The organism is uncultured Methanobrevibacter sp. (genome assembly GCF_905235195.1).
In the GTDB taxonomy this organism is placed as follows: domain Archaea; phylum Methanobacteriota; class Methanobacteria; order Methanobacteriales; family Methanobacteriaceae; genus Methanarmilla.
On the sequence record NZ_CAJOKH010000028.1, the window covers coordinates 1 to 47,637 of the forward strand.

Sequence of the window (47,637 nt, forward strand, 5' to 3'; positions counted from 1 at the left end):
ATATATTTTATGAAAATTTTTCGCAAAAAACAAAAAATCAAAAATTTTAACCTAAAAAATCACAAAAACAAAATTACCAACTAACAAATTGACAAATACTTCTATTAGAAAATTCATTTTTTTAAAATAAAATTTTTAATCAAATATTTTATTATTAACTTATTTCTTATAGACTCTAACTTATTTTATTATTACTTCTTTCTTATATATTATAAATTATAACTTATAATTTTAACTTATAAGTTATAACTTATTTTATTGAAAATAATAAAATTTTTAGGGATAATTGTTTTATTTACAGTTTACATTTTATTTTAATTAAATATTAAAAGTAGAATTATATTTATTTCATCTTGAAATCTATAAAATATTTTTTTTATCAATTTAAATTGTAATTATAATATTATAATTTATAATTTAATTTAGTCTTCATATACTTTATTTAGTTGTTTGAGATTAGTTTTTGCAAGTAGACTTTCAAGTTAGTATTATGTAGTTTATTAAGTTACCATAATAACTTAAATAAATTAAATTTATCATTAGATAATAATTATCAAATAGTTTTTATTCTCTTTTACATAGTTTTTATTATATTTTTGATTACAGTACTCCTAAACTTCTCTTTAAATCTATGATTTATATAATTTTTATCATTTTCACTTAATATTAATTTATAATTTCTTATTTTAATTTAAACTAAATTTATATTAATCAGTTTTTTATAAAATAAATTATGAATATAAAAAATATTTAATTTAATAATTATTATTTTTATAAGTGATTTTATGAATAGTGATAATATTAAAAAAGGCCCTCAAAGAGCACCTCATAGGTCTCTTTTAAGAGCTTGTGGACTTAATGATGAAGATTTTGATAAACCATTTATTGGTATAGCTAATAGTTATGTTGAAATAGTTCCAGGTCATATTCACCTTAGAGGATTAGTTGAATTTGTTAAAAAAGGTATCCGTGATGGTGGAGGTATTCCATTTGAATTTGATACTATGGCTGTTTGTGATGGTATTGCAATGAACCATGAAGGTATGAAATATTCTCTTCCTTCAAGGGAAATTGTTGTAAGTACTGTTGAAAGTATGTCTAAAGGTCATAGTTTTGATGGTTTAGTTTTAATGCCCTCTTGTGATAAAGTTGTTCCAGGAATGCTTATGGCTGCTGGAAGATTAGATATTCCATCAATTTTTGTCACTGGTGGACCAATGGAACCAGGTCATTTTAAAGGTAAAAATGCAGATTTAATCACAGTATATGAAGCATGTGGTCAATTGTCTGCAGGTAAAATTACAGAAGAAGATTTAGAAGAATTAGAACATTCTGCTTGTCCTGGTGCAGGAAGTTGTTCAGGATTATTTACAGCAAATACTATGGCATGTATTACAGAAACCTTAGGTATGTCACTTCCAATGTGTGCTACTGCACTTGCATTAAGTGAAGATAAGGAAAAATTAGCATATGAGTCTGGTAAACGTATAGTTGAAATGGTTAAGGAAAATATTAAACCATCTGATTTAATGACTCAGGATGCTTTTGAAAATGCAATTGCAATGGATATGGCTCTTGGTGGAAGTAGTAATACTGCACTTCATATTCCAGCTATTGCTGCAGAACTTGAAGATAAAGGTGTAAATGTTAGTATTGATTTATTTGATCAGATAAGTAATGATATTCCACATATTACTCTACTTTCTCCTGCAGGTGAAAGTACTATGAAAGATTTACATAATGCTGGAGGTATACCTGCTGTTTTAAAATCTTTGAAATCAAAAATAAATAAGAATTGTAAATCTTGTACTGGTAAAACTATTGGAGATATTATAGAAGAGGCTGTTATTGAAAACAGTGATTTGATCCGCCCATTAGATAATCCTATACATAAAGAAGGCGGGCTTTCAATATTAAAAGGTAATCTTGCTCCTAATGGCTCTATTGTTAAAAGAGGTGCTGTTCCAGATGATTTATTACATTTAAAAGGGCCTGCTAAGATTTATAATAGTGAAGAAGATGCTGTTGAAGCTATTTTCTCTCACGAGATTGAAGAAGGAGATATACTTGTAATAAGATGTGAAGGTCCTAAAGGTGGACCTGGTATGAGAGAAATGCTAAACCCAACTTCTGCTATTATGGGTATGGGAATTAAAAATGTAGGTCTTATAACTGATGGTAGATTCTCTGGTGGTACTAGAGGTCCATGTATTGGGCATGTTTCTCCAGAAGCTATGTCTGATGGTCCAATTGGACTTATAGAAAATGGAGATATAATTGAAATTGATATTTTAAATAAAAAATTAGATGTTCTATTATCTGATGATGAACTTGAATCTAGAAAAGGTAAAGTTAAACTTCCTGAGAAGGCAGTTTCAGGTTGGTTAAATGTTTATAGACGTTCAGTTTCATCAGCTGATAAAGGTGCTATCTGGAGATAGTATATACTATTTCTATTTATTTTAATATTTACTTTATTTTTTTATCTTTGACTATATTATTTTTTTATAGTTAATACTTATTTTTTCTTTTTTATTTTTTTTATTAATTTCTTATTTTATATTTTTAAACTAATTTTATAATCATTTTTTTTTAAAAAAGAAATTTAGATAAATTTTTTACAAAAAGATTTAAATCTTATATATTATAAAGGATATATTTTATTATAATTTAAAATAATATTATAATTTTTAAATTGTCATAATTTATTAAATTCAAGGGTGTTTTCTTGACTAATTATAAAGAAATTATTGGATATGCTGTATTAATTATTGTTCTCTTAATTGCTTCTCAACATTTAAATGTTGTTGTCTCTGGAAGTATGGAACCTGTTTTCTATAGAGGAGATATTGTAGTTGTAGAGAAGACTAATTTTTTAGGTATTCATGAATTTGATCCACATGATGTTAAGGTTGGAGATATTGTTGTCTATGATGCAGTATGGTATAATAGTCCTGTTGTTCATAGAATCATTAATATTACTGAAATTAATGGAACAACATATTATGAAATTAAAGGAGACAATAATCAAAAATCAGACCCTTATTATGTAAAGGCCGAACAAATTCAAGAAAGAGTATTAACTTTTAATGATCAGCCGTTAATTATTCCTAAAATAGGTTATATTACCATTATGTTAAGAGGTTTTTAATTAGTTAATTTATTTATATATTAACTAATTATTAAGTAATACTTTTATTTTTATCTATACTTAAATTTATTAGACCATCATTTTTTTACAGCTTAAATTTAATTTTTTAACTAATTTTAAAATTATTATTTTCAGGTGAAGTAATGTACGATGAAATAGAAAAACTAGCTATTAATGCATTATATGATGCAACTTGTAAAATTGGTGCGGAAGTATCTAAAGATAAAATTTTATTAGAATTTCCGCCAAATCATGATATGGGAGATTTGGCTTCAACTGTAACTTTTCAATTAGCACCAATATTAAAAAAATCTCCTGCAATGATTGCAGAAGATATTGTAGAAGTAATTGATACTCCAAATGTTTTCTTAAAAGTTGAATCTAAAGGTCCTTATGTAAACTTTTTTATAGATTACAATACCTTCTCAGAAGGTTTACTTAATTCTATTAATGAGGACTATGGTCAACTTTCAAAAATTGATGAAAAGATTGTTCTTGAACATACTTCAGCTAATCCTAATGGACCTTTACATATAGGTCATATTAGAAATTCTATTATTGGAGATTCTATTGGTAGACTTCTTCAATCATCAGGTCGTGAAGTTGAAACCCAATATTATGTTAATGATATGGGAAGACAACTAGCTATGGTAGTTTATGGTATAAAAGAATTAGGTTTAAAAATTGAAGATCAAGGGGAAGAAAAAATTGACCATAATATAGGTCGAATTTACCTTAAAGTTAATCAGGAATTAGAAAAAGACCCTTCAATTGATGATGGTGTAACTAATTTAATTAAAGAATATGAATTAGGTGGTAATGAAAAATTAAATCAACTATTCCATGATACTATTGATAAATGTCTTATTGGTTTTAAACAGACTCTTAAACGTATGAATGTATATCATGATAAGTTTGTTTGGGAAGGAGACTTTATACGTAACGGTGATGTTGATAGATATGTGGATGAAATGGTTGAAATAGGTTACGCTCGTATGGAAGATGTTTTAAGATTAAAACTAGGAGATTATCAAATTAAAAATGATTTAGTCTTAAGAAGAAAAGATGGCACTTCACTTTACTCTACAAGGGATATAGCATATCATATGTATAAATGTGACCAGGGAGATATTGTTCTTGATATTTTAGGTGCAGACCATAAATTGGCTTATAAACAGGTTAAAGCTGCTCTTACTATTTTAGAAAAAATTGAAGAAGACAGTGAAGATGTTAGTGTCTTGTTCTATGAGTTTATTACATTACCAGAAGGATCTATGTCTTCACGTACTGGTAATTTTATTTCTGTTGATGAACTTATTGATGAGGCAGTCACTAGAGCAACTGAAGAGATTAAATCCAGACGTAAAGATTTAACCGATGAGGAAGTTGCAGATATTGCTGAGGTCATTGGTGTTGGTGCTATTAGATTCTATATTTCTAGATTATCTCCAGAAAAACATATTAAATTCAAATGGGAAGAAGCATTAAACTTTGAAAGAGGTTGTGCATCTATTCAATATGCACATGCAAGAGCGTCTAAATTAATACAAAAAGCTGATGACCAAGGAATCAAATTAGAAGAATTATCCTTTGAAGATAATTGGGAGCCTAACGAATTGGAAAGAAATCTTGTAAGGACTCTTGCTAAATTTCCTAAACTTATTGGGGAATCTGCAGAAATCAGAAGAATTCATCCTATTGCTAATTATTGTCAGGAGTTGGCTAGTGATTTTAATAGATTCTATAAAGAAAATCAAGTGGTTGGTTCTGAATTTGAAAATGCTCGACTAATATTAGTAGAAAAAACTAAAATCACTTTAAAAAATTCACTTGACATTTTAGGTGTTACAGCACCTCAAAGAATGTAATTTAAATTATATTCTTTTATTATTTTTTTAATATTTTAATTATAAGTTATAACTTATAATATTTTTTTTAGCTAATTTTTATTATAACTTATAAGTTATAATAGTTTTTTTTAATAAATCCTATTATAATATAATTTTAACTTATAACTTATAATTACTAAATTAAAAGAAGATTTACTAATTCATTTTTTTTTATAAAAATAGATTAATCCTCACTATTTTAAATAGTGATACATTATAGCTTTTTGGGCATGAAGTCTATTTTCTGCTTGATCATATATTACAGATTGTTCACCATCAATTACATCACTTGTAACTTCCTGGCCTCTAATGGCTGGTAAACAATGCATAAATATTGCATCTTTTTTTGCAAGTTTCATAGACTCTTTATTTACTTGATATGGTTTAAAATCAGCATATCTTTTTTCTGATTCTTTTTCATCACCCATACTTACCCAAACATCAGTATACACAATATTTGCATCTTTAAGGGCAAGTTCTAAATCATCGCTAACAATAATTTCACTACCGGTTTTACTTGCAATTTCTTGCCCTTTTTTAAAAATGTCTTCATTTATTTCATATCCTTTAGGACAAGCTAATGCAAAATCCATACCTAAATATGCACTAATAAGTAAAAGTGAATTTGAAACATTATTTCCATCACCTATAAAGGCCAATTTTCCACTAAAATTACCTTTATGTTCTTTAATTGTTAACATATCTGCAAATGCTTGGCATGGATGTTCTAAATCCGTAAGTCCATTAATTACAGGAATATCAGATTGTTCTGCAAGCTCAACTACGTCTGAATGCTTTTTAGCCCTTATCATTATTCCATCAACATATCGGCTTAATACTTTAGCGGTATCTTTAATTGGTTCTCCTCTACCAATTTGTAAGTCGTTAGTTGATAAAAAGAGTGCACTTCCTCCTAATTCATACATTCCAACTTCAAAAGATACTCTTGTACGAGTTGATGATTTTTCAAATATCATAGCAAGTTTTTTATTTTTTAATGGTTTTTCTTTGATTTTACCAGATTTAAAATCACTTGCTAAATTAATTATGTTTTCAATATCATCTTTAACATCACATATTGATAAAAGACTATTCATTTCATTTCTCCAAAACAATCTATAAAAGTAAAGATATATATTTGTAGTTTTTCACATATAAATATTTTATAAACAAATGATATTTTATCATATTAAAAAGAATTAGTTATTTATTTATTTTAATAAAAGGATATTTTTCTAAAAATTTCTAGTAAAATTATATTTAATGAAACTATTAGTTTAAATGGTAATTTCTAAAATAAAAAAATTTAAATAATTAATTTCTAATTATTTAAGATTTCTTTCATATGTTCTACTCTTTTATCTACAAGTGCTTTTGTTCCAACATCTTTCCTATGGTAAACATTACCTTTAACATACATGCAAGCCTTTTCAGCTATTTTTTCAGCTTCAGATATGCTTTTTCCTTGAGCTACAATTCCCATTGCTCTTGATGATGATAGTTTGATATTACCATCTTCTTCAGATACAGATGCATAGAATAATTTAGCATTTAATCTTTCAATAGCCTCTTCATCAACTTCAATTACTTCTCCAGCAAACTTAGTTTCAGGATATCCTTCTGGAACAATATATTTACATACACTTGCAAGATTTTTAAATTCTACTTTAGGTAGTTTCCCATCAACTATTCCTTTACAGACTTCAATCATTGGAGTACTTATAAGTGGTAGTACATTCATTGCTTCAGGATCTCCAAATCTTGCATTAAATTCAATTAAACGTGGTCCATCTGCAGATAACATAAATTGCCCATATAAAATTCCTTTATATGGTTTTGCTTCTTTTCTAATTGCAGTAATAACGTCTTCCATAATTTTAACAGATTTATCATAGTTTTCTTGAGATAAAAATGGTAAAAGTCCTTCAACATCTGAATATGAACCCATTCCTCCGGTAATTGCTCCTTTGTCTCCTTCAAATGCATGAGGATGGTCTTGTGCAGCAGGCATTGGTGCTAAATGATTTCCATCAGAAAAAGCTTGAATTGTATATTCTTCTCCAATAACTCTCTCTTCAATAATTACTTGGGCAAATCCTCCCATTGCATTATCAATTACTTCAGATGCATATTCTTTAGCTTCTTGGTTATCTTTTAAATGGTCTCCTACAATTTTAACTCCTTTACCACCAGTTAAACCTACAGGTTTAACTACAACATCCTTATCATATGAATCTAAAAATTCATTTAAGTCTTTTGTATTATCAAATACTTTATAGGTTAAAGACCCATCAATTTCATATTTTTCAAAAAGGTTTCTCATAAATGATTTATCAGTTTCTATTCTAGCAGCACTTTGACATGGGCCAACACATTTAACACCTACATCTTCAAGTTTATCAACTATTCCTTTACCAAGGGGTGCTTCAGGACCAATAACAGCGATTTCAATATTATTTTCTTTTGCATACTCTGCTACTTTATTTACTTCACTTTCATCTGCAATATGATAAGTTGATATTTTACTAATCCCTGGATTTTTTTTACTTATATAGGTATATAAGTCAACATCATCTTTTAAAGCATCACAAATAGCATGTTCCCTTGCTCCTGCACCAACAACTAATACTTTCATAAATTTCACCTTATTTATAAATATAAAACATTTTTTATTAATTTTCAAATAAAAATTTTTTAATTATTAAAGTTTATATTAATCTTTTAATATATAATATTGTATTCCAGATTTTATTATTTTAAAATCTTTTATGTATCTATTAAATTTAATTGTTATATTTAAATTATTAATATAATCTACCATAATAATTAATTATAAGAGTGAAATGAAGATATTTAATAAATATGGTAGAATTCACTTAACATTAAGAAAAAGGTGATTAAATGAATGGTGGAGAAGCTATATTAAAGGCTCTAAAAGAGCAAGGTGTAGACACTATATTTGGATATCCTGGTGGGACAGTAATTCCATTATATGATTCATTATATGATGATGACTTAAGACACATTTTAGTTCGCCATGAACAATGTGCAGTTCATGCAGCAGAAGGTTATGCTAGAGCTTCTGGTAAGGTAGGAGTATGTTTAGCAACCTCAGGTCCAGGTGCTACTAATTTGATTACTGGTATTGCTGATGCAAATATGGATTCTACTCCAATTGTAGCTATTACAGGCCAAGTTAATTTAGATGCTATTGGAAATGATGCTTTTCAAGAAGCAGATATTATAGGAATTTCAATGCCAATTACTAAACATAGTTATCAAATCAATAGTCTAGATTCTATTCCTTCCATTGTTAAATCAAGTTTTGATATTGCAAAAACTGGTCGTCCAGGTCCAGTTGTTATAGATTTTCCTAAAGAGATGCAAGAAGGAGAATTAAGTAAATATGAAACTACCTTAATAGAAAACCCTGGATATAATCCTACATTAGGAGGAAATATTAAACAAGTTAAAAAAGCTTGCGAGTTAATTAAACAATCAAAAAATCCTATAATCTTAGCAGGTGGAGGAATAATCATATCTGGTGCTAACAAAGAATTAGAAAAATTTGCTAAAACTATTAAAGCTCCAGTTGTTACTACTTTAATGGGTAAAGGAGCTGTTCCTGAAGACGAGGAATATGCACTTGGAATGCTTGGTATGCATGGAAGAATCGTTGCAAATAAAAATATTAACAAATCAGATTTATTAATTGCAATAGGATGTAGATTTTCAGATAGAACCACAGGTAAAATTGAAGAATTTATACCTAATGGAAAAATTATCCACATTGATGTTGATCCTGCTGAAATTGGTAAAAATATTGATGTTGACATTCCTATTGTTGGAGATGCATTAAATGTGCTTAAAATGTTTAATAATCAGTTAACTAAATATCAACCAAATCCTAATGCTGTTAAATGGTATGATGGATTAAAGAATAAAAAACTTAAATTTAATCTTAAAACTGATTATGATACTAATCCTTTAATGCCACAAACTGTAATTAAGGAAATTTCAGATAGTTTAACTGATGATACAATTGTTGTAACTGATGTTGGTCTTCACCAAATGTTTGCAGCTCATTATTTAAATGTTAACAAACCACGTAAATTTATATCTTCTGGTGGACTTGGAACCATGGGTTATGGTTTCCCTGCAGCTATCGGTGCAAAAGTTGCATGTGAAGACGATCCAGTAATTGCCATTTGTGGGGATGGTGGATTTTTAATGGTTTCACAAGAACTTGCAACTGTTCAAACCTATGATTTACCTCTTATTATTACAATTCTTGATAATCGTAAATTAGGTATGGTTTATCAATGGCAAAATCTTTTATACAATAAACGTTTATCACAAACTGATTTAGGTACTGTTCCTGACTTTGTTAAATTAGCAGAAAGTTATGGAATTAATGGTGTAAACATTACTAAACCTGGCGAAACTAAAGAAGTAATTAAAAAAGCTATTAAAGATAATGAAGCTATCCTTTTAAACATTGACATTCAAAAAGATGAGTTCTTACCAATGGTTCCTCCTGGATCTGCAGTTGAAGAAGTTTTAGGAGACTATGATTTTGAAGATGAAAGTCTTACAAATGAGGATGCTGCTAAATAGTCGGAGGTGTAAAAAATGTTTAAAAATCATACAATTAGTATTTTAGTAGAAAATAAACCTGGTGTTTTACAAAAAGTAACTGGACTTTTTACAAGACGAGGATTTAATATTGAAAGTATCACAGTAGGTTCCTCCGAAGTTGAAAATTTAGCAAGAATGGTTATAGTTGTTTATGCTGATTTAAAAGGTTTAGAACAAGTTAAAAAACAATTAAATAAATTAGTGGATGTTATTAAAGTTATAGAATTAGATCCTAACTCTTCTGTTAAAAGGGAACTTTGTCTAATTAAAGTTAAAACTAATGATGCAAAAGCTAGAACTGAGGTCATGCAATATACTGAAGTATTTAGATGTAATATTGTTGATGTTTGTGATCATGCTATTACTCTTGAAGTTATAGGCCATCCAAATAAAATAAATGCTTTAATAAAATTACTTAAAAATTATGGAATTAAAAAGATTGCACGTACTGGACCAACTGCAGTTTCACGTGGTTTAGTACTTTAATTTTATAATTTTTACTTTTTTTATATTTTAAGATTATTTAATATTTTATTATTTATTATTTATTTTATCTAATATTTTTTTAATTTCCATATAAATTCGTGTTATATTAATATTTAACTAATTTTATCAATAATTTTAAGAAAATATTAGATTATTTTCATTTATTTTTATTATTAAATAAATATATAAATAATAAACTTTATATTATAAATTAATATTATTGTAATATGAGTATATTTACATAATATTTTTAAAGATAAAAAATTGTTTTTATTAATAAATTCAAAGGAGTGCTTTAAAATGAAAATGTATTATGATGATGATGTTAATACTGATGTCATTGCTGATAAAACTATTGCTGTAATGGGATATGGAAGCCAAGGACGTGCTCAATCTAGAAATATGGCTGACAGTGGTTTAAACGTTATTGTAGGTCTTAGAAAAGGTGGAAAATCTTTCCAACTTGCTAAAGATGATGGTATGGATGTAATGTCTATTGAAGAAGCTGCTAAACAAGCAGACATCATTCACATATTACTCCCTGATGAAATACAAGCTAATGTTTATGAAAAACAAATTAAACCTTATTTAGAAAGTGGAAACACTATTTCTTTCTCTCATGGTTATAATATTCACTTTGGTTTAATTGTACCTCCAGAAGATGTAAACATTGTTATGTTTGCACCTAAAGGACCAGGTTCCATGGTTAGAAGAACTTACTTAGATGGATTTGGAATTCCAGGTCTTGTTGCAGTTGAGCAAGATCCTTCTGGTGATGCTTTACAATTAGCTTTAGGTATGGCAAAAGCTGCTGGTTTTACTAAAGCTGGTGTTATTGAAACTACATTTAAAGAAGAAACTGAAACTGATTTATTCGGTGAACAAGCTGTTCTTTGTGGAGGACTAACAGAACTTATTAAATCTGGATTTGAAACTTTAGTAGAAGCTGGATACCAACCTGAAATTGCTTACTTTGAAACATGTCATGAAGTTAAACTTATTGTAGATTTAATTTATGAAAAAGGTTTTGCTTCCATGTGGAATGATGTAAGTAACACAGCTGAATATGGTGGATTAACAAGAAGATCTTCTGTCATTGGCGAAGAATCTAAAAAAGCTATGAAAGAAGTTTTAAAACAAATCCAAGATGGTACCTTTAAAAAAGAATTTGCAGATGAATATGCTACTGATTTCTCCAATTTAAAAGAAATGAGAGCTGCTGAAAATTCAGAAGAAATTGAAGTAGTCGGTACTAGACTTAGAAAAGCTTGTGGATTACAAAAAGATGATTAAATTTTCATCTTTTAACTTTTTTTTTAAATTTATAACATTATTGCTAATTTTAATATAATTTTAACCTACTAATATAGGGATTTTTTAAAATAATTTTTTTTATCATTTATAGTCTTTTTATCTATTTTACTTTCTATTTTTCTATTTTTTTTATCTTAGAGTATTATTTAAGATTTTTCTTTCTATTTTTCTATTTTTTTTATCTTAGAGTATTATTTAAGATTTTTCTTTCTATTTTTCTATTTTTTTTATCTTAGAGTATTATTTAAGATTTTTTTCTATTTTACCTTAGACTATTATTTTAAAATTAAGTCAATGTTATTTTTTTAACTACTTATTTATTGAAATTTTTAAAATAAAATTAACTAATTAATTTTATATATTTTTAAATTATATTTAATAATAATTATTTATTATTAGATTTTTTAATTGTTTATTTAATTATAAAATTCTAATTTTTATTTGAGTGAAATTATGGTATTTATAGGAACAGATCATGGAACTACGGGTATTAGTTTTGCAATATCAGATGATGAGGGTAATCTGTTAGATGTTTTTAAATTATCACGTGAAGATACTAAGTCTGGTAGGGTAAGTGCAATAGAGGAAATATCTAAACGTTGTAATATAGATGATATAAAACTTATGATAGTAACTTATGCTATGGGTGATGGTATAAATAAAATATTGCCTTTAGATAAGGTTGAAAATAGAGGTATATTATCAATAGAAGGTGCAGGTAAGGTAACAGGTGGTGGAACAAGTGTCTATTCAGAGATTGAAAACTCTAATATTCCTTCTCTAATAATTCCGGGTCTACATAAAGATTCTCCTTCTCTTGATAAATTATTTAATGCAGCATATTCTCATCAAGCAAGTCCAGAAAAGGTATCAATAGCATATAATGCAGTAAAAGAAACAGGATGGAATAATCTAATCGTTGCAGATTTAAGCTCAAACAGTGTAAATATTTTAATAGAGGATGGAAAAATAAGAGGAGCAATTGATGCATGTTTAGGTGCTATGGGATTTGTACATGGCCCAATAGATTTAGAAATGATTAGAGACATTGATGAGGGAAGAATTACTGCTAATGATGCATTTTCACATGCAGGTGCAGTTAAAATAGCAGATATAGATACTAAAGTTGCATTTATGAAGGATGAACTCCTTGAAGGATATAGAAATAATGATGATAATGCAATACTTGCAGTTGATACAATGATAATGACAATTGCAATGGAAATATTTGGCCTTATTGGAATTTGTAATAATGATATTGAAGGTATTGTTTTAACAGGATCTCTTGGATTTATGAAAGAACCTTTTGACTTTGAAGAAAAATTGAACAAATATTTAAAAAATAATTATCCATTTAAAATAATATCTGCTGATTCTGGAGCCATTGGAGCAGTTCAAATAGCATATGATATCTATAATGGTAAGAAGGATATTTTAGGAATAGAAGTAGACTATTAAAATTACTCACTTGAATAATTTTTCTGTGATAAATCTTAAAATTTGTTAAATATTAAAATTATCTCAATAGATAATTTTTCTTTGAAATGTTAAAATTAGTTAAATATTTAATTTCAATATAAATTTTAGAAATATTGTGAAATTATTTAATAAAATAATTTTATTAAATATTTCATTGTTTTTTTTAAATAGATTTTTTATCTTTTTAAAATAGTTTATTTTTTAATTATTAGATAATAATTAATATTTTATTTTTAGTTAATTCATTGAATGGAAATAAATGCTATTTTTCCACCTTTAATAACTTTTATACCATCTTCAACTTCTAAAACAGTATTTAAAAAGTTATCAATTGAAATTACTTTACCGGAATATTCTTCAGTATTTTTTAATCCGATAAGGACATTTTTACCTTTAAATTGTATGAAATCTTTATTTACTTGGAAATTATTGTTTGCCATAAGTTTAATTTATTACTTATTTTTTATTTAATTCTTTTATTATATATTTTTTTATTTTTTAAAACTATATTTGGTTAATTATATATATTATAAAGATTAGAAATATCTTTAATTATTTATATTAAATTTGAGGCGGTTATTATGGCAATTAATTTGGCTGAAAGTAATTTAGAAGCTATTTCTCAAACTATTGCAATATTGGAAAAACAAGATTCTCCTGATGAGAAGAAATTGAAAAAATTAAGAGAAGAAAGAGATATTATCTTAAAAGATTTAAATTTAAAATAATTTTTTTTATTTATTCTATATTTTTTTTAAAATAAACTTTATTTAGCTATTTTTATTGCTTATTTTTTATTATAAGTTCTTTTACTATTTTTAACTTAAGTTATTTTATTATTATTTTATTATAGTCATTTATTAGCCAATTATAATTATCTATTATATTATTTCCTTAAATAAATAGATATTAACTATTGACTTTTTTATTAAACTTGTTAGCTTAAATTTTACATATTATTTAACCATTCTTCAGTTGATTTTAAATTTCCTACAAAATCAAGATTAAGTGGAGTTAAAGTGCAAACTTGTTCTTTTTTAATATAATAACCGTCTGTTCCCTTTTCATCATCTTCAGTTACTATTCCATCAATCCAATAATAGGGTTTGCCTCGAGGATCTAATCTTGATTCAACAGTAGGTATAAACATTCTATGTGTAAGTTTAGCTATTTTTATCTCATCTGATGTAGGGTTTTCTGGAATATTAAGATTTAATAAATCAGCTCCTTTAGGAAGACCATTTTTTAAAACATTTTTTGCAATTTTATTAATTATTTTCATTGCAAATTTAAAATCCAAATCTATTTTTCCATTTTCAAATTTAATAGAGTGGTCATTTACTGATTGGGAAACTGCAATGGTTGGTATTCCATATGATGCTGCTTCCATTGCTGCACCTAATGTACCTGATGTTGTAAGTTCTGATTTTCCTAAATTATATCCAATATTTATTCCGGATATTACAAGATCTGGTTTTTCATTTAAAATTTCATTTATTCCAAGTATTATAGAATCAGTTGGTGTTCCAGATATAGCATATCCTATATCATTATTTCTTAATTTTACTTTATCAATTCTAAGGGGTTCAAAAAGAGTTAAGGAATGTCCAATTCCACTTTGTTGCTTTGAAGGTCCAACAATTGTTGTTTTTCCTAAGTCTTTTACAGCCTCATTTGCAGCTAAAATACCACTTGATGTAACACCATCATCATTACATAATAATATATTTTTCATATACAATGTTTAATTTAATCTTAATTTTAAAGTTTTTTATTTTATTTATTTTTAAAATAATAAAAATTATTAACTAAACTGGGTTTTTTTATTTTATATTATTTTTTATTAGTTTTTATATTAAAAAAAAGCTAATTATTCTTTTTTAAATGTTATATTTTATTTTTAATAAGTTTTAGTATTTTAAAATTTTTTTTTTATAAAAAGTAATTTAAGTAAAATTTTTTATATCAAAACATTTATATTATGATTTACAAATTATTTATTATATTTATTAAATTATTATGTAATTTTTTTTGAATTTATTTATTTTATTTTTTAATATTATTTAGGATTTTATTGGTGAGAGTGTGGAGAAGCCGCAATTAGTAAATTTTATAGCTAAAGTAATGGAGGATTCAGGTTTTAAAGTTTATAAGGATTTTAAAACTTCAAAAACAGTAGTTGATATTTATGCTATTCTTCCAAGTCAAATGGGTGATTTTGGCGTAGTTGTTGCATGTAAGAATTATGATAAACAATGGGAAGTTGGTATTGATATTCTTAAGGAAATGGAAATGGCTCAAAGAAGCCTTCAAGCATCTAAAATTACAGTAGTTACTACTTCTACATTTTCTCCACAAGCTGTAAATTATGCATCCCGTAAAAATATTAAATTAGTTGATAGGGATAAATTAATAGTTTTAGCTAAAAAATATGCCCAAAATAAAAAATTAAAAGATAATCAAAATGAAGATGATGATGAGTATTATAGCAACTATTATGAAGATAGTTACTATGAAAATGAATATTTATCATCATTTTCATCTTATCCTGAATATGATGGTTACATAGATTTATATGATGATGCATATTATGAAAATTTAGCTTTGTCTTCTTATAATCAACAAGATATGTATTATAGTCCTTATGTTAATAATGCAAGGGCTGATTTACATAGAAGTTCAATGATTGAACATCAAGAACCTAAACCTTCAAGATTTTCATTTTTAAAAAGGTTTAAATCTAATAATAAAAAAGATATTCAAAGAAGACCTCCTATGCCTCAAAGGCAACTTGGAAATCCTAATTTAGCAAACTATAATAATCTCTCTTCACCAAGATATGAAACTCCAAAACCTTCATTTAATTATGGTAAAATTCTTTCTAATCCAATAGTTTTAATTTTACTCGTTGTAATGATATCATATCTAATTGCATATGTTCTTGGTGTTTTAGGAAGGGTAAAAAGCGGTATAATTGGTTTATTAGAAATGCTTGTATCTTTAATCTTGTCTTATGGATTAGTATACTTCTTTGAAAAAGATGGTGCAACTGTTTTAATAAAAGGAACTATTGTCTTCTTTATTTCATTAGTTGTTCTTATAGGATTAATCTTATTCTTATAAGAAAACCATTTTTATCTTTTTTTAATATTTTATTAGTTCTTTTTTATTTAATTTTTATAATTTTAATTGAAATAATAATAATTATTAATTCTAATTCTAATTTTCCATTTTTTAAGAATTATCTTCTCTTGATTTATTATTATAAAGCTTAAAAATGAGTAAAATTTAGATAAAGTTCTTAATTTTATGAAAAATTAATTATAAAATTTTAAAAATAGTAAAGAAGTGGTTCCGACGAGATTCGAACTCGTGATCCTCTCGTTGTAAGCGAGATATCATACCCCTAGACCACGGAACCAACATATATTATTTTCTATTTTGACCTATATAAAGTTTTGCTTTTTTTATTTTAATTTTTTAAAATATTTTAAATATAATGATTATTAAAAATATTTGTGGAAAAATTTACACGGACTTATTAATTTAATATTATAATATAGCTTATAGATTTTATTAAATTAAGGGTTTAAAATTTTTAAATTATATTAAAATAATTTTTTTTAAAAATATTAAATATAATATATTATCTAAAATTATAATAAAACACAATTTATTTTAGGAATTGATAAAATGGATTTTGATGAAGAATCTGGAAAAATATGGATGGATGGAAAAATTGTAGATTGGAAAGATGCACAAATTCATGTAATGTCTCATGTTGTTCACTATGGAACTTGTGTATTTGAAGGTATTCGATCTTATGATCTTGACGGTAAACCTGCAGTTTTCAGATTAGAAGAACATATTAAAAGATTGTTTAATTCTGCAAAAATTTATAAAATGTCTATTCCATATACTGAAGAAGAAGTTTGTGAAGCTATTAAAGAAGTAATTAAAATTAACAATTATACTGGCTGTTATATTCGTCCTATAGCCTTTAGAGGATATAAAGAATTAGGTGTTTCACCATTTAACTGTCCTGTATCTCTTGCAATTGGTGCATGGGAATGGGGTGCATATTTAGGTGAAGAAGGTTTAGCTAATGGTGTAAATATTGGTGTTTCATCTTGGAGAAAACCTGCTGTTAGTACTTTTCCAAATATTGCAAAAGCAGGAGCAAATTATATGCTATCCCAACTTGCAAATATGGAAGCTCAAGATAATGGATATGATGAAGCTTTACTTTTAGATGTAAATGGTTTCGTTGCAGAAGGTTCTGGAGAAAATGTATTTTTAATTAAAGACGGTATTATTTACACTCCATCATTATCAAGTTCATTACTTGAAGGTATTACAAGAGATTCTGTAATGAAAATTGCAGAAGATTTAGGTTAAAATTGTTGTTCAACCATTACCTAGAGATTTATTATATATTGCTGATGAAATATTCTTTACAGGAACTGCTGCTGAGGTTACACCAATCCGTTCTATGGATCATCGTATTATTGGTGAAGGTAAACGTGGCCCTGTTACAGAAAAAATTCAATCAACCTTCTTTAAAATCATTAATGGAGAAATTGAAGATAAATATGGTTGGTTTTCAATTGTTGATTAAATATTTTATTTTAAAATTGATTTTAATATAATTTTATCTTTTAACTTATATTAAATATATTTTATTTTATCTAAATCTTTTTTTTAATAATAATATAATTTTTTATTTTAATTTCTAGGAGTTTTTTTTATGGATATTTTTATTGCAATTATAATTGGTATAATTCAAGGATTAACTGAATTTTTACCAGTTAGTAGTTCTGCTCATTTAGTATTTTCTCAAGCATTTTTAGGTATAGCAGAGCATAATTTAGCCTTTGATGTTTTATTACATTTGGGAACATTAGTGGCAGTTATAGGATACTTCTTTACTGATATTATCAATATGATATATGCTTTTATTTTAAGTATTCTAGATATATTTAAAGGTAATTTTAAAAGGGAACTTAAAAAAGATCCTTATAAAAAATTAGCTTGGTTTACGATTATTGCAACAATCCCAGTTGGTCTTGTGGGAATTTTTTTAAATAATCTTGTTGAATCATTATTTGCTGGTGTTACTATACCTGCAGCATTTTTACTTATCACTGGATGTTTACTCTATTTTTCTCAAAGGTACAATACAGGGGATGTTAATCTTAATAACCTTACTATAAAAGAAGCATTATTTATGGGTCTAGGTCAGGCATGTGCAATTTTACCTGGTCTTTCAAGATCTGGAACTACAATTGCATTTGGTTATTTAGCTGGTTTAAATAAAGAATTTGCTGCTAAATTTAGTTTTATATTATCTGTTCCTGCAATTCTTGGTGCAGCTATTGTAAAGATGGATGGAATTGGTGTAGGTTTAGCGAACAATTTCTGGCCATGTATCTTAGGATTTTTAGCTGCAGTAATTTCAGGTTTATTTGCAATTAAAATATTACTCAAACTTATTCAGGAGAGAAGTTTGGATATTTTTGCTTTCTACTGTTGGATTGTTGGAGCTATAATACTTGTAAGTAGTTTACTATTATAATATCCAATTATTTTTAAGTAATTGAAAACACTCTATTTTTTATTTTTAACCTTTTTACTCATTTTTTTTATTTTTAGATAATTTTTTTTATTTTTTTATATTATAAAAATCATTTTTTTAAAATTGATGCTTTACATCTATATATTAAAATTTATTATTTTTAATTTTTTAAAAAATAGTGTTTATATTATTTTCACAATTCATTAAATTAATAATAGTTTAAGATAAACCAATTTAAAGAAATCTTTTTTTAATTATTTTGTAGTTTCAAAGTTGCCTATTTTTAGAATCTTATTATAAAATTTTATTCTAAAAATAATTCAATTAATTTTAAAAAATAAAAAAAGAGTTTTAGTTGTTGTAAAACATTTATTTACTACAGGTTTCAACAATTTTTTCTCTTACCTCATCGATTGTATATCCGCACATAAGGGCCATAAACATTGCTCCACCTGCACCTGCTCCTTCTTTAACAAATCCTTCAAGGTAATTTAAAAGTCCACCATGTTTTGTACTTTCAAATTTAGGATCAACTACATTAATTGTTATATCATCACTAATTTGACAGGTAATATTAAAGATGTCTGCAGTTTCATCTTTTGCAACATAGGTAGTTGTAGCTATTGTAATTTTTCTAAAATCAAAATCTTCTTTAATTGCCTTTATAACAGCACATACAGCAGACATTTGTGTACCACTTGCAAGTACTACAGGTACACTACTTCCTATTGTTAGCCCTGCAACTGCAGCCATCATCGGATCACCTACAGCTTCAATTGCCTTAAAAACATCAACATTTCCAGGTTTAATACCTGCCTTTTTAAGACCTGAGTTAACAGTTTCAAGTTTCAATTCATGTGGATTATAGGGCATACTTCCACTTACTTTAAAATCAGCATCATAACCTAATGCTTTTAAAATCCCAAGTGCAGTGGTTGTTCCACCTGCAATACTTTCACCGATTACAAGATAATCATATTTCTCACTTAATTTCTCACTAATTTCAACGGCTTGATTATATATTTCTTTAGGATTATCTACACCATGGCCTGTACTAATATTATGGCCATAACTATCACTTAAGGTGTAACAATCTAAATCTGGTCTTATTTCACATCCTGCATCAACTACTACAAGATCAGTTTCACTTAATTCAAGGCATGATTTTGTAAGCATTGAAGGCGTAGGTGCAGCTTCACCTTCAGATACTGTTTCTGGTATTTCACTCATACAATGAGGTTTACCATATTTCATTATTTCAACATCTGCTGCAGGTGTGTACATATTAAGTTGTTCACTTGCACCAGCACCACTAATACCATGTATTTTAGAGGTATCTGTTGTAGCTATTGTACAAATAAATACAGGTTTTTTATCTTTGAAATTATTATTAATCTTTTCATTTCCATATGTTTTAAGACCATCTACCATTTTATCACATTTTAAGATTTTAAATTATTTATTTTTAATGTTTATTAGCATATTTTCTTTAATTTTTAACCAATTTATTTATAATCTTTTATAAACATTTTTAATCTTTAAAATATACTCTATTTTTTAGATTCTGCACCAAAATTATATAATTTTTTTGGATGCTTTAGAACTTATGCATGACTTTTTTTATTTATAGTATGAAAATTATATAAATATTATAAGTATAATCACAAATTTTATATTATAAATTTTTCATTGAATAAATTTAATATTAATAAGACAGTCATTAGTTTATTAATACTAATTATATTGATATTGCTTGCTATTCATTGTTTTATCATATTTAATTTATTATTTATTATAAAACTTTAATATTATTTTAATTATAGGGGAATTTTAATTGATTTCACTTGGGATTGAAGGAACTGCAGAAAAAACTGGGGTCGGTATTGTTAACAGTGAAGGTGAAGTACTGGCTATTTGTGGTAAACAGCTTTACCCTGAAGAGGGAGGAATACATCCACGGGAAGCAGGAGAACATCACGCTTATTGGATTCCAAAATTAATACCACAAGCTCTTCATAAGGCTAGTTTATCTTTTGATGATATTGATTTAATATCATTTTCCCAAGGTCCTGGCCTTGGACCTGCACTTAGAATTGTTGCAACTTCTGCTCGTACACTTGCACTATCTTTAAAAAAACCTATTATTGGTGTAAATCATTGTATTGGCCATATTGAAATAGGTAAGTTAACTACAGATGCAATTAATCCTGTTAGCTTATATGTTAGTGGGGGAAATAGTCAGGTTATAGCATATGAGTCTGGTAGATACGGAATTTTTGGTGAAACATTGGATATTGCTGTTGGAAATTGTCTTGATCATTTCTCCCGTGAGACAGGATTAGGCCATCCTGGAGGACCTGTAGTTGAAAAACTTGCAAAAGGAGGAAGTTATATAGAGCTTCCATATACTGTTAAAGGAATGGATTTTTCCTTCTCAGGTCTTTTAAGTGCTGCTCTTAGAGCATACAAGAAAGGTAAAGATATTGAGGATATTTGTTTTTCCCTTCAGGAAACTGCATTTTCCATGTTAGTTGAAGTTACAGAAAGAGCTTTATCCCATACTCAACGTGATGAAGTATTATTATGTGGAGGTGTAGCTGCAAATAAACATTTAAGGGAAATGTTAGATGAAATGGCAAATAAACATTATGCAAAATTCTATATGCCTGAGATGAAATTCTGTGGAGATAATGGTGCAATGATTGCCTGGCTTGGAATACTTATGAGTAAATATTATGGAACCATGGATGTAAAAGATACAAATATTATACAAAGATACAGAACAGATGAAGTAGATGTTCCATGGGTTAAAGACAGTCAGACTAAAATAAAATTACCTCCTAATCTCATTGCAAAAGGTGCAGAATCAGATATTATAAAATCAAAATGGTTTAGTGGTTTTAAAAATTATGAGTCTCCAGCTATTATTAAAAGGAGACTTCCTAAAACCTACAGGATTAGTGAAATTGACAGTAAAATCAGGAAATCTAGAACTAAAAGGGAGGCAAAAATTTTGTCTGATGTGAAAAAGTCTGGTATAATTACACCAATAATTTATGATGTTGATTTAGATAAAAAGGAAATTCTTATGGAGTATATTGAAGGGTTAACTGTAAAGGATTTAATAGATGATGTAGATTATAAAAGAAGAAAAGAAATTTCTTATCAAATAGGAGATTATCTTTCTAAAATCCATAGTATGGATATTATACATGGGGACCTTACAAGTTCTAATATTTTAATAGATAATGATGGTAAATTGGTCTTTATTGACTTTGGCCTTTCATATTATTCTAATCTCATTGAAGATAAGGCTGACGATTTACTTGTACTTAAAAAATCCATTAAAAGTGTTGATTATAATAAATCAGCTGAGATTTTTAATTGGATACTTGATTCATACAGTTTAAATACTAAAAATTCAAGTGAAATATTTGATAAAATAGAAGAAATTGAATCTAGAGGCCGTTATACACATTAATAATTTGATAATTAATTTTATTAATCATTAAATATTAAATTATTTAATTTCAAACTAAAGTTTAATAAATTTAAACAAATTTTAAAATTTTTTAAAAAAGTGATTTTATGATAACATTTATAACTGGTAATAAACATAAAGTTATAGAAGCAGAAAATATATTTAAAAATTATAATATCGATTTAGAGCATATTGATTTAGGGTACATGGAACCTCAAGGAACCCTTGAAGAAGTGGCCCTTTTCGGTGCAAAATATGCTAGTCGACAATTAAATAAATCTGTGATTGTTGAAGATGCCGGTCTTTTTATTAATGAACTAAAAGGTTTTCCTGGTGTTTATTCACATTATGTACAAGATACTCTTGGAAATGATGGAATATTAAAATTAATGAAAGGAGTCGACAATAGAACTGCCGAATTCAGGTCAGTTATTGGGTTTTGTACCCCCAATTCTGAGCCCAAGGTCTTTTTAGGCAAAGTCGATGGTATGATCTCAACAGAAGAGAGGGGAAGCTTAGGTTTTGCTTTTGATCCAATTTTTTATGTTGAATCAGAAAATAAAACATTTGGTCAGTTAACAACTGAAGAGAAGAATAAGTTTTCTCATAGAAGAAATTCTTTATATAATTTTATTGAATGGTATGTTAATCAGGATTTTTAAAAAACCTTGAAATCATTCTTAATTTATTAGTATATTGGATATTATACTGTATTAATGATTATTAGATTTATTAGATTATTATCATGCTTTAGTTATGATAATTTTATTATTATTAAATTTTAAGATAATTTAATTTAGGATATTCTAATTTAAGATATTCTAATTTAATATTCTAATTTAAGATATCTAATTTAATATTCTAATTTAAGATATCTAATTTAATATTCTAATTTAAGATAAGATAATATAAGATAAGTATAATATGAAATAAACTTGATTTAAAGAGTTTTATTTATAATTTAAATTTTATAAGTATTGTAAAATTATTATTAATCTAATTATAATTTTTTAGTTAAATAAAAACTTTTAACTTCCAAATATTTAATTAGTTTTAGTTTTTTTCAATATTTTAACATTTTATTAAAAAATTAACATATAATAATTTATAGTGAGGTATAAAATATGGCAAGACCTGAATGGGTAATGTACTCTGATGAAGAAGTTGAAGAATTAATTGTTAAATTACACAAAGAAGGTAAATCATCTTCTGTTATAGGAATTACTTTAAGAGATCAATATGGTATTCCTAGTGTAAAAGAAGTTACTGGAGAAAAAATCACCACTATCTTAAAAAGAAATAATGAATTTGGTGACTATCCAGAAGATATCATGGATTTAATTAAAAGGGCTGTAAATATTAGAGACCATTTAAATGAAAATCCTAAAGATTTACACGGAAGAAGAGGATTAACTATTATTGAATCTAGAATCAGAAGATTAGGAAAATACTACGTTAGAGAAGGCCAATTACCTGAAGGATGGAGATATGACCCAACAGAAGCAGCACTCCTTGTTAAATAGATCTGCTGAAGCTTGTAATATGCTTAAAAAGCATATTGATCAAAATCATATTATAAGAATTATTTCTCATAATGATGCAGATGGTTTATCTGCAGCAGGTGTAGTAGCAAACGCTATAAAAGAGGAAGATGGCCAATTTCATCTTACCATAGTTCCTCGTCTTAAAATGGATGTTATATCTGATTTAAGAAAAGATGACTATGAAATTTTCATGTTTCTAGATATGGGTAGTGCATGTTTAAAGCCACTTAGTAATTTTAACTCTGATATTATTATTGCAGATCATCATCAACCAGCAGATGTTGAGATAGGTTCAAATATTATTCATGTCAATCCTCATCTATTTGGTATAGATGGTAGTAGGGAGTTAAGTGGTGCAGGTGCTGCTTATCTTTGTATTCGTGAAATGGATAAAAAACATCTTGCACACCTTGCACTTGCTGGTGCATTTGGTGATATGCAATGTCAGGATAAGTTTATAGGCATGAATGAATTGATTTTAAATGATGCTATTGAATCTGGTAGTGTTGAAATTCATGAGGGTTTAAAAATTGCATCAAAATCAAGTGAACCCCTTTATAAATCCTTAGCATATACCTTTAAACCAGAACTACCTGGTTTAACTGGGGATTTAGAAAAATCACAAAGTTTTCTTGAAAAAATGGGTTTATCTTATGGAATCAAATTCACAGACTTGGAAGGTGAAGAACAAGATATTCTAAAAGATGAACTTGTTAAAATCAATCCTAAAATCTTATCTGACGTTTATACTATACCAAAAGAAATTTCTTACCTTAAAGATTTAGAAGATTTTTCAGATATTCTTGATGCATGTGGGAAAAATAAGAAATATGGTTTGGGTATAAGTCTTGCTTTAGGAGAACGTGGAGACGCACTTGACGGAGCACTAAAACTTAGGGAAGATTACAGATTACAACTTCTAAAAGGTATGGAATGGATTAGAAAAGAAGGAGCAGTCAAACTTGATACTATTCAATACCTATACAGTGAAGATGAAGTTATTAAGAAAGTTATGGGTACTATTGCAAGTATAGGTATATCAGTGGGGATATTTGATGCAAATAAACCTGTATTTGGATTATCTAGATTACATAGGGATATTAAGATTTCTGGTCGAACCACAAGAGAAATGGTTGAAAGAGGAGTTAATTTAGGTAAGGCTCTTAGTGATTGTTCTAGTAATTTTTCAGGTCAAGGTGGAGGTCATGATATTGCAGCAGGTGCAATGATACCATATTCTGCTAAGGATGAATTTTTACATTTATTAGATGAGCAAATCGCTTATCAGTTAAATAATAGTTAATTTATTAACTATTCTCTTTTTTTTATTTTATTTACTTATTTTTATATGTGTTTTCTAAATTTTATTAATTTTTATTTATAAAATTCTTTTTTATCAATTTAAAATTTATTAACATATTTTTTCAATAAAAATTTTACTTAAGTTTCATAAAATATTAAATCTATAATAAACAAACTATTTTTAAATAATTAAAAACTTATTATTAAATAATTAAAAACTTTTAATAAATTATTAAAAAATAATTTTAAGATGATAATATGTATTTGACTCCAGAAGAAGAGAAAATGTCTAATGGGGAATATGGTGAAACCATTAGAAAAAGTATGGATATATTGATAGCTTTAGGAGATATTTATGGTGCTGAAAATTTTGTTGATATTTCATCAGCACAGGTTTCAGGAGTATCCTATAAGACTATTGGTCAGGCAGGTTTAGAATACCTTGAAGATTTAGCATTGGATAAAAAAGGATTTGCTACAATTCCGGCAACATTAAATCCGGCAGGTGTAGATTTAGATGACTGGAAAGATCTTGGATTCAGTGAATTTTTTGCAGATAAACAAAATAAAATAGTAGATGCATACGGTAAACTTGGTATAAGTAAAACATGTACCTGTACTCCTTATTTGATTGGTAATGTTCCTAGATTCGGTGATCATATTTCTTGGAGTGAATCTTCTGCTGTAGCATATGCAAACTCTGTTATTGGAGCACGTACTAATCGTGAAGGAGGTCCTGGTGCACTTGCAGCAGCTATTGTTGGTAAAACTCCATTATATGGTTTTCATTTAGATGAAAATCGTAAGGCTAGTTTAGTAGTTAATGTAGATTGTGAACTTGAAGGTATAGACTTTGGAGCATTAGGTTATGCTGTAGGTCAAATAGTCTCAGATGGTATTCCATACTTTAAGTGTCAAAAACAAAGCATTACAAATGGTAACCTTAAGGCTTTAGGTGCAGCACTTGCATCTAGTGGTGCAGTTGCATTGTATCAAGTTGAAGGTGTAACACCAGAATATGAAACAGTATATTCGACTGATGCAGATGATACTATTACCATTACTTCAGATGATATTAAACAGACTAAAGATAAACTATCTACTACAACCGAAAAAGCTGACCTTGTATGTTTAGGTTGTCCTCATGCATCTCTTGAAGAGATTAAAGACCTTGCAAATATTGTTAATGGTAAGAAAATTAAAAATGAGTTGTGGATTTGTACTTCAATAAATGTTAAAGCTGCAGCAAGTAGAATGGGTTATACTAATATTATTGAGAATGCTGGTGGCCATATAGTATGTGATACTTGTATGGTAGTTGCTCCAATAGAAGATTTAGGATATAAAAATATTGGTGTAAATTCTGCTAAGGCTGCAAACTATGTACCTAATATGGGAGGCATAGATGTAATATATGATGAGCCGGAAAACTTAATAATTTTTGAATAGTTTTCAAATCATCAAATTATTAATTTCAAATAAAATATTATATTTAAAAATTTTTATTTTAGCTTTTAATATAAAATTTTTATTTTAGTTTTTACTTATAATATTTTATTTTAGCTTTTAATTATAAAATTAAATTATACAAAATAATTATCAACTTAAAGATTATTATTTATTATTAATTTATTATTTAGTTAAACTAGAGATAATTATTTAATTATTAAAATCATTTAATCAAACCAGAGATTATTATTTTTAAAACTAATAATGGAGCATAATATGAATTATAAAGTGATTGGGGCAGGAAATGCAGGTAGGCCTATTGCAAGATTATTAAATCATTTAGGTCATCATGTTGAAATCACAGACCCTAAAAAACTAGAGGATTTTCATCCTGATTTTAAAGCAAGATTAGTTGAAATGGAAAAAGAAGGAGTAATACTTGACTTGGGAAATAGTGAACCTGAATTTAATAATATTGACTATGTATATATGGCTCCTACACTTCCAAAAACTTCATTTGCATATAAAAAAGTTCAAGAACTGGATTTAAAAATTATTACAAATGAAATGGTAAGTGACTTATTAAATGAAGTAATTACACTTGATATTATAGGTATTACAGGTACTATGGGTAAAACTACAACTACATTCATTACAACTAGTATTTTTGAAACTGCAGGATATAATGTGTGGAGTTGCTCTTCTCTTAACCAGAATCTTGTAAGTGAGGTTATTGTAGATGGTGTTGTAAATGGTAAAAATGAAGAATGTGATATTTGCGTATTTGAACTACCTCATGGAACAGCAGGATTATTCCCAAATATCCGTGTAGATATAGGTTTATTTACTAATATTCACGAAGACCATCTTTCAGAATTTGCAGGATCTATGGAAAAATATATTGAAAGAAAATTGTTCATTGTTAAAAATTCTAAAACCCTTATTGCAAGTAATCACTTAAAAGACTTGATTAATCAACGTTCAAATAGAACTGATACCTACTATTATGGATGGGATAATCCAGATTGGGATGTAGATTTCTGTAATTTTATAGGTTACGCGTCTAAAGATAAAATTACCATAAAATACAATGCAAATAATTTAAAAACAAATGTTTCTAATATTTCAGGTGAATTTGAAGGCCCATTTCATATGAAAAGTTATTTCTATGAAAATGCAACAGGTGCAGCTGCAGCGGCCTTAAGTTATGGGTTAGATGAAAAACCAATTATTGAGGCACTTTCTAAATTTAGGGGTCTTGAAGTCCATATGGAAAATATTGGTAAGTATAATGGCCGTGAAGTCATTCTAGACTCAGCATTTTTATATGAGGGTATGAGACTTACCATGGAATATTTTAAAGATGATGAGGTAACCCTTCTTCTTGATAATTTTGACACATCAACTGAAAGAGATAAAGAAGAGGTTGGGCGTCTTTGCGGTGACTTTGTAAATGTTATTGTTGCAACCGGTTTTAATGAGGTTAGCCAAAAAATTGAAATGGATGCTGCCCAGGCAGTACTTGATGGTGCAAAAGATACTAAGGCTCTTGGTGTGGTTGCTGGGACTATGGAAGAAGGTTCTAAGTTATGTATAAAGTATTCTAAACCTGGGGATATTATTCTTCATATTGGCCCTGTAATAATGCATGATAGACAGCGTATTGTATCAAGTATTAAAGAAGGTTTAAAAAAGGGTTGTATTGAATACGAAGGTAAATTTAACTATGAAGAATATTAATATGTATCTAAAAAATATGTTTTATTATATAAATAACTAAATTGATTGTTATGGCTAATTATATTGAACATCCTTTACTTAAGAAGAATGGTTTAGAGTCAAGAATATATCAGAAAGTTCTTGCTGCAAATGCTCTTAAGAAAGGAAACACTATGATAGTTGCTCCAACAGCATTGGGTAAAACTGTTATTGCAATACTCGTTGCTATAGACAGATTAGTTAAATTAAAAAATACTAAAATCCTTGTTTTAGCTCCAAGTAAGCCTTTAACCATTCAGCATGAAGAGTCTTTTAGGGAATTTACAACTGTTCCAGTTACATCCATTACAGGTGGCATAAAGGCTGATGAGAGAGAAAAAAGATGGAAAGAATCAACTGTTATATGTGCGACCCCTCAAACTGTAGAATCAGATTTACTTAAAGGAAGATATACACTTGAAGATTTATCTTTAATCGTTTTTGATGAATGTCATCATGCAGTAGGTTCATATTCTTATGTTTATCTTGCAAATCGTTATATTCAAGAGAGGGAAAATCATTTAATACTTGCTCTTACTGCATCTCCAGGTCATGACAAGTCTAAAATCAAAGAAGTATGTAATAATCTATTTATTCAGGATATTGTAGTTAAATCTGAAGATGACCCAGATGTTAAACCTTATTTTAATCCTATAAATATTGATTGGGTTCCTATTGAACTTGGACGTGAACTAAAAAAAATACAAGACTTTTTAAATAAGTCTCTTAAAACCAGACTTAAGGCCCTTAAAAATATGGGGGTTATATCTTCTATTACAGTCAGTAAAAGGGATATTCTACAGGCTCAATCAAGGATTAGAAATAAGCTTGCAACTACAACAAATCCTCCAAAGGAATGTTATCAGGCTGTTTCAATTGTTACCGCAGTTATTAATGTCCAACATTCATTAGAATTACTTGAAACCCAAGGAGTATCTACTTTAAACCAATATATTAAACGTCTTGAGAAGAAAAAAACAAAGGCCTCTAAAAATCTTTTTTTAGACAGTAATTTTTCAAGAGCAGCTCGTCTTTCACGTATTGCAGAAGATAATGGTCATGAACATCCTAAACTTAAAAAACTTATTCAAATACTTAATAATGAATTAGGTTTAGATGATGGTCAAACAAGAATTCAATCACTAAGGAATTCCCCAGATTCTGAAAGTATTGAAGCTCCAAAAATTTTAGTTTTTACCCAATTTAGAGATACTCTTGAAGTAATTCATCAAAAATGTCAGGAAGAGGGTATTAAATCTGTTAAGTTTTACGGTCAAGGTAAAAGTGGTGGAGAGAAAGGATTAACTCAAAAACAACAAAAGGAAATTATCAAATCCTTTAAAATGGGTAATTATGATGTACTTTTATCTACAAGTGTAGCAGAGGAAGGTATAGATATACCTGCTATTGATCTTGTAGTTTTATATGAACCTGTTCCATCAGAAATAAGAATGATACAAAGAAGGGGAAGAACGGGTAGAAAACACGAAGGTAAAATGAAGGTTCTTTTAACAAAAGGTACAAGAGATGAAGCTTACTTTTGGGCTTCAAAAAGGAAAGAATCAAATATGAAATATCAATTAGTAGAAGGAGACTTATTTGATAATCTTAACCTTAATGCTGTTGAGAGAATTGAAAGTGTTAGATCAATTAAGGCTGTTGAAGTAGAAGGTAGTGATAAAAATAGTGATAAGGATAATCAAGATAAAGTTACAGCAAAATCTAAACCTTCTAAAGTAAGTATATATGCAGATTCTCGGGAAGGTAATTCAAATATAATTCGGAATTTAGATCAAATTGGTGTTAAAGTAGAAATCAGAGAGATGGCTGTTGGTGATTATCAGATTAGTAATGATGTAATCATTGAAAGAAAAACTACAAAAGATTTTAGAAGTTCCATAGTTGATAAACGCCTATTTAAACAGGCTACTTTAATGAGAGAAGAATTTAAAAAACCAATAATGATTATTGAAGGAAATGATTTATATGCAGGATTTTTAGATTCTAATGCTATACGTGGAGCTATTGCATCTATTGCTATAGATTTTGGAATCAGTATTATACCAACAAGAAATTCAGATGATACTGCTGCAATGATTAAAAGAATAGCATTTACAGAACAAAAAGGTAATAATACTCCAATACAAATTAGAACAGAAAGAAAACCTGATAATCTATGGGAACAACAACAATTTATAATTGAATCTCTTCCGAATATAGGTCCTGTAACAGCAAAAAAACTTTTAGAAAAGTTTGCAACTGTAAAGAATGTTTTAAATGCAAGTGCAGAAGAGCTTCAAGAAGTTGATGGTATAGGTTTAAAAACAGCAGAAAATATTGTTAAGGTTATAGACTCTAAATATTTACACTTTAAAAAAGATAATTCTAATAAAAAGTTAATTTAAGTTATAGTTATATTAAGTAATTTAATCAAAGTCATTAAGTTATATGTTAATATTATTAATAATCCTAAAAATTAATTTATTTATAGATTAATATTATAGTAATTTTAATTAAAAATTTATTTAGATAATAAAAATAAAATAAATCTAATCTAGGTGGTATATGTGAAGGTAATAATTGATGAACGTGGAAAAAAATATTTGCTTCCAGAAGATAGGGAATTTCACAGTGATCTTGGTATTATAAAAAAGGAACAAATGGAAAGAGCAACTATTGGAGATGTACTAATTACACATCTTGATAAGGAATTTAAAGTTATAAAACCTAATGTTAATGATTTTATTGATTTAATGGATCGTAGATGTGCTATATTATATCAAAAAGATATAGCTACAGTACTTGCACGTACTGGTTTAGGTTCTGGTGATAGGGTTGTAGATGCAGGTACAGGTGCAGCTGCTTCTGCATTAAATTTTGGTAATATTGTTGGTCCAAAGGGTCATGTTACCTCATATGAGATAAGAGAAGATTTTGCAGAGGTTGCAGAGAAAAATGTAAAAAATTTCGGTCTCGATAATATTGAAATTAAAAATAAGGATGTTAAAGAGGGTATTGAAGAGGAGGAATTGGATTTAATATTTTTAGACTTACCTAAACCATTTGAGATACTGGAAGATGTTTTAGACTCTTTAAAACTTGGTGGTTGGGTATCTATTTATGCACCTTATATTCAACAGGCAGAAATCTCATATAATATATGTAAAAAATTAGGATTTTCCAATATTGATATTGTTGAAAATCTTGAACGTGGCATTGAAGTTAGGCCTCAAGGAGTTAGAGGTAAAACTCGTATGTTAGGACATACTGGTTATTTAGTTTTTGCACGTAAATTATAAAACTTCAATTAAAATAGATTAATTATTCATTAAATTAATTTTATTTATAAATTCATGCTTCTATTTCACTAGCTTTTTAATTATTTTTATAAGTTATTTTTAAGTAAAATTTAGATTTTAATATTTTTTTAGTTTTATATTTTTTCTAATATTTTAAATTACAATTTTTATCAATTTATTTCAAATTAAATTAACTAATTTTTTTCATAGGTTTTAATGATATTATAAATTAATATTAATTTTCATTTAAAAAAAATATCATTTAAAAATTCTTTAAATATAAAACTTAACTTTAAAATATTATCAAAGTTAAAAAAAGCCAAGGGACAAATAATTATCCCTTGGATTCGTTGTTTTGTTGATTACTTAATTATATAATATTTATTTTTTAAAAAAGAATATAATTAAATAAACTACTATTCTAAAAATATTGCTGGTTTATAAGGCATAGCATTTCTTGCTTTATTTTGAGGGTCATATGAATCATCTCTATGTATAATGACTTCACTACCACATTCCTCTTCAATATATTCCTTACTATCTTCCAATATACTTGCTTCATTGAGTTTACCCGTATATTTAGTTTTAGTAACTTCCTTACTAATTTTTTTAGCATTTTGAGCAATTGCTTTTTTATCAGAATGTATATTTTCTTTCATTGCTTTGCCCATAATTTGTCCAATATCTGGTTTTCCAACTTCGTCAGCAATTCTATATAAATCCCATTTCCAATCTGGAGCAAGGTAAATATGGACTTTTTCAACATCTTCTTGAACCATTTTCATAATCTCTGTAATATCTTTTACAAGATTTTGGGTAAGTTGTTCTGATGCAATAATATTTTCATTAATTGTACTTTCATCATATTCTGGCCATTTTGCTTCACTTGCAAATCCAGAACCTCCATATTTGCTCCAAAGCTCTTCTGAAGTATGTGGAGTAAATGGGGTAAGTAATTTAATCCAGTTTTCAATTAATGTAGATAAAACATATATTAATTCTTTATCAGGATTGGTAAGTAAATGTTTTGTTTTATACATATAATGATCTACATCTTTTTTAAGTAGGAATATTGATTCCTGGGATGCTTTTCTAGTTTGAAATACTTCTAAAGCTTCAGTTGCATTTTTAATATGTATATTTAATTGACCTATCATCCATTTGTCAATATTACGCTTTAATTCAACTGGTTTTATATTGGATAAGTTAAGTTTTCCTCCAGCTATTTCATTAACTTTTTCTGCAAATTCTCTAAACCATTGGACTCTTCTTTGAGTACCTTTAACTTCTTTATCTCTCCAATCGAAATCTTGCCATGGTTCTGCAGAACTCATTAAGAATAATCTTACAACATCAGCAGAGAATTCATCAATAGCATCATCAAGTAAAATTACATTTCCTTTAGATGAAGACATTTTATTTCCTTCTAGAAGTCCCATACCAAATACAACAGTTCCTTTAGGCCATTTTTCTTTAGGAAATATTGCAGAGTGAGCAAACATTAAGAAACTAAGATGGTTTCCAACTAAATCTTTTGCAGATAATCTCCAATCTAAAGGATACCAGTAATTAAATTCATTTTGTATTTCTTTAATTGTAGCATCATCTACTTTAATCTCATCTGAGTCAATATCTAAAAATACCTTATCAAAGAATGCATCATTTAATAGATCTTCATCCATATCTTTTAGATATTTAGCTATTGCATAATAGGACATATAAATTGTTGAGTCTGTAAGTGGTTCAATTAACCATTTTTGATCCCAGGGTACTCTTGTTCCAAGACCTACTCTTCTAGAACATGCCCAATCATCTAACCAATCAAGATAATATTCAAAGTTTGATTTAACTTCTTCAGGAATAATTGTTTCCCCTTCAAGACATTCATTAGCTTTTACTTTCCACTCTGCATTAGAGTATTTCATAAACCATTGGTCATTTAATATTTTAACTACACAACGATGACCACATCTGCAGATAACAGGTCTCTCTGCAAAATCATAGATTATATCAGCATGTCCTGCATCAATTAAATCATCTTTAACTTCATCTCTTACAAATGCTACTCTTTTACCAGCATATTTTTCTATATGGCCACTTACATGACCTTTACTATGTTCAATTTTGTATAATTCTTCTGTTGCAGTTTGAACTTTTGCATCATCTTGATTTGTAATTTTTAATTTTTCTACTATCTCAGCTGCAGGAATCTCACCATATCCTTCTACAGTTACAACATTTCTTGGTTTTGCAGCTTCAACTAATGGACGAATATTGTATTTTTCTATTAATTCATCGTTATTTTTTAAATCTTTAAGTGCAATATAATCTGCAGGTGCATCAGCAGGTTCAGAGAATACTACTCCACTACCATATTCACTACTTACAAAACTTGCAGGAAATACTGGTACATCTTCATCAGTTAGAGGATTTTTAGCTATTTTTCCAATATACTCTTCAGGATTTATATCTTCTAATTTTTTAAGATCCTTTTGATTGGAAATATTATAAAACCCATCTTCTGACATTATCCATTTTTCACCTTTATATTCACCACTTTCCACTTCAACTAGAATATAATCAATTTCAGGGTTTAACCAAATGTTAGTTGCACCAAAAATAGTTTCAGGTCTTAAAGTACCAGTAACTAAGAATTTATCATCAATAGGGAATTTTAAAAGTGTAAGTTCGTTTACTCCAACACCTTCACCTTCAAGTAGGTCATGGTCTCCTACAGGGTTTTCATCATGTGGACAATATTTAACAGGATGTTCTCCTTGTTGGATTAATCCTTTCTTATAAAGTGTATTAGCTTGCCAAGTTATGAATTTTTGATAAGTAGGGTCAATTGTTCTAAATTCTCTTCTCCAATCAATAGTATATCCCATTTTCTCCATTACATTATGGTATGAAAAGTATTTTACAATATTGATTGGATCTTCAAGTGTAGATAATGTATCATGAGGAACCTTATGAACATTTTCATATAAGTCTAAAGTCCATTTGTCTTTGTTTTTTATTCTATCTGCAATTCCAATAACAGGTGCACCAGTTACATGCCATCCCATTGGAAACAATACATTATAACCTTGCATTCTTTTAAATCTTGCAAATACATCTGGAACAGTATAGGTTCTTCCATGTCCAACATGCATTGCACCACTAGGATAAGGGAATGCTACTGTAATATACATTTTTTCTTTATCATTTGGGTTTGATTCAAATAACTTTGCATCTTGCCATTTTTCCTGCCATTTTTTTTCTATATTCTCTGTCATGGAATCACCATTTTTATTATTTTATATTATTGATTCTAAGTTATTAATTTAAATTTAATTTTAATTATTTACAGATAGTTTATTATTTTAAATTAAATTATAATATTTAGTGCATATTATTAATTTAAATTTAATTTTAATTATTTACATATAATTTATTAATTTAAATTTAATTATAATTATTTAGATAAGCTTATTTTTTCTATTTTAACTAAAATTTTTTTTACTTAAAGATAAATTAATTTTCAAGTATTTTATTAGATACAATTGGACTTTCAGGTATTTGAACCTTATGACGATTATTTACTATTTTATTTCTAATCATATTAATTTCATCATCTGAAATATCAAGTTGTAATCTTATTTCTTTATTTGTTAGGTCCACGTCCATAATCATATATAATAGATTATCTAAAAGTTCATAACTTAATCCAATCTCATCTTCATCAGTTTGTCCTGGCCATAGGCCTGCTCTTGGTGGTTTTATTATGATTTCATATGGGATTTCCCACTCATATGCAAGTTCTCTTAATTGGCTTTTATAAATGTCTCCGAGTGGTTCCATATCACAACCACCATCACCATATTTAGTAAAGTATCCAATTAAGAGTTCACTTCTATTACCTGTTCCCATTACTAAATAATTTTTAAGATTTGCAAAATAATATAATAGGCACATTCTAATTCTAGCTTTAAGATTACCATCAGCTAGTTTAAAGTCATCTGATGTATAATCGGATCCATTTTCACTAGCTATTTTAATAAATTCACTTGAAATAGAATCAATATTAACCTCTTTATATTCAATATCTAAAAGTTTAGCCATTAATCTAGCATGGTCGGTATCTTCCTGTGGAGTGGTTGAGGAGAACATATGTATACCAAATACATTCTCTGCACCAATAGTTTCTGTAGCTAAATATGCTGCAACTGTTGAGTCAATTCCACCACTTAAACCTATAACAATACCTTCACTATGGGATTTTGAAACCTTATCTTGAATAAACAGTGAAATTTCATCTTTAACTTTTTGACTATTTAGTTTTGGTAATTTACTCATAAAAAATCACAAGAGAAAAGATTTTTTTTAAAAAATTAATCTACGTATAATATATTGTTCTTTATTTATTTAATATTAATATTAAATATCAATTATTTTTTTTAGAAAATAGATTTTCAATTATTTTAAATATAATTATTTTTCATAAATTTTTCTAAATAAATTATAAATAATATAATATTCTTCTTTTAACATTAAAAAAATAAGTAAAATTTTTAAAAGTCTAATTGCTCAGCAATACAGAAGGGACATACCGCATGAGGATTATCCTTATTATTTTCTTTAACAGGACAATAATATATTCCATCTTTATATAGTAATTCTAGATTTCCAGGGAATTTTGTTCCTACAGGATGAATAGGTTCTTCAAGGATAAATGTTGTATATAGTGAAATAACAAAATAGATTTTTATAGCTTCAATACTTTTTTCTTTTGTTTTCGTTTTTTCAAGGTATAGATTTTCAAGTGTTACAATGGATTTTATATATTCATCAAAATCAAATTTTTCATTATTATAGGTGTTTTTATCATTTTTAACATCATTAATCCTTAAAACAAAATATTTAGCATAAATTTCAAATGTGTTTTCTTTAACAGGGCCTTCTGTATATGCTAAATCTTCTTTGATTTCATTTATAACTTTCATCTGGTCATAAACACTTATTGTTTTTGCTTGGGTTTTTAAAATTTTTACTAGTGATGATTTATTGTTATCTTCATTATCAATTAATTTGTTTAAATCCTTAAACATTTTATCACTTGATTTAATTTTATAATTGCTTTATTAAAAATGATTATTATTTTTATCATTATTATTTTTATTATATAAGGACTTTTATATTAAATTTGACTTATTGTAATTTTTTCAAATTTTCTACTTATTTGGTATAAAGGGTATAAATCTTAATTAATTATTTTTTTTATTTATTGATAAGAATAATATTTATTACAGATGTAAATATAATATTATTTACTTAATGATTTTATAAATTATCTATGTAAAAGTAGCTATATTGGCAAATTCAGTTTATTATCTTTTTGTTAATGATATTTTTATAAAATTTTTTTTTAAATTTATAAAATCACTATTTGGAGTGTATATTATGGCTTTTAAAGATTTATTTACTTTTAATAAAGATGAAACAACATTTGTATTTGTAGGTGGAAAAGGTGGAGTAGGTAAAACTTCTGTTTCAGCTTCAACTGCAATATGGTTAGCAAATCAAGGTAAAAAAACCTTAATTGTATCTACTGATCCTGCTCATTCCTTATCAGATTCACTTGAAACCTATGTTGGACCATACCCAAAATTTATTAGTGAAAATTTATGGGCTATGGAATTAGATCCAGATGTTGCAATGGAAGAAAAACAAAGAGAGTTAAGTGCACGTAAAGCATCAGCAGATGGAGATTCAATGATGGGTCTTGATTTTTTATCTGATCAGATGGATTTAGTATCATCATCTCCAGGTGCAGATGAAACAGCAGCATTTGAATTATTTTTAAAAATTATTAATAATGAAACTGATGATTATTATGATGTGGTAGTATTTGATACTGCACCTACAGGCCATACCTTAAGATTACTTTCATTTCCTGAATTAATGGAATCATGGGTTGGAAGAATGATGAAAGCAAAAGCAAAAATCGGTGCTGCTGCAAATGCACTTAAAAATATTATGCCGTTTATGGACGCAGATGATGCTCAAACTTCAAAAGAACTTGAAGAAACTAAAAAACAAGTCGAAAAGGCTAAAAGTATATTATCTGATTCTGATAGAACCACATTTAAAATGGTTGTTATTCCAGAAGAAATGTCTATATATGAATCTGAAAGGGCAATAGATGCGTTAGATAAACATGATATGAAAACAGATGGTATAATTGTAAATCAGGTAATGCCTGATATTACAGACTGTGATTTCTGCCATTCTAGATTTAAATTACAACAAAAACGTTTAGCTTTAATTGCTCAAAAATTTTCTGATAAAGAAATTACTCAAGTTCCTCTTTTTAAAGATGAGGTTAAAGGAATGGATAGATTAATATCATTTTCTGAATTCCTCTATGAGGATAAAGACAATGATGAGGTAGAACAAAAAGCTATTCAATTATAAAATATGTTTAAATTCAAGTTAAAAATTTTTTATTTTCTTATTTTTTTACTATTTTTTTTGATTAAAATTTTTTATTAATACAAATTATAGGCAATTTTTTATTATCTATTTTAATAATTTTTTATTTAATAAATGGATCTTTTTTTTTGAAATGTTTATTGAGTTATGCCTTTTCATACTAGAATAAAGAATTGATATGGTAATAGCACTGTATATATACATCAATACTAAATTATTATTATGAATAAAAAAGAAAATTTTTTAAGATATCTTGTAGCTATATTCTTTCTTTTAATTTTACTTTTTGGTTCTGTTGCTATTGTATTTTTATATACTGCTCAAAGAGGATTTTAATTCTTAGCAGATATTACCATAACACACATATATGTAAACTCAGATTGGCTAATTTCTTTAAGTGTTCCTTCTACTATTTGCTCATCTGGATAAGTTAATCTTTCACATACTATTACTTTACGATTACTGTCAACATTATTGTCAATTAAAAATTGTGTTATGTCTTTTACTTTTCTTGATGGTAATGCTATGGTTTCTTTTCCATTATCTATAATTGGAAGTATATCTTCAATATTTTCTCTTCCATGAAATGTCATAATATTTGCCTTATCCCATGGAATTTTAGATCGAGCAGAGGCTAGTTGAAGTGAACTTATACCGGGGATTACTTCAATGTTTTCTTTGTTAAATTCTTTTTCTTCTGCTATTTCGAGTATTGGGCTTAGTAGGCCTGAAAAGCCTGGATCTCCTATTGATAGTAGTGCTACTGTTTTTCCACTTTTTGCAATGTCCACACTTTCAGCAAGATTTCCATGTAGGTTTTTCACATTAAATTCCTTTACATCTTTAACTTCATCAAATAAATCTACAGCTCTTTTACTTCCAATAACAATATCTGCAGATTTAACAGTTTCTACAGCCTTATATGTTAAATACTCTTTAGCACCAGGGCCAACACCTACAATATACAACTTTGACATTTCATCTACCTATAAAAATTAAGTAATTAAATTTTATTTTAAATAAATTCATTGTTTATTTTTAAATTATTTATTTTAAATAATTTTAGTTTTCTATTTTAAAAATTAGAAAATTAAGTAGAATAATATAAATGTTCTGAAATTAAACCATGATTTAATAAAAGTGTTTTAAGTATTTCTTTAATTAGGATTTCTAAATTATTTTCTCCAATATCTTTATTTCCTGGAGTCAGCGCAAAAGCACCAACAGAGGGGATTATTAAATCTGATTCTGTGAATTTTTTAGTAATGCTTCCTGGATATAATACGTAAGACCCTTCGGTTTTTAAAATAGAATCTTTATAGGTATGCATCTTGTATATATCTCCATCTTTAAAAATATAATCTTTCTCTTCAAGGCTATCTCTTTTTTCAATTTCTTCATCTATATCTTTATTAGTTTTTTCAATTTTTGAATAAAAATCCGCTATTTCTAGTTCAGATCTGTATTTTGCATCAAAATGAATATAGTGTATGTTTTCTCCAGTGGTAATTAAAAGTGTATAATCAGGTTTAAAAGCAAGTGAATATGATTTATATCTAGATTTATCAGAAAATCTCAAATTATAAAATAATTCTATCTGGATATCTGAATTATATAAGTTTATATTAAATTTTTTAATAGATTTTATACCTTTTTTAATACTCATTGACCATTTGTTCTTGTTAATCTCAAAAACATCTTCAAAACTTATTTTATCAGTACTTAATTTATTTAAAACTTTCAGTAAATTGAAATAACACCAGTATTCATATAGTTCACTTAATTTTTTTTCTAATCCTTTGAATTGGTCATTTATTTCATTCCAACTTAATCTAAATGAAAATTCTAACATTAAAAAATAATGAAAAATTTCTCTGTAACCTTCTTTTTTTTGTAAAATTTGTGAGTTAAATGGAACATAATCCATAGTAGAAATATCATTGAAGAATTTTTTAGATAAATAATAGTTTGTTTCATCTTTAAAATCTAGTAATTTGTCTTTAATATAACCATCTTTAGAATTAAATAATAATTTCTCTATTAAATTTTGAATAAGTTCTAAAAAATATTTAAAAAATCTATTTTCTGGAATATCAATTATGTCCTCATGTTTTATTTGCTCAATTTTATATGGCATATGTCCATTAAGTTTATTTGAAATTTCTAAATCTATTTCTGTTTTAAATAAATTGTTAGGTTTTGTAACAATATTTTTTAAGGTATTTTGATTTAGATTAGATGCAAATGATATAGGAACTGTTTCGTTATGGTTTTTTAATTGTGAATGTAAATTTTTAGATAAATATTCAAATATTGAAGGTAAATTTTCTTCTTTAAATAAATATTCTAAAAACATAAAATCTTCATAAAATGTATTTTTTTCTTTCTTGTCCAGTTCAAATTCCTGATATAATGGGGAATTAACTTCAAAAATTAAACTTAATGCATGTTGTGATAGATCAGCAATCATTGAAGAATATTGGTTAATATAATCTATTTTTTTAGATCTAACCTCAATTGGAACTTTAATTGATAGTTTTCCATCTTTTTTAATGTCCAGATAAGATTTACCTACATAACTTCTAAAATTTAGAGTTCCAGCTATTTTATATTTTTTATTATCTCCTAATGTGAATCTAAATGGTTTAAAATGATTATTATTTATTTTTGTTAGAGAATATAAGACGTCATAACTTGCATCTGCATCATCTGATTCGAATAGAATTTGGTATTCTGTTTCTTCTAGAAACATTATATTTGCAAAATTTGAGGAATTATTCTGCCAGTATTGAATAGGAGTTTCATTATCTACTTCATCAACAAGGGGTATGTTTTCTAGAGTTATTAGGCTAGAAATATCATTAGAATAATATTTATTTGCTTTATAGTCTATGGAACTAATAGTTAAAATCCCTAATTCTTTAGAGTTTTCATCTCTTAAACGAATAATAATTTTCTGTTCAATCATTTAAATCATTAGTTTATAAATGAAACATATCTTTGTTGAGATAATACTTTTGCCATATTTTGAAGTTTCATTGCAGAAGAGGGGTATCTTGCATTTTCAGTTTTAATTTTAAAGTTTTTAGGGTTTTCATTGTTTTCTCTATTATTTAAGCAATTATTAAATAATTTTATTAATACATCGCCTATTGCCTTTTCAGAACCATGTAATTTTGGAAGTATTTTTTGCTTTATTTGCGCATCAAAATATCTTTGCCAGTTATTCCATTCTGTAGGGGTTTTTTCATATTTCCATGATACAATCATAAATCTTAATATTTCATTGATGACTCTAAATCCAAAATCGAATCCAGAACTTTTAAGTGTTTTCTGAAATATTGTAAGTTCATTAGCCAAAATATCCCATAAATTATTTCCATTATATGAGATATTAGATAATACTTCTTTTAATTCTTCAATATTTAAATCTGAAATATCAGAATCAATTAATGGTGATTGTAGATATTCAATATTTCCATTAAAGTCTTCTGTATTTATATTATTATTCATATAATCTATTGCATCTAATGTATCAAATTCGATAGTATTGGCTCTATCAAGAACCTTAGGTGAAAACATATAGGTGGTTTCATCAACATTAACTGTACCTATTAGGAATATATTTTCTGGAAGTTTTATGGTTCTATCCTTCCCATATAAAGGTATCTCCTCTTTACTTTCTATTGCAGATAGGAAATCTGCAAAATACCTTTCAACATGTGATAAATTCATTTCATCTAAAATTAAAAAATAAGGGTTTTTACTATCATTTTCTGCTTTTTGAATAAAATCATAAGCAGGTGTAGAGTGGTATTCATTTGTAATTACATTGTAATATCCAATAATATTAGTGTTATCTGTCCAGTTAGCTCCTACAGGAACAATAATGTATTTATCATCAGCATTTTTATGTGTTTCTATTTTTTCAACATTTTCATTTGGCTTATCACAATCCCATTTTGGTTTAAAATTTTTAAAATCTTTATTATTAATTTTTAGTTTAAGTTCAACTTTTTGACCTTTTTTTTCAGTTAAAATTTCCATTATCTTGGTTGTTTTATTAAATTTAAATCTTGGGGTAATTCGTAATTTTGCAAATGATTTGATTCCGTCAATTATTATTTTACATGGGACAAATCCTTTTTTAAATGGTAAATAATCGAAGATTTTCATATTTAACATCCAATATCCCTTTTCATAAGCAGATTTATTTGAGTTCTGTTCGAGTAGAACATAGTTGTCAATTTCGCTATAATCATCTAATAGTTCTTTTATTCCTTGACAATTTATTTTAATATCAATTTCAGGAGTGTTTTTATTGTATCTGCCTTTTAAATTGTTTTCATTATATAAAGTTTTCATATGATTTTTTAAATCAACACTGTCATAAAATAATTGTATTCCTATCATCATTTGTCCTTCGGTAGGAGTATCATTAATTAATATGTCTAATGGTTCTTCGCAATGTTTTAGAGGAATATAATTTTCAAAATTGCTTTTTTCTAATGTCCAACCTTGATTACTCCATGAAGAATAATTTATTTTTCCTTTTATATTCACATATTTTTCTTTATCTTCATTAGGTTCAATTTTTGGATCAATAATTTCTGAATTTATATATTTTGCAAATAATTGAGATAATTTTGTTTTTCCCGTTCCAGAATTTCCAGTTAATATTGTAAATGGCTTTACTTTTAGAGATAAAAGGTAATTTTCTATTAATTTTTTATCAAAATAGTAACCATTAGAAATTAGGTACCTATAAAAAGAATAAGCATTTATATTTTTATTTGACATATAGACCCTACCTACAGAAATTGTATTACTACAATTTTTATATAAACATCTATATAAAAAATGGCTTTTTTATAAGAATTAAAGGAGTATGAATAGTTTTTTTAAAAAATTATAAGAATTGCTCTTTCTATTTGATTAAAGAAATAATATTTATATAGATCTATTATAAGATCAATAGATCTTCTTAGATCATATTAAGATTTTATAGATCTAATGTTTCCAATTAGACAATAAAAACATAATTTTTGATGGTATAAAATAAGGTTTCTACTTATTTAAAAAAAGTTTTTTTTAATACATAATTGTTTTATTTAATTGAGTCTAATGGTTACTCGCGATTATTACTCTTAATCTTGGGTTTTTCTTTAATATTCATAAAAATATAGCTTAATATTAAAACAGTAGCTGTAATTATAATATAAACAAGTAACTCAAAATTATTTGCATTTATAAGTAAATTATATACTCCATTGCCCCACATTATAAATAAAAATACTGGTAATATATATTTGAGGATAAACATCCATGTTTTTCCTACTTTAACCTTATCATTTTCATTTAATATTGGAATAACCTCTTCAATATCATAGAACCATCCAAATATTATACATTGAATCGCGATTAAAAGGAGAATGCAAAATTCTGTAATAAATGTATCAACAATACCTATTAGATAACTGCTTATTCCTGTTGTAAATATTAATGATAGTATGCAACCAACTATTGACAATATGGTTACTGTTTTTTTACGAGACCAGTTTAGTTTATGGATTGTTGAATTTATCATTGGTTCAAATATTGCAATAGCAGAAGTTATTCCAGCAAATAATATTGATATAAATAATAATGGAGCAAGTATGTGGCCTATAAGTCCCATTTTATTAAAAATCATTGGGAAAACAACAAATACCAGTCCTGTACCTTCACTTATCAATTTAGTAATTGGTGTTCCAGAAGTATAGGACATATATCCGAGTATTGAAAATATTCCAAATGAGGTACATACTTCAAATGCACAATTTGCAAAGACTACAATCAAAACATTATCAGTTAATTTTGACCCTTCAGGTAAGTAACTAGCATATGTTAATGAAATTGACTCTCCCATACTTAATGAGAAAAGAATTTGTGAGAAGGCTGCTAGCCAAATATTTACATTTAAAAGCATTGACCAATCAGGTTTTAATAATGTATTTATTCCAATATTTGCACCTGGTAGTGTTAATGCAAAAAGAATAATAAAAACCATTATACCAAATAGTAGAGGGATTAAAATCTTTGAAACTTTACCTATTCCTTCATTTAAATCTTTATGGGAAATGTACCAGACCATAATCCATGTTATTAACATAGAAATAAGTGTTGGAATAATAAAGTTTGTCATATTAGATAAATTTGAGTTTCCACCAACATTTTCTACAAAATACATTGTAGAATTACTTCCCCAGTTGAAATTTAAACTAGAACCTAAATATACCAAATCCCAACTTATTATAACCAAATAATAGACTAGAACAAAATAAATAATTAAAACTAATGTCCAGGATAAGTACTCTAATTTAGGATTAATATTTTTTAAAATATTGGCAAATGAATCTTTATGTCTAAATCCAACGCCATATTCTAATATAAGAAATGGAATCCCCATAATTAGAATTGCAACTAGGTATGGTATAAAAAAAGTTCCTCCACCATTGGAATAAACTACATAACTATATCGCCAAATATTACCTAATCCAACAGCTGCTCCAATCATTGAAAGAAGAAAAGTAATTCGTGAATTCCATTGATTATTTTTAATCATTATATTCTCCAATTAAATATTTTTTAGAAATATTATAAATAGATTATCTATTTAGTTAATAGATTTTTTATTTAAAATTTTAGTTTTTTTTGAGCTTGTAAAATTTCATAGTCTTATTTTATTTTATTTTTATATGTTTTTTATGTTCAATTTTGCATTTAAAAGTTTAGAAGTCTTAGAATTCAATTTTTATTTAAATAATTTCTTTATTTTTTCTGGATTTGTTTGCCTGTAATAATTTTCGATTTTATTAGATGTTTTTTCTATGTTATCATAATCCAGGTGTTCTACATAACTATGGAAATGATTGATATGTGTTTTCTTATGAAATATTTTAATACGATTGGGATAGCAATATAATTATGTATATATTCTTTAAATTTCTCTATTTTCTTATTTTGAATTTTATCCGAAATATTTTTTAATTTCTCAGAATTTTCGTAAATACGATTTTTATCTTTTCCTTTGAATATTTAAAGAAAAATAACAAAGTTCAGCAAAACATAGTTTATTCCAAAATCATTGAATTCTTAACTCAAAATAAACCCCATAATTATTTGATGGACATAATTCTTAAAGACAACCCTAATCTAATTAAAATTGCAGATGATTGCAATTTACCAAATGGTTTTGGAATACTATAAGTAATTAAATATTACTAATCTTTACAACATTCCACTCTTTATCTAATCTTGTAAATGATGGTCCACAATTATTATGGTCTTATCATCTTTAAATGATATTAAACACTCATAGATTGCTTTTAAAGACTGTTTATCAATGTTACTACCCACTTCATCAATTAAGATAATTTTTGGATTTCTTAATAAAACACGTGCGAGGGATATTTTTTGTTGTTCACCAGACGAAAGGTTAATATTATCTCCTGAAAGCATAGTATCAAATCCTTTAGGAAGTTTATCCAATAAATTATCTAATTTAACTTTTTTAATAATATCCATTAATTCATTATCACTAACATTATCTTTATCTAAACAAATGTTATCTCTTAAAGTACTGTCAAAAATAAAAGGATTTGCCATAACAAAACCAACATTTCTTCTTAAAGAAGATTCTGTAATCTCATTAATGTCGAGTCCATCAAAAAATATTTTGCCATCAGGCATCTCTATTATTTTTGTTAAAATATTAAGTAAAGTACTTTTACCACTTCCATTAGAACCACTTAAGATATTTATGCCTTTCTTGAAATTAGCAGAGAAATCTTCAAATATTACTCTATCATATTCAAAATGAATATGTTTAATCTCAATATCTCCATTAGTAACATTTAACTGCTTATCACCCCATTGTTTAGAAGGTGCATTGTAAATCTCTCCAAGTTTATAAACAGATGGAATAGTTTGTTCTAAATTAGTTAAAAGACCCATAGAATCTGTTGAAATTTGTGAGAATGAAACTAGATATGATACAAACATTGTAACAAGTCCTAAAGAAATTTCACCAGTAATAATTAAATGTCCACCATAAAAAATTAGGATTAAACTTGGAATAAGGAAAAAAAACATCCCATCTACCATTTGTCGAGCATATAAATGAGCCATTTGATTTTGTTTTTTAGCATACTCACCTAATATATTTTCATACCGTCCTAAAAAGAATTTATCTAAAGAATAAACATTTACAAAATTAATATTTCCAAATATGGTCTTAATCACTGAATAAATACTAGAAAAAATCTCAAGTTGCTCTTTAGAAATTCGTCTGATTTTTTTTGAAATAAAATATGAAACCAAGAATATTATTACTATAGGAATAAAAGCAACGAAAGTTAATCTAAAATCCATAATTAATAGAGTTATAATGATTAATATAACTTGAAGTACATTTTTTATTAATGAAGGAATAGTTGAAGAAATTAAAATATTTGAAAATCTTAACACATCAGTCAAACTATTAGTAATCTCACCAACACCATATTTTTTATTATTATTAATTGATTTAAGAAAATATATTCTACTTTGCTCAAAAAACAATTTTCCACGTAAAAACATTTTAAAATACGATCCGAAATATTGAAAAACGGCTGATAAAATTGCAACTATAATAACAACATTTAATAACAAGTAGAATTTTGAATACTGTTGATAAGGAATAACTGAATCAATTATATATTTAGTAAATAATGGTATTAGGAATGTAAATAAAGACCCAATTAAATCTAAAGTAACTATTAAAATAATCCATTTTTTTGCTCAAGAATATATTTAATTAAAAAGTCTTTATTTTTATATTCATGCTTCATTAGTATTCGCTCCAAATTTGATATTTTCTAATAGATTTAAAATATAAACTTTACACTCAAAATCAATATTTATAACATCAGCATATTATGTATTAAGTTAATACTCATATATAATATTACTCAATTATCGGACACTTCTGTTATTCATTCGTAAATTAAGTTTAAAGTGTTATATTAAACTTCTTTATTTTTTTATTTTGATTGATCTCTTGAATCGCACTTATTGACAGTTACCTGCAGATTTTACAGAAAGACATGTCCCACATCCATTTTCGATAAAAAAGTATGTTTTATATATGTACTTTTGTATCTGAGTGATGATTGCGTAAATGAAGGATTGCCTTCTGATATTTAAGAACTAGCATTAAATTGTTTTTTATAATAAACCAACTTTCAATTTTTGTAGTATTTATGGGGAGGGTACTTTGTAACCTTTTCAAAATCATCAAGACACTTTTAAAGCACCGACCATAATTATTTTAGGGGTCTGGATTTTTCAGTTCTCAGATAATTGTTGTATGGCTGTTTTTGAGTAAAATCCTTGTGATATGATTAAGGCTCCTAAAAATACATTTAGATATACTGTTTTTTCAACAGATTTTGGTGTGTATTTATGGATTTCTCTTAAGTTAAGTCCTTGTTTGAGTAATTTGAAAAAATCTTCTATTTTACCTCTAATTGGTTTGAAATTTTTCATTCGTCTAATTTTTTTAATAATTCATCTTTTAGATTCTCAAAAAATCTTTTCTCTCTTTTAATTTTCTTTGTTTTCATAAATGATGATAATAGGTAGGATAATTGGTCATTTAGTTTATTTCTTTTGAAATTATCTTTTGGGAAAATAAAAGGAATGATTTTATATTTGCTAATTCCTAATTGGTAGTTTTTATAGCTGTAATATCCTTTGTCAAAAATTAATGTGTCTCTT

General features: G+C 26.8%; 32 protein-coding genes, 1 tRNA gene and 3 pseudogenes. 20 read left to right on the top strand and 16 right to left on the bottom strand.

Features of this window, described 5'->3' with window-relative positions:
• The first annotated feature begins 785 nt into the window (after positions 1-785).
• The 3 genes from ilvD to argS all read left to right on the top strand — a co-directional run bounded on the left by ilvD (position 786) and on the right by argS (position 5,019).
• Positions 786-2,441 carry a dihydroxy-acid dehydratase gene (gene ilvD, locus QZ146_RS04365; protein WP_295722437.1) on the top strand — a complete coding sequence of 552 codons (1,656 nt, stop codon included), beginning with the start codon at positions 786-788 and terminating at the stop codon, positions 2,439-2,441.
• 287 nt (positions 2,442-2,728) lie between these two features.
• Positions 2,729-3,151: a signal peptidase I gene (locus QZ146_RS04370; protein WP_295722438.1), complete on the top strand. Its 423-nt coding sequence runs from the start codon at positions 2,729-2,731 to the stop codon at positions 3,149-3,151.
• Between the two features lie 143 nt (positions 3,152-3,294).
• Positions 3,295-5,019, top strand: coding sequence for an arginine--tRNA ligase (gene argS, locus QZ146_RS04375; RefSeq protein WP_295722439.1), 1,725 nt, complete (start codon positions 3,295-3,297; stop codon positions 5,017-5,019).
• A 215-nt stretch (positions 5,020-5,234) separates the two neighbouring features.
• Here argS and argF read toward each other — a convergent pair whose 3' ends face one another.
• Complete coding sequence (gene argF / locus QZ146_RS04380) at positions 5,235-6,137, bottom strand: ornithine carbamoyltransferase (protein WP_295722440.1); 903 nt, start codon at positions 6,135-6,137, stop codon at positions 5,235-5,237.
• 224 nt (positions 6,138-6,361) lie between these two features.
• Positions 6,362-7,675 carry a phosphoribosylamine--glycine ligase gene (gene purD, locus QZ146_RS04385; RefSeq protein ID WP_295722441.1) on the bottom strand — a complete coding sequence of 438 codons (1,314 nt, stop codon included), beginning with the start codon at positions 7,673-7,675 and terminating at the stop codon, positions 6,362-6,364.
• A gap of 266 nt (positions 7,676-7,941) precedes the next feature.
• On the opposite strand from purD, the gene QZ146_RS04390 reads away from it, so the two are divergent.
• The 4 genes from QZ146_RS04390 to QZ146_RS04405 all read left to right on the top strand — a co-directional run bounded on the left by QZ146_RS04390 (position 7,942) and on the right by QZ146_RS04405 (position 12,936).
• On the top strand, positions 7,942-9,657 hold the full coding sequence (locus tag QZ146_RS04390) for an acetolactate synthase large subunit (protein WP_295722442.1): 1,716 nt from the start codon (positions 7,942-7,944) through the stop codon (positions 9,655-9,657).
• 15 nt (positions 9,658-9,672) lie between these two features.
• Entirely contained in the window at positions 9,673-10,164 is a 492-nt protein-coding gene (gene ilvN, locus QZ146_RS04395; protein WP_295722443.1) for an acetolactate synthase small subunit, read from the top strand.
• Between the two features lie 300 nt (positions 10,165-10,464).
• Entirely contained in the window at positions 10,465-11,457 is a 993-nt protein-coding gene (gene ilvC / locus QZ146_RS04400; RefSeq protein WP_295722444.1) for a ketol-acid reductoisomerase, read from the top strand.
• A gap of 474 nt (positions 11,458-11,931) precedes the next feature.
• On the top strand, positions 11,932-12,936 hold the full coding sequence (locus tag QZ146_RS04405; protein WP_295722445.1) for a methanogenesis marker 12 protein: 1,005 nt from the start codon (positions 11,932-11,934) through the stop codon (positions 12,934-12,936).
• Between the two features lie 263 nt (positions 12,937-13,199).
• Here the strand turns inward: QZ146_RS04405 and QZ146_RS04410 are convergent, their stop codons facing one another.
• Entirely contained in the window at positions 13,200-13,397 is a 198-nt protein-coding gene (locus QZ146_RS04410) for an LSM domain-containing protein (RefSeq protein WP_295722446.1), read from the bottom strand.
• 141 nt (positions 13,398-13,538) lie between these two features.
• On the opposite strand from QZ146_RS04410, the gene QZ146_RS04415 reads away from it, so the two are divergent.
• Entirely contained in the window at positions 13,539-13,685 is a 147-nt protein-coding gene (locus tag QZ146_RS04415; protein WP_295722447.1) for a hypothetical protein, read from the top strand.
• Positions 13,686-13,906: 221 nt separating this feature from the next.
• Here the strand turns inward: QZ146_RS04415 and surE are convergent, their stop codons facing one another.
• Positions 13,907-14,692, bottom strand: coding sequence for a 5'/3'-nucleotidase SurE (gene surE / locus QZ146_RS04420; RefSeq protein ID WP_295722448.1), 786 nt, complete (start codon positions 14,690-14,692; stop codon positions 13,907-13,909).
• A gap of 350 nt (positions 14,693-15,042) precedes the next feature.
• On the opposite strand from surE, the gene QZ146_RS04425 reads away from it, so the two are divergent.
• Positions 15,043-16,080, top strand: a complete 1,038-nt coding sequence (locus QZ146_RS04425; RefSeq protein ID WP_295722449.1) for a restriction endonuclease — start codon at positions 15,043-15,045, stop codon at positions 16,078-16,080.
• A gap of 226 nt (positions 16,081-16,306) precedes the next feature.
• On the opposite strand, the gene QZ146_RS04430 is transcribed toward QZ146_RS04425, so the two are convergent.
• Positions 16,307-16,378, bottom strand: a tRNA-Val gene (locus tag QZ146_RS04430).
• Between the two features lie 272 nt (positions 16,379-16,650).
• On the opposite strand from QZ146_RS04430, the pseudogene QZ146_RS04435 reads away from it, so the two are divergent.
• Together QZ146_RS04435 and QZ146_RS04440 are read left to right on the top strand one after the other, a co-directional pair.
• Positions 16,651-17,575: pseudogene (locus QZ146_RS04435) on the top strand (branched-chain amino acid transaminase).
• A 129-nt stretch (positions 17,576-17,704) separates the two neighbouring features.
• Positions 17,705-18,532: an undecaprenyl-diphosphate phosphatase gene (locus tag QZ146_RS04440; RefSeq protein ID WP_295722450.1), complete on the top strand. Its 828-nt coding sequence runs from the start codon at positions 17,705-17,707 to the stop codon at positions 18,530-18,532.
• Positions 18,533-18,901: 369 nt separating this feature from the next.
• Here QZ146_RS04440 and cobT read toward each other — a convergent pair whose 3' ends face one another.
• Complete coding sequence (gene cobT / locus QZ146_RS04445) at positions 18,902-19,963, bottom strand: nicotinate mononucleotide-dependent phosphoribosyltransferase CobT (RefSeq protein ID WP_295722451.1); 1,062 nt, start codon at positions 19,961-19,963, stop codon at positions 18,902-18,904.
• Between the two features lie 403 nt (positions 19,964-20,366).
• On the opposite strand from cobT, the gene QZ146_RS04450 reads away from it, so the two are divergent.
• The 8 genes from QZ146_RS04450 to QZ146_RS04485 all read left to right on the top strand — a co-directional run bounded on the left by QZ146_RS04450 (position 20,367) and on the right by QZ146_RS04485 (position 31,365).
• Entirely contained in the window at positions 20,367-22,013 is a 1,647-nt protein-coding gene (locus tag QZ146_RS04450; RefSeq protein WP_295722452.1) for a bifunctional N(6)-L-threonylcarbamoyladenine synthase/serine/threonine protein kinase, read from the top strand.
• A gap of 107 nt (positions 22,014-22,120) precedes the next feature.
• Positions 22,121-22,675, top strand: coding sequence for an XTP/dITP diphosphatase (locus QZ146_RS04455; protein WP_295722453.1), 555 nt, complete (start codon positions 22,121-22,123; stop codon positions 22,673-22,675).
• Positions 22,676-23,137: 462 nt separating this feature from the next.
• The gene (locus QZ146_RS04460) at positions 23,138-23,536 is read left to right on the top strand and encodes a 30S ribosomal protein S15 (RefSeq protein ID WP_295722454.1); all 399 of its coding nucleotides are present in this window, start codon (positions 23,138-23,140) and stop codon (positions 23,534-23,536) included.
• Positions 23,526-24,860: a DHH family phosphoesterase gene (locus QZ146_RS04465; protein WP_295722467.1), complete on the top strand. Its 1,335-nt coding sequence runs from the start codon at positions 23,526-23,528 to the stop codon at positions 24,858-24,860. Before QZ146_RS04460 ends, QZ146_RS04465 begins: the two co-directional genes overlap by 11 nt.
• A gap of 257 nt (positions 24,861-25,117) precedes the next feature.
• Entirely contained in the window at positions 25,118-26,308 is a 1,191-nt protein-coding gene (locus QZ146_RS04470) for an aconitase X catalytic domain-containing protein (protein ID WP_295722455.1), read from the top strand.
• A gap of 276 nt (positions 26,309-26,584) precedes the next feature.
• A complete protein-coding gene (locus QZ146_RS04475) occupies positions 26,585-28,048 on the top strand; it encodes a Mur ligase family protein (RefSeq protein ID WP_295722456.1) in 1,464 nt (487 codons plus the stop codon).
• Positions 28,049-28,098: 50 nt separating this feature from the next.
• Entirely contained in the window at positions 28,099-30,471 is a 2,373-nt protein-coding gene (locus tag QZ146_RS04480; RefSeq protein ID WP_295722457.1) for a DEAD/DEAH box helicase, read from the top strand.
• 162 nt (positions 30,472-30,633) lie between these two features.
• Positions 30,634-31,365 carry a tRNA (adenine-N1)-methyltransferase gene (locus QZ146_RS04485; RefSeq protein WP_295722458.1) on the top strand — a complete coding sequence of 244 codons (732 nt, stop codon included), beginning with the start codon at positions 30,634-30,636 and terminating at the stop codon, positions 31,363-31,365.
• A 416-nt stretch (positions 31,366-31,781) separates the two neighbouring features.
• Here the strand turns inward: QZ146_RS04485 and leuS are convergent, their stop codons facing one another.
• From leuS to QZ146_RS04500, 3 genes are all read right to left on the bottom strand, one after another.
• On the bottom strand, positions 31,782-34,643 hold the full coding sequence (leuS, locus tag QZ146_RS04490) for a leucine--tRNA ligase (RefSeq protein ID WP_295722459.1): 2,862 nt from the start codon (positions 34,641-34,643) through the stop codon (positions 31,782-31,784).
• A gap of 238 nt (positions 34,644-34,881) precedes the next feature.
• Positions 34,882-35,703 carry an NAD+ synthase gene (locus tag QZ146_RS04495; protein WP_295722460.1) on the bottom strand — a complete coding sequence of 274 codons (822 nt, stop codon included), beginning with the start codon at positions 35,701-35,703 and terminating at the stop codon, positions 34,882-34,884.
• Positions 35,704-35,918: 215 nt separating this feature from the next.
• Positions 35,919-36,455 (bottom strand): DUF2115 domain-containing protein, encoded by a 537-nt coding sequence (locus tag QZ146_RS04500; protein WP_295722461.1) that lies wholly within the window; start codon positions 36,453-36,455, stop codon positions 35,919-35,921.
• Positions 36,456-36,807: 352 nt separating this feature from the next.
• Here QZ146_RS04500 and QZ146_RS04505 point away from each other — a divergent pair, with 352 nt between their 5' ends.
• Positions 36,808-37,821 carry a TRC40/GET3/ArsA family transport-energizing ATPase gene (locus QZ146_RS04505; protein WP_295722462.1) on the top strand — a complete coding sequence of 338 codons (1,014 nt, stop codon included), beginning with the start codon at positions 36,808-36,810 and terminating at the stop codon, positions 37,819-37,821.
• Positions 37,822-38,171: 350 nt separating this feature from the next.
• Here QZ146_RS04505 and QZ146_RS04510 read toward each other — a convergent pair whose 3' ends face one another.
• The 7 genes and pseudogenes from QZ146_RS04510 to QZ146_RS04540 all read right to left on the bottom strand — a co-directional run.
• A complete protein-coding gene (locus QZ146_RS04510; protein WP_295722463.1) occupies positions 38,172-38,816 on the bottom strand; it encodes a cobalt-precorrin-7 (C(5))-methyltransferase in 645 nt (214 codons plus the stop codon).
• A 113-nt stretch (positions 38,817-38,929) separates the two neighbouring features.
• On the bottom strand, positions 38,930-40,807 hold the full coding sequence (locus QZ146_RS04515; protein WP_295722464.1) for a DUF2357 domain-containing protein: 1,878 nt from the start codon (positions 40,805-40,807) through the stop codon (positions 38,930-38,932).
• Between the two features lie 8 nt (positions 40,808-40,815).
• Positions 40,816-42,639 (bottom strand): McrB family protein, encoded by a 1,824-nt coding sequence (locus QZ146_RS04520; protein ID WP_295722465.1) that lies wholly within the window; start codon positions 42,637-42,639, stop codon positions 40,816-40,818.
• Between the two features lie 328 nt (positions 42,640-42,967).
• Positions 42,968-44,443, bottom strand: coding sequence for a sodium-dependent transporter (locus QZ146_RS04525; protein ID WP_295722466.1), 1,476 nt, complete (start codon positions 44,441-44,443; stop codon positions 42,968-42,970).
• A gap of 182 nt (positions 44,444-44,625) precedes the next feature.
• A pseudogene (locus QZ146_RS04530) lies at positions 44,626-44,907 on the bottom strand (hypothetical protein); the annotation flags it as partial.
• A 222-nt stretch (positions 44,908-45,129) separates the two neighbouring features.
• Complete coding sequence (locus QZ146_RS04535; protein ID WP_365316609.1) at positions 45,130-46,647, bottom strand: ABC transporter ATP-binding protein; 1,518 nt, start codon at positions 46,645-46,647, stop codon at positions 45,130-45,132.
• Between the two features lie 558 nt (positions 46,648-47,205).
• Positions 47,206-47,637 (bottom strand): annotated as a pseudogene (locus QZ146_RS04540) (transposase); the annotation flags it as partial.

Bases quoted from the DNA above. Each gene is read 5' to 3' on its own strand.
- QZ146_RS04515 (WP_295722464.1), bottom strand. From the start codon at position 40,807: ATGATTGAACAGAAAATTATTATTCGTTTAAGAGATGAAAACTCTAAA.
- surE (WP_295722448.1), bottom strand. From the start codon at position 14,692: ATGAAAAATATATTATTATGTAATGATGATGGTGTTACATCAAGTGGT.
- QZ146_RS04460 (WP_295722454.1), top strand. From the start codon at position 23,138: ATGGCAAGACCTGAATGGGTAATGTACTCTGATGAAGAAGTTGAAGAA.
- QZ146_RS04405 (WP_295722445.1), top strand. From the start codon at position 11,932: ATGGTATTTATAGGAACAGATCATGGAACTACGGGTATTAGTTTTGCA.
- QZ146_RS04415 (WP_295722447.1), top strand. From the start codon at position 13,539: ATGGCAATTAATTTGGCTGAAAGTAATTTAGAAGCTATTTCTCAAACT.
- QZ146_RS04480 (WP_295722457.1), top strand. From the start codon at position 28,099: ATGGCTAATTATATTGAACATCCTTTACTTAAGAAGAATGGTTTAGAG.
- purD (WP_295722441.1), bottom strand. From the start codon at position 7,675: ATGAAAGTATTAGTTGTTGGTGCAGGAGCAAGGGAACATGCTATTTGT.
- QZ146_RS04470 (WP_295722455.1), top strand. From the start codon at position 25,118: ATGTATTTGACTCCAGAAGAAGAGAAAATGTCTAATGGGGAATATGGT.
- QZ146_RS04390 (WP_295722442.1), top strand. From the start codon at position 7,942: ATGAATGGTGGAGAAGCTATATTAAAGGCTCTAAAAGAGCAAGGTGTA.
- QZ146_RS04475 (WP_295722456.1), top strand. From the start codon at position 26,585: ATGAATTATAAAGTGATTGGGGCAGGAAATGCAGGTAGGCCTATTGCA.
- QZ146_RS04525 (WP_295722466.1), bottom strand. From the start codon at position 44,443: ATGATTAAAAATAATCAATGGAATTCACGAATTACTTTTCTTCTTTCA.
- QZ146_RS04455 (WP_295722453.1), top strand. From the start codon at position 22,121: ATGATAACATTTATAACTGGTAATAAACATAAAGTTATAGAAGCAGAA.
- argS (WP_295722439.1), top strand. From the start codon at position 3,295: ATGTACGATGAAATAGAAAAACTAGCTATTAATGCATTATATGATGCA.
- ilvN (WP_295722443.1), top strand. From the start codon at position 9,673: ATGTTTAAAAATCATACAATTAGTATTTTAGTAGAAAATAAACCTGGT.
- argF (WP_295722440.1), bottom strand. From the start codon at position 6,137: ATGAATAGTCTTTTATCAATATGTGATGTTAAAGATGATATTGAAAAC.
- ilvD (WP_295722437.1), top strand. From the start codon at position 786: ATGAATAGTGATAATATTAAAAAAGGCCCTCAAAGAGCACCTCATAGG.
- ilvC (WP_295722444.1), top strand. From the start codon at position 10,465: ATGAAAATGTATTATGATGATGATGTTAATACTGATGTCATTGCTGAT.
- QZ146_RS04440 (WP_295722450.1), top strand. From the start codon at position 17,705: ATGGATATTTTTATTGCAATTATAATTGGTATAATTCAAGGATTAACT.
- QZ146_RS04495 (WP_295722460.1), bottom strand. From the start codon at position 35,703: ATGAGTAAATTACCAAAACTAAATAGTCAAAAAGTTAAAGATGAAATT.
- cobT (WP_295722451.1), bottom strand. From the start codon at position 19,963: ATGGTAGATGGTCTTAAAACATATGGAAATGAAAAGATTAATAATAAT.
- leuS (WP_295722459.1), bottom strand. From the start codon at position 34,643: ATGACAGAGAATATAGAAAAAAAATGGCAGGAAAAATGGCAAGATGCA.
- QZ146_RS04510 (WP_295722463.1), bottom strand. From the start codon at position 38,816: ATGTCAAAGTTGTATATTGTAGGTGTTGGCCCTGGTGCTAAAGAGTAT.
- QZ146_RS04505 (WP_295722462.1), top strand. From the start codon at position 36,808: ATGGCTTTTAAAGATTTATTTACTTTTAATAAAGATGAAACAACATTT.
- QZ146_RS04520 (WP_295722465.1), bottom strand. From the start codon at position 42,639: ATGTCAAATAAAAATATAAATGCTTATTCTTTTTATAGGTACCTAATT.
- QZ146_RS04500 (WP_295722461.1), bottom strand. From the start codon at position 36,455: ATGTTTAAGGATTTAAACAAATTAATTGATAATGAAGATAACAATAAA.
- QZ146_RS04410 (WP_295722446.1), bottom strand. From the start codon at position 13,397: ATGGCAAACAATAATTTCCAAGTAAATAAAGATTTCATACAATTTAAA.